Source organism: Marinobacter sp. G11, assembly GCF_021282325.1.
Taxonomy (GTDB): domain Bacteria; phylum Pseudomonadota; class Gammaproteobacteria; order Pseudomonadales; family Oleiphilaceae; genus Marinobacter; species Marinobacter vinifirmus.
The window spans coordinates 113681-160300 of the sequence record NZ_JAJSPB010000008.1; the positions used below are offsets into that span (position 1 = coordinate 113681).

General features: G+C 56.4%; 38 protein-coding genes (1 of these 38 running past the window's edge). 26 read left to right on the forward strand and 12 right to left on the reverse strand.

Annotated elements, in window-relative coordinates; genetic code table 11:
* Window positions 1–410 carry the 3' portion of an enoyl-CoA hydratase/isomerase family protein gene (locus LWH94_RS07535; RefSeq protein WP_232901751.1) on the forward strand. It extends 331 nt beyond the left edge of the window, so only the last 410 of its 741 coding nucleotides appear in the window; its start codon lies off the left edge, out of view; the stop codon is at window positions 408–410.
* Here the strand turns inward: LWH94_RS07535 and LWH94_RS07540 are convergent.
* Complete coding sequence (locus LWH94_RS07540) at window positions 407–1999, reverse strand: class I adenylate-forming enzyme family protein (RefSeq protein WP_232901752.1); 1593 nt, start codon at window positions 1997–1999, stop codon at window positions 407–409. The two genes, LWH94_RS07535 and LWH94_RS07540, sit on opposite strands and share 4 nt — an antisense overlap.
* Before the next feature lie 140 nt (window positions 2000–2139).
* Here LWH94_RS07540 and LWH94_RS07545 point away from each other — a divergent pair, with 140 nt between their 5' ends.
* The 7 genes from LWH94_RS07545 (at window position 2140) to LWH94_RS07575 (ending at window position 9069) form a co-directional block, all read left to right on the forward strand.
* Complete coding sequence (locus tag LWH94_RS07545) at window positions 2140–2934, forward strand: SDR family NAD(P)-dependent oxidoreductase (RefSeq protein WP_232901753.1); 795 nt, start codon at window positions 2140–2142, stop codon at window positions 2932–2934.
* Entirely contained in the window at window positions 2934–3374 is a 441-nt protein-coding gene (locus LWH94_RS07550) for a PaaI family thioesterase (protein ID WP_232901754.1), read from the forward strand. The genes LWH94_RS07545 and LWH94_RS07550 overlap by 1 nt, the downstream gene beginning before the upstream one ends.
* 66 nt (window positions 3375–3440) lie before the next feature.
* Window positions 3441–4643 (forward strand): acyl-CoA dehydrogenase family protein, encoded by a 1203-nt coding sequence (locus tag LWH94_RS07555; RefSeq protein ID WP_232901755.1) that lies wholly within the window; start codon window positions 3441–3443, stop codon window positions 4641–4643.
* 34 nt (window positions 4644–4677) lie between these two features.
* A complete protein-coding gene (locus tag LWH94_RS07560; RefSeq protein WP_031210154.1) occupies window positions 4678–5445 on the forward strand; it encodes an SDR family NAD(P)-dependent oxidoreductase in 768 nt (255 codons plus the stop codon).
* Window positions 5446–5526: 81 nt separating this feature from the next.
* Complete coding sequence (locus LWH94_RS07565) at window positions 5527–6591, forward strand: phosphotransferase (RefSeq protein WP_232901756.1); 1065 nt, start codon at window positions 5527–5529, stop codon at window positions 6589–6591.
* Complete coding sequence (gene surE, locus LWH94_RS07570; protein ID WP_232901757.1) at window positions 6588–7385, forward strand: 5'/3'-nucleotidase SurE; 798 nt, start codon at window positions 6588–6590, stop codon at window positions 7383–7385. Before LWH94_RS07565 ends, surE begins: the two co-directional genes overlap by 4 nt.
* Window positions 7386–7410: 25 nt before the next feature.
* Window positions 7411–9069 carry a long-chain fatty acid--CoA ligase gene (locus LWH94_RS07575; RefSeq protein WP_232901758.1) on the forward strand — a complete coding sequence of 553 codons (1659 nt, stop codon included), beginning with the start codon at window positions 7411–7413 and terminating at the stop codon, window positions 9067–9069.
* 81 nt (window positions 9070–9150) lie between these two features.
* Here LWH94_RS07575 and LWH94_RS07580 read toward each other — a convergent pair whose 3' ends face one another.
* The 4 genes from LWH94_RS07580 to LWH94_RS07595 form a co-directional block, all read right to left on the reverse strand.
* Complete coding sequence (locus tag LWH94_RS07580) at window positions 9151–9606, reverse strand: MaoC family dehydratase (RefSeq protein WP_232901759.1); 456 nt, start codon at window positions 9604–9606, stop codon at window positions 9151–9153.
* A 32-nt stretch (window positions 9607–9638) separates the two neighbouring features.
* The gene (locus LWH94_RS07585) at window positions 9639–10400 is read right to left on the reverse strand and encodes a class II aldolase/adducin family protein (protein WP_232901760.1); all 762 of its coding nucleotides are present in this window, start codon (window positions 10398–10400) and stop codon (window positions 9639–9641) included.
* 126 nt (window positions 10401–10526) lie between these two features.
* Window positions 10527–11669 carry an acyl-CoA dehydrogenase family protein gene (locus tag LWH94_RS07590; RefSeq protein ID WP_232901761.1) on the reverse strand — a complete coding sequence of 381 codons (1143 nt, stop codon included), beginning with the start codon at window positions 11667–11669 and terminating at the stop codon, window positions 10527–10529.
* A 10-nt stretch (window positions 11670–11679) separates the two neighbouring features.
* The gene (locus tag LWH94_RS07595; RefSeq protein WP_232901762.1) at window positions 11680–12876 is read right to left on the reverse strand and encodes an acyl-CoA dehydrogenase family protein; all 1197 of its coding nucleotides are present in this window, start codon (window positions 12874–12876) and stop codon (window positions 11680–11682) included.
* A 191-nt stretch (window positions 12877–13067) separates the two neighbouring features.
* Between LWH94_RS07595 and LWH94_RS07600 the strand changes: the two genes are divergently transcribed.
* A complete protein-coding gene (locus LWH94_RS07600; RefSeq protein ID WP_232901763.1) occupies window positions 13068–14510 on the forward strand; it encodes a DcaP family trimeric outer membrane transporter in 1443 nt (480 codons plus the stop codon).
* Window positions 14511–14677: 167 nt separating this feature from the next.
* On the opposite strand, the gene LWH94_RS07605 is transcribed toward LWH94_RS07600, so the two are convergent.
* On the reverse strand, window positions 14678–15847 hold the full coding sequence (locus LWH94_RS07605) for an acyl-CoA dehydrogenase (RefSeq protein ID WP_023008965.1): 1170 nt from the start codon (window positions 15845–15847) through the stop codon (window positions 14678–14680).
* Window positions 15848–15865: 18 nt separating this feature from the next.
* Window positions 15866–17071 carry a 3-oxoadipyl-CoA thiolase gene (locus tag LWH94_RS07610; RefSeq protein WP_023008966.1) on the reverse strand — a complete coding sequence of 402 codons (1206 nt, stop codon included), beginning with the start codon at window positions 17069–17071 and terminating at the stop codon, window positions 15866–15868.
* Window positions 17072–17203: 132 nt separating this feature from the next.
* Between LWH94_RS07610 and LWH94_RS07615 the strand changes: the two genes are divergently transcribed.
* Entirely contained in the window at window positions 17204–18565 is a 1362-nt protein-coding gene (locus LWH94_RS07615) for a hypothetical protein (RefSeq protein WP_232901764.1), read from the forward strand.
* A gap of 25 nt (window positions 18566–18590) precedes the next feature.
* On the opposite strand, the gene LWH94_RS07620 is transcribed toward LWH94_RS07615, so the two are convergent.
* The gene (locus LWH94_RS07620) at window positions 18591–19520 is read right to left on the reverse strand and encodes a 2-hydroxyacid dehydrogenase (RefSeq protein WP_232901765.1); all 930 of its coding nucleotides are present in this window, start codon (window positions 19518–19520) and stop codon (window positions 18591–18593) included.
* A gap of 270 nt (window positions 19521–19790) precedes the next feature.
* On the opposite strand from LWH94_RS07620, the gene LWH94_RS07625 reads away from it, so the two are divergent.
* The 7 genes from LWH94_RS07625 (at window position 19791) to LWH94_RS07655 (ending at window position 29551) form a co-directional block, all read left to right on the forward strand.
* The gene (locus LWH94_RS07625; protein WP_058091207.1) at window positions 19791–20618 is read left to right on the forward strand and encodes an IclR family transcriptional regulator; all 828 of its coding nucleotides are present in this window, start codon (window positions 19791–19793) and stop codon (window positions 20616–20618) included.
* 178 nt (window positions 20619–20796) lie between these two features.
* Window positions 20797–22890 (forward strand): 3-hydroxyacyl-CoA dehydrogenase NAD-binding domain-containing protein, encoded by a 2094-nt coding sequence (locus LWH94_RS07630; RefSeq protein WP_232901766.1) that lies wholly within the window; start codon window positions 20797–20799, stop codon window positions 22888–22890.
* A gap of 18 nt (window positions 22891–22908) precedes the next feature.
* Window positions 22909–24093 (forward strand): acetyl-CoA C-acyltransferase, encoded by a 1185-nt coding sequence (locus tag LWH94_RS07635; protein ID WP_232901767.1) that lies wholly within the window; start codon window positions 22909–22911, stop codon window positions 24091–24093.
* 15 nt (window positions 24094–24108) lie between these two features.
* Window positions 24109–25911, forward strand: coding sequence for an acyl-CoA dehydrogenase (locus LWH94_RS07640; protein WP_232901768.1), 1803 nt, complete (start codon window positions 24109–24111; stop codon window positions 25909–25911).
* A gap of 49 nt (window positions 25912–25960) precedes the next feature.
* Entirely contained in the window at window positions 25961–27067 is a 1107-nt protein-coding gene (locus LWH94_RS07645; protein ID WP_232901769.1) for a zinc-binding dehydrogenase, read from the forward strand.
* Window positions 27068–27076: 9 nt separating this feature from the next.
* Window positions 27077–28492 carry an aldehyde dehydrogenase family protein gene (locus LWH94_RS07650; RefSeq protein WP_232901770.1) on the forward strand — a complete coding sequence of 472 codons (1416 nt, stop codon included), beginning with the start codon at window positions 27077–27079 and terminating at the stop codon, window positions 28490–28492.
* Window positions 28493–28576: 84 nt separating this feature from the next.
* Entirely contained in the window at window positions 28577–29551 is a 975-nt protein-coding gene (locus tag LWH94_RS07655; RefSeq protein ID WP_332875481.1) for an NAD(P)H-dependent flavin oxidoreductase, read from the forward strand.
* A gap of 43 nt (window positions 29552–29594) precedes the next feature.
* Here the strand turns inward: LWH94_RS07655 and LWH94_RS07660 are convergent, their stop codons facing one another.
* The gene (locus tag LWH94_RS07660; protein ID WP_232901771.1) at window positions 29595–31592 is read right to left on the reverse strand and encodes a TRAP transporter permease; all 1998 of its coding nucleotides are present in this window, start codon (window positions 31590–31592) and stop codon (window positions 29595–29597) included.
* An 83-nt stretch (window positions 31593–31675) separates the two neighbouring features.
* Window positions 31676–32830 (reverse strand): TAXI family TRAP transporter solute-binding subunit, encoded by a 1155-nt coding sequence (locus LWH94_RS07665; protein WP_058342396.1) that lies wholly within the window; start codon window positions 32828–32830, stop codon window positions 31676–31678.
* A gap of 287 nt (window positions 32831–33117) precedes the next feature.
* On the opposite strand from LWH94_RS07665, the gene LWH94_RS07670 reads away from it, so the two are divergent.
* The 8 genes from LWH94_RS07670 to LWH94_RS07705 all read left to right on the forward strand — a co-directional run bounded on the left by LWH94_RS07670 (window position 33118) and on the right by LWH94_RS07705 (window position 43387).
* Window positions 33118–34275, forward strand: coding sequence for an acyl-CoA dehydrogenase family protein (locus tag LWH94_RS07670; protein ID WP_199457891.1), 1158 nt, complete (start codon window positions 33118–33120; stop codon window positions 34273–34275).
* 18 nt (window positions 34276–34293) lie between these two features.
* Window positions 34294–35517, forward strand: coding sequence for a CaiB/BaiF CoA transferase family protein (locus LWH94_RS07675; RefSeq protein WP_058342398.1), 1224 nt, complete (start codon window positions 34294–34296; stop codon window positions 35515–35517).
* Between the two features lie 85 nt (window positions 35518–35602).
* The gene (locus LWH94_RS07680; RefSeq protein ID WP_199457893.1) at window positions 35603–37702 is read left to right on the forward strand and encodes a 3-hydroxyacyl-CoA dehydrogenase NAD-binding domain-containing protein; all 2100 of its coding nucleotides are present in this window, start codon (window positions 35603–35605) and stop codon (window positions 37700–37702) included.
* Window positions 37703–37735: 33 nt separating this feature from the next.
* Window positions 37736–38515: an IclR family transcriptional regulator domain-containing protein gene (locus LWH94_RS07685; RefSeq protein WP_199457894.1), complete on the forward strand. Its 780-nt coding sequence runs from the start codon at window positions 37736–37738 to the stop codon at window positions 38513–38515.
* 229 nt (window positions 38516–38744) lie between these two features.
* Window positions 38745–39737, forward strand: coding sequence for a Bug family tripartite tricarboxylate transporter substrate binding protein (locus LWH94_RS07690; RefSeq protein WP_199457918.1), 993 nt, complete (start codon window positions 38745–38747; stop codon window positions 39735–39737).
* 80 nt (window positions 39738–39817) lie between these two features.
* Window positions 39818–40348, forward strand: coding sequence for a tripartite tricarboxylate transporter TctB family protein (locus LWH94_RS07695; protein WP_232901772.1), 531 nt, complete (start codon window positions 39818–39820; stop codon window positions 40346–40348).
* Window positions 40349–40428: 80 nt separating this feature from the next.
* Complete coding sequence (locus LWH94_RS07700) at window positions 40429–41898, forward strand: tripartite tricarboxylate transporter permease (protein ID WP_232901773.1); 1470 nt, start codon at window positions 40429–40431, stop codon at window positions 41896–41898.
* Window positions 41899–42055: 157 nt separating this feature from the next.
* Window positions 42056–43387, forward strand: a complete 1332-nt coding sequence (locus tag LWH94_RS07705) for a hypothetical protein (RefSeq protein WP_232901774.1) — start codon at window positions 42056–42058, stop codon at window positions 43385–43387.
* A gap of 2 nt (window positions 43388–43389) precedes the next feature.
* Here the strand turns inward: LWH94_RS07705 and LWH94_RS07710 are convergent, their stop codons facing one another.
* Window positions 43390–44811, reverse strand: a complete 1422-nt coding sequence (locus LWH94_RS07710; RefSeq protein ID WP_232901775.1) for an NAD-dependent succinate-semialdehyde dehydrogenase — start codon at window positions 44809–44811, stop codon at window positions 43390–43392.
* A 25-nt stretch (window positions 44812–44836) separates the two neighbouring features.
* Window positions 44837–45571 (reverse strand): TrmH family RNA methyltransferase, encoded by a 735-nt coding sequence (locus LWH94_RS07715; RefSeq protein ID WP_232901776.1) that lies wholly within the window; start codon window positions 45569–45571, stop codon window positions 44837–44839.
* 145 nt (window positions 45572–45716) lie between these two features.
* Between LWH94_RS07715 and rlmE the strand changes: the two genes are divergently transcribed.
* Window positions 45717–46340, forward strand: coding sequence for a 23S rRNA (uridine(2552)-2'-O)-methyltransferase RlmE (gene rlmE, locus LWH94_RS07720; protein ID WP_022989570.1), 624 nt, complete (start codon window positions 45717–45719; stop codon window positions 46338–46340).
* Window positions 46341–46620: the final 280 nt, after the last annotated feature.

Consider the following 46620-nt stretch of genomic DNA (forward strand, 5'->3'; position numbering starts at 1 on the left):
TCCATTGCGACAGCGTGTTTTCAGGGCGCTCGGCCAGGTTCAAAACTGCCTTTGTCGATTTGGGATTGGTGCCGGAGGCTGCTTCAACTGTGACCATGCCATTGCACCTTGGCTCTCGTATGGCTGCTGAATTGCTGTTGCTTGGTGAAACCCTGGATGGCACCCAGGCCGGTGAGTGCGGCCTGGTAAGTCGTGTGGTAGATGATGGACAGGCTGTGGGTTCGGCCCTGGCCCTGGCGGGCAGGCTGGGAGAAAAGCCCCGAGACGCATTGCGGGCCAGCAAGCGTTTAATGAAGGCGCCATGGCGCGACCAGGTGCAGCAGGCATTGGAGCGGGAGCGCGGTGTGTTCAGTGAGCGCTTGCGTTCCGATGACTGCCGTGATGCCCTGAATCGTATGCAGCGCCGTTAACCGGCGCTGTTTTCCCAGTAAGGCGTTCTTAGCTCCCGCTTCAAGACCTTGCCAATGGTAGAGCGAGGCAGTTCCTGTCGGAACTCTACGGCACTCAGGCGCTGGGTCTTGCCCAGATGCTGGTTGGCCCAGTCCCGGATTTCCTCTTCTGTTTCCTGGCATCCGGATTTCTTTACCACCAGAGCGAGGGGAGTTTCGCCCCATTGGCTGCTGGGTATGCCGATAACCGCAGCATCGGTTACCGCAGGATGGCTGAGGACGACTTTTTCCAGGTCTACAGCGTAGATGTTGAAACCGCCGGAAATAATCATGTCTTTCCTGCGGTCGAGGATATGGACAAAGCCGTCTTCGTCAATGCGGCCCATATCGCCGCTGCGATAAAAGGCAAGTCCGTCGGGGCTTTGCCACAGCATCTCCCTGGTCTGCTCCGGGCGGTTTACGTAACCCCGCATCATGGAAATCGCGCGCCCGACAATCTCGCCGATCTCACCCTGGGGCAGCTCCTTTCCATCCTCGCTGATCACCCTTATTTCAGCCCCTTCGGTGGGCAGTCCGACGGTATCCCACTTGTCCGGATAGGCAGCGCAGTCGAGGCTGGTGGAAATGCCGCCTTCTGTGAGGCCATAAACCTCCCGGATATTGCCTGGCCAGCGTTTCATGGTTTCGGCGATCACATGGGCCCGTAGCGGTGCACTGGTACAGAGCTTGAGCTTGAAGCTTGAAAGGTCAAACTGGTCGAAGTCCGGAACCGCCAATATGCGCTCAAACTGCACGGGCACCAGCATGGCGTGGGTGACTTTGTGCTGTTCTGCCAGTTCAAGGAAGCGACGGGCATCAAACTTGGCCATCAGCACGAGGGTGCCGCCATAGAAAATGGTCGGTAGCACCGATACCAGGGTGGTGTTGGAGTACATTGGTGTCGATACAAGGTTAATGGCTTCACCGTTGAGCCCGAACCGGCTCATCCTGACCATTTGTCGCTGGCGGAAGCGGTAGTCGTGGAGTATGCCCTTGGGAGTTCCGGTCGTGCCTGAACTGTAAATGATGTTGAACGGATCGTTCAGCGTTACCGGCGCCGGGTCTGGCTCGGCGGGAATCGAGCCCAGCCAGTCCTTTAAATGCTGTCCGGCAGCATCGTTGTCCAGCCCGATCACCTCATCGTCATTCAGGCCGGCCCGGGGGCTGGCTTCGGCCCAGATATCGAGGTTTTTACGGGAAACGAACAGGAACCTGGAGCCGCAGTCACGAATCATCAGAGCCAGGGATTCGCCGCTGGCCATACCGGAAAGCGGTACCATGCAACCACCCGCCACCAGGGTTCCCAGATATAGGGCCACCATTTCCCTGCTGTTTTCCGACAAGGCCGCAACGCAGTCGCCTTTTTTAAGGCCGGCCTGTCGCAGCCTGTTGGCAATGCGGTTGACCTCATGCAGCAGGCCGGCCCAGCTGAGTGCTCCCTTTTCGTCGATGATTGCGGTCTTGTCGCCTTGTCCGCTGGCAAAGGCCTGAATACGAAAACCGATGGCCTCCATGGCTTCGCCGGAGTCAGTGGGAGCGTATACGGGCATTTCGTCAAATCGCGTTTTCATTTTGTCATCCTTTGATGTTGTAGTTTTGCTAGATGAAATTAACTTCCAATTATATTGACTCATAACCGTTGCGCGTGACAAATTATCTGGAAAGCAAAATAGAACACACAAAAATAAATCATGTTAGCGGGGAGAATTTCATGGGGCGATTTGATCGGCGAGTGGTAATCGTCACCGGGGCCGGAAGTGGTATCGGGCGGGCAACCGCACTCAGGCTGGGTCGCGAAGGGGCATCCGTTGTGCTTGTTGATGTCGCCGAGGGCGGCTTGCTCGAAACCGAGAATCAGATGGCTGATGGTGTATCTGTGCTGCGTCGGGTGGCAGATGTTGCTGATGAGGCTGCGGTAACTGCCCTGGTAGCCGAAACCATGAAGACCTTTGGCCAGATTGATGTGCTGTGCAATATCGCCGGTATCGCCAGTATTTCTGGAGCCCATCCGCCGGTCACCGAGAACAGTCGTGACGAGTGGGAGAAAGTGCTCGCTGTAAACCTGCTGGGAACCATGCTGACGATAAAGCACGTTGCACCTCACATGCAGGCCCGCAAGAAGGGCAGCATTGTCAATACTGCATCTGTTGCCGGTATTCGTTCGGGGGCTGGAGGCAATGCCTACAGCGCATCAAAGGCCGGCGTGATCAACCTGACCATGACCGCAGCCTGTGATCTGGGGCTGGACAACGTGCGGGTAAACGCAGTTTGTCCCGGGCTGGTTGAAACCGGTATGACCCAGAAAGTCTTTGACTATGCCCGGGCACACGAAAAGGCCCACAAGCTCGGCTCCCGTTGTGAGTTGCGCCGTTATGGCGATCCTGCGGAAATTGCTGCCGCCATCCTTTTTCTCGCCAGTGACGATGCAAGTTACATTACCGGCCAGGCCCTGGCCGTTGATGGCGGCAACACAGCGTCCCTCAACCTGCCAGGAATGAAAGTCTGATGAGCAACAGTAGTCTGCACATTACCGGTGGCAAAGACTTGCCGGGTTTTCACAACATGCTGGGCTACCGGCAGGTATCGTGGGAAGAAAACGAGGCAGTGATCGAGCTGGAAATCCAGGCGGATCACCTGAATCTGGGTGGTGTTATCCATGGTGGAGTACTGACCTCCCTGCTGGATATTGTCATGGCCGAAGCCGGCACCTACTGCCCCTACCCCGGGCGCATGCGCAAAGCCATTACGCTTTCGCTGACCACCACGTTTACCGGGCAGTGCACCGGGGGCGTAATCCGGGTGACCGGTCGTAAGCGCGCGGGTGGAAGCAGGATTTTTAACAGTACCGGTGAAGTTCACGACGAGCAGGGCAATCTGCTTGCAATCGGTGAGGGCACTTTCCGGATACGTTCTGGTAGTGAGAAACCTGAAGGCGTTCCCGTCTGAATGCCTGCTAACGCGATTGCCAGCGTTAGTAGCAGTCGCAAATAACTGAACAGAGAGGAAACGGATATGTTCGAGCTGTCTGACAAGGCCAAGAAACTGCAGGCCGAATTAACCGAGTTCATGAATGCCTATATCTACCCGAATGAAGAAAAGCATCACCATCAGGTGGCAACCGCGGAGAACCGTTGGGCACCGGTTCCGATCATTGAAGAGCTGAAAGAAAAAGCGAAGGCTGCCGGGCTGTGGAACCTGTTCCTGCCAGAAAGTGACCTGGGGGCCGGCCTGACAAACTTCGAGTACGCACATTTGTGCGAGATTATGGGCCGTTCCGAGATGGCTCCCGAGGTATTCAACTGCTCCGCGCCGGACACCGGCAACATGGAGACCATTGCCCGTTACGGAAACGAGGAACAGCAGGAGCAGTGGCTGAAGCCGCTTCTGGATGGAAAAATCCGATCCTGCTTTTCCATGACAGAGCCGGATGTGGCTTCCTCTGACGCAACCAACATTGCTTGCGAGATTCGTCGGGAAGGTGACGAGTACGTTATTAACGGTCGTAAGTGGTGGTCTTCAGGTGCCATGACCACCACCAGCAAGATTGCCATCGTTATGGGTAAAACCGACCCCTCCGCTCCCAAGCACCAGCAGCAGTCGATGATTCTGGTGCCGCTGGATGCACCCGGGGTGAAAATGATTCGCCCGCTGACGGTATTCGGTTATGACCATGCGCCGCACGGCCACGCCGAGATTCACTACGACAACGTGCGTGTACCGGTCAGTAATATCCTGCTGGGTGAAGGTCGCGGCTTTGAAATCGCCCAGGGGCGCCTCGGGCCGGGCCGTATCCACCATTGCATGCGCACCATCGGTGTCGCCGAGCGGGCCCTTGAGCTTATGTGCAAGCGCGCGAATGCCCGTGAGGCCTTTGGTCGCCCGCTGTCCGAATTTGATTCCATCCGGAAAGACATTGCCCGTAGTCGCATCGACATCGAGCAAGCTCGCCTGATGACCCTTAAGGCTGCCCATATGATGGATACCGTAGGCAACAAAGTGGCCCGTCAGGAAATTGCCATGATCAAGGTGATTGCCCCGAGCATGGCCCTGAAGGTCATCGACCGCGCAATACAGGTGCACGGTGGTGCTGGCGTGAGCCAGGACACCTTCCTGGCGTCGGCCTGGGCGAAAGTCCGTACCCTGCGCCTGGCAGATGGCCCGGATGAGGTTCACCTGGATTCCGTCGCCAAACTTGAATTGCGTCAGTACCGCTGAAACAGCTGTTACTCAGAGTAATAAGGATTCGGAAATGACTAATCCATTATTTGATATGACCGGGAAAGTGGCTGTTATCACAGGCTCCACCAAGGGCATTGGCCGGGCCATTGCCGAAGAAATGGCCCGCTGTGGCGCCCGGGTTGTGATCTCCAGCCGTAAGGCTGAAGCCTGTGAGCAGGTTGCCAGTGAAATGCGGGCCCAGGGCTTTGATGCCATGGCCATCGCTTGCCACGTCGGCAAGAAGGAAGACCTGCAAAACCTGGTCGACAAAACCAACGAAGCCTGGGGCACCATCGACGTTCTGGTTTGCAACGCCGCGACCAACCCGGTGTATGGTCCGACCGCGGAAATGACCGACGATGCCTGGGACAAGATCATGGACACCAACGTCAAGGGAACCTTCTGGCTCACCAATATGGTGCTGCCACAGATGGCCGAAAAAGGTTCAGGTTCTGTGGTGCTGCTGTCCAGTATTGCCGGTATTCGCGGCAACACCACTATCGGCACTTACGGTGTGTCCAAGGCGGCAGAAGCTGCCCTGGCGCGCAACCTGGCCGTTGAGTGGGGGCCGAAGGGTATCCGTGTAAACAGCATTGCGCCGGGCCTGATCAAGACCGATTTTGCCAAGGCGCTTTGGGAAGACCCGGTTCGCGTAAAGCGGGCAGAAGACAAAACCCCGCTTCGGCGCATCGGTGATCCGATCGATATTGCCGGCCTGGCCGTTTTCCTGGCGACCCCGGCCAGTGCCTACATTACCGGGCAGGTGATTGTTGCCGACGGTGGTGAAACCATCTGCTGATACCGGGAAGCCGGAACACCCCTGCCGCCGGGCACCTGTCTGGCGCCAGGGGTAGTCAGAACATAACGACAAGAGATAATCATGAGCATGACTCCAGAGCTGGTAGCGGTTCTGCCAGCCCACAAATTCGATGAAGCCCGCCTGCTCAACTGGCTTCAGCAGGCATTGCCGGAATTCGGTAACCAGATGGACGTGAAGCAGTTTCAGGGCGGGCAATCCAATCCCACCTTTCTGCTGGATACCGGCAACAGGCGTTATGTACTGCGGAAGAAGCCCCCGGGAAAGACGCTGCCTTCGGCTCACATGGTGGAGCGGGAATACCGTGTTATGCGCGCGCTCGCTGAACACACGTCCGTTCCGGTACCCAATGCTCGCGTACTGTGTGAAGACAGTGAGGTCATTGGCACTCCCTTCTACGTGATGGATTTTCTGGAAGGCAGGATTCACTCCCATTCAGCACTCAAAGAGCTGGAGCGTGAAGAGCGAATGAGGGCTCATCACTCAGCCATCGACACGCTGGCAGCTTTGCACTCTGTGGATGTCAACGTTATTGGTCTGGCAGATTACGGCCGCCCCGAGGGCTATGTGTCCCGTCAGGTGGCTCGCTGGAGCAAGCAATATCTCGCATCCCGGACGGATGACCTGCCGGCTATGGACAAGCTGATGGCCTGGTTGCCCGAGAATCTCCCGGCCAGGGACGAGACTTCAATTGCTCACGGTGACTATCGGTTTGGCAACCTGATGCTGGCACCGGATCGCCCGGACGTAATCGCGATCCTGGATTGGGAGCTGTCGACTCTCGGGCATCCGCTGGCAGACCTTGCCTATTACTGCCTGCCATACCACCTGCCTGCTGATATGCCCGGTATGCGTGGCCTGAATGGCGAAGATCTGCAGGAGCTCGGTATACCAAGCGAGCAGGAAACGATTGCACGGTACTGCGCGCAAACCGGCCGGGACGGTATCGATGACTGGCACGTGTTCCTGTCGTTCTCTTTATTCCGGCTGGCGGCCATTCTTCAGGGCGTTTACAAGCGGGCCCTGGATGGCAATGCTGCCAACGCCAATGCGCTGGAAGTTGGCAAGCGTGCCAGTCTGCTGGCGGATATTGGCTGGCAAATCGCTTGTGAAGGCCGCAAGCCATGAGCGGAGAAGCGATGATGCAGGGAAAGATTGCCAATCGAATTCTGATTACCAACGATGACGGCATCAATGCGCCGGGTATCGCGATCCTTGAAGCCATTGCCCGGCGGTTGGCCGATGAGGTCTGGGTTGTGGCGCCGGAACATGATCGCAGCGGAGCTGGCCAGAGCATATCCATTCACAGTCCGTTACGGGTTTATCAGGTTGGGGCTAATCGTTATTCGGTTTCAGGCACACCGGCTGATTGCGTGTTGTATTCCCTGGCCGAGTGGTTCGGGGAAACACCGCCAGACCTGGTGCTCTCCGGTGTGAATTGCGGAGCGAACATCAGTGATTCGGTCCAGTACTCGGGTACCGTTGGTGCGGTACTGAGTGCCCACCACATGAACATTCCGGCCATTGCGCTGAGCCAGGCTTACCTGAACCGGGACGACGTCCGCTGGTCGCCGGTGGAAACCTTTGCTGAAGCTGTCATTCGCAGGCTTTACCACCCCGGCCAGGTTCTGGCGTGGAATGTGAACTTTCCAGCCTGTGAAGCGGCCGATATTACCGTAGCCCGATGGTGTCGGCAGTCCAACGGCTCTATCCAGAAGCCAACACTGGTCGCAGGCCGTGATGCGCGCAGCCTGCCTTACTGGTGGCTTGGTTTTGACCGGAGCTCACGCCACATTGTGGCGCCGGATGCGGATGTGACCGTACTTCGTGAAAAAGCCGTTGCCATTTCACCGTTACGCCATGACGAGCCCTTGCCCGGGGCTGTTGATTATTTTGATTTGTCCGCTCAAGCGGTTGACTGAATTAACCCAGGGGGAGAACAAGAATATGTTTACACGCCACTACAAGGTTTGGCCGAAAGATCTGCCCAAAACCATGACCCTGCCGAAAACCAGTCTGTACACCAACCTGGAAGTCTCGGCACTGCGTTATCCGGACCACAATGCCATCGTTTTCTACGATGCGCCCATGACCTATGCCCGGCTTAAGCGAGAAGTCGATACTATGGCGGGTTACCTGCAGGCCCAGGGGGTCAAGAAGGGTGATCGGGTCCTGCTTTATATGCAGAACTCCCCGCAGTATGTGATCTCCTACTATGCCATCCTGCGGGCCGACGCCGTGGTTATTCCTGTGAATCCCATGAACCGCGCGGCGGAGCTTGAGCACTATATTTCGGATACTGGCTCCACGGTGTGCATGGCGGGCCAGGAACTGGCGGGCTTCATCGCGCCGTTGATTGGTGAGACCAACCTGGAACAAGTGATTGTTGCGTCTTACAACACCTACATTAATCCGGAAACCGACCTGACGTTGCCGGCTGAAGTTGCTGCGCCCGCGTGGTCCAGAGATATACCCGGGGTGGTTACCTGGGAGGCTGCCCTGGAAGCAGGCCACAAGCCCGGTGAACATACTGCCGGCCCGGATGACCTTGCCGTTATTCCGTACAGCTCCGGTACCACCGGGGCACCCAAGGGCTGCATGCACACTCACCGGTCGGTGATGGCGACAGCCGTGCACCGGGTATTCTGGAACCTGTCCACCCCGGATGGTGTTCAGCTGTCCACGCTGCCGTTCTTCCACGTAACCGGCATGACCGGCTCCATGAACGGCCCCATCTTCTCGGGTGCCACTTCCGTAATCATGACCCGTTGGGACAGAACCACCGCGGCGCGCCTGATTGAGCGCTACAAGGTCACCGGCTGGACCAATATCGTCACTATGGCGGTGGATTTTCTGTCAAACCCGGAGCTGGGTAGCTACGACATCAGCAGCCTGAACATGATCGGGGGTGGTGGTGCCGCGATGCCTGTTGCGGTGGCGGAAAAGCTCAAAAAGCTGACAGGCCTTGATTACATCGAAGGATACGGTTTGTCTGAAACCATGGCAGCTACCCACATCAACCCCGGTAACAACCCTAAACCGCAATGCCTGGGGATTCCGGTATTTGATGTTGACAGCCGGATTATCGATGTCGACACACTTGAAGAAAAAGGCGTGGGAGAAACCGGCGAGATCGTTTCCTGCGGGCCTCAGGTCACTCTGGGCTACTGGAATCGACCCGTGGATACCGAGGCCTCGTTCGTCGAAATCGATGGTAAGCGTTTCTTCCGCACCGGCGATCTGGGTTACTACGATGAAGATGGTTACTTCTTCATGGTGGATCGGGTCAAACGCATGATCAACGCGTCTGGCTTCAAGGTCTGGCCGTCTGAGGTAGAAGGTTTGATGTACCGTCACCCATCCATCCACGAAGTCTGCATTATCTCTGCCCCGGACCCCAAGCGTGGTGAAACGGTCAAGGCTTGTATTGTACTAACGCCTGAGGCTGAAAGCACAACAACCAAGGATGACATCATCAGTTGGTGTAAGGAGCAAATGGCGGCCTACAAGGTGCCAACCATCATTGAATTTGTTGATGAGTTGCCAAAATCACCGACCGGAAAGCTGATGTGGCGGGCACTTCAGGAGCAGGAGTGGCAGAAGTAGCTTGCACAACACTGGAAGTTAGGAAGGCGGCTCCCCCCCCCACCCTCAGGGCTTGCCGCCTTTTTGCACTGACCGGAAAACTCAGACCACGTACATGGCCAGATTTTCCAGGACACAGGCCGGCTTATCTTCATGTCTGATTTCCACCACTGTCTGGTAAGTAGCCAGCAGGCGGTGATCATCCACCCGCTTCACTGATACCAGCTCAACCCGGGACCGGATATCTGACCCAGCCTTGACGGCTGCGGGAAAGCGGAGTTTGTTCAAGCCGTAGTTGATGGTGGCTGAAGTTCCCGTCACCTTGATGACTTCGCTGTTGAGCTTGGGGATCAGTGACGCCGTCAGGTAGCCATGGGCTACCGGGCTCTTCCAGGGTGACTCCCGGCTGGCCCGGTCGACATCCACATGGATCCACTGATGGTCGCCGGTGGTTTCGGCAAAGGCGTTTATCATGGCCTGGCTCACGGTTACCCAGGGGCTGTGGCCAATGAGCATGCCCTGATAGGCTTCAAGATCATTAATATCAACAGTAATCATAGAACCTTCCTGAAAGTGGATTGATGACGGGCTCAAACGTTGTAGCCAGGAGACCTGGCATCAAGCAGTCTCAGAAGGGCGGGCCAGGTAAGCTTTGCTGCCTTGCCGAGTGAGCCTGATTGATCCGCCGTGGTGTCGATAGCCTGTTGGGTGGGCATGTATACCGGGCCACAGCTCTGCGCTTTTACCTGTATCTCGCAGGCCTTCATCAGGAAGTAGAGGTAAGTGAAGGTTTCCGGCACATCGCGGCCCACGGTCAGAATGCCGTGGTTTCGCAAGATCATCATGGATTTGTTGCCCAGATCCCGGATCAGGCGCTCCCTTTCATCAAGGTTGAGCGCTACGCCTTCATATTCGTGGTAACTCAGGTGCTCAAGGCACAGCATGGCGGTCTGGCTCAGGGGCTGGAGGCCATCACGGTGGGCTGATACCGCAACACCATCTGCTGCATGCAGGTGCATGACGGCTCCGGCATCTTCACGCCCCATATGTACGGCACTGTGGATGGTAAACCCCGCCGGGTTAACCCTGCGCAGCCCGCCAGCCTCCACGACTTCGCCATTTTGGTCGACTTTCACCAGGGATGAGGCGGTCATTTCATGGAACAGCAATCCGTAGGGATTGATCAGAAAGTGATGATCAGGCCCGGGCACCCGGGCTGACAGATGGGTGAACACCAGGTCGTCCCAGCCAAACAGGGCTACCAGTCGATAGGCAGCAGCCAGTTCGGTTCTTATTTTCCATTCGGCTTTTCTCAGATCAGCCTGCATTTCGTCCGGGTGGTTTTTTGTCATGATTGTTCCTCCGCAGAGAATGATTACTCAAGGTTATTCCGGGCATAAAAAAGGGGTGGCATAGGCCACCCCGAAAGAGGGTCCTGACTGAATGTGGAGGCAGACCCAAGGTTCACTGATTCAGTATCAGTTGGCTTCCAGCAGGGCGGCATAGCGCTCCAGGTGGAAATCGTCATCGCCCAGCTGGTGGTTGATCATCACCAGGCGCTTGGCGTAGTGGGCAAAGTTGTATTCCCAGGTCATGCCAATACCGCCGTGGGACTGTATGCCCTTCTCGGAAATAAACTGGGCGCTGCGACTAATTACGTTCTTAGCGGCCGCAATTACCCGGCGGCGCTCGTCACTCTGCGGCTCATCAGCCACGCTGGCGGCAAGGATGGCCATTGAACGAGCCTGCTCCAGTTCGGACATCATGTCAGCCATCCGGTGCTGAAGCACCTGGAACTTTCCGATGGGCACACCAAACTGCTTGCGCTGCTTGAGGTAGTCCAGGGTCAGGTCACAGGCGACTTCCATAACGCCGACAGCTTCACCACAAAGAGCGGAAATGGCACGGCCAACCTGGTATTCAATAGCATCGGCCGCTTCGCCTTCGCTTCCCAGCAGAGCGTCTGCACCCACCTTGACATTGTTCAGGAGCAGGTCGCAGCCCTTGGCGCCGTCAATAGTCGGGTAGCTGCGACGCTCCAGGCCATCAGCGTTGGCGTCGATGACAAACAAGCTGATGCCAGAGGCATCACGGCTGCTGCCAGAGGTGCGAGCAGAAACCACCAGCAGGTCGGCACTATGGCCACCGATTACAACCGCTTTGCGGCCGTTAAGAACATAGTCGCTGCCGGTTTTCTCGGCGGTGGTTTCTACGTCATTTGTGTTGTAGAAGCTCTGGGGCTCCTGCAGGCCAACGGCAAGCTGGGTTTCGCCTGTTGCAATGCCCGCCAGCCACTGTTCTTTCTGCTGTTCATTGCCGGCCTGACTAATCAGCCCGCCACCAAGAACCACAGATTGAAGGTACGGCTCGATGCACAGACCGCGGCCCAGCTCGGTCATCACGCTTTGAACTTCAACGCCGGTGCCGCCAAAGCCGCCGAGTTCCTCGGGGAATGGCACCGCCATCAGGCCCAGTTCGCCCAGTTGCTTCCAGAAACTTTCACTGAAGCCAAGTTCGGTTTCGCTGTATTCCAGCCGCTTTTCAAAGCTGTATTCACCGCGAACCAGACGAGCCACGGTGTCCTGCAGCATTTGCTGCTCTTCGTTGAGTCGGAAATCCATGGTCGCCTCCTTAAAGTCCCAGAATCATTTTCGAAACGATGTTCTTCTGGATCTCGTTTGATCCACCGAAAATAGACAGCTTGCGGTTGTTGAAGTAATGGGCAGCCAGAGGAGCAGCATCCGGGTCAGACAGGAATTCGCCGTCATAGGCCTGGTCCATCTCTTCTTCAACAAACGGAATGGCGTAAGGCCCGATCGCCCGGCGTGCCAGGTCGTTGATGGCCTGGCGAATCTCGGTGCCGCGCACTTTCAGCATGGAACTTTCCGCTCCCGGAACGCCGCCGCCCTCTACCGAGGCAACAATTCTCAGGTTGCTGATCGCTGCTGCCATCAGGTCGATTTCGACCTGCGCGATACGTTGGCTGAAGGTCGGATCCTGAATCAGGGGTTTGCCGTTCTTCACCCGACGGCTGGCCAGCTGCTTGAGGTGTGTCAGCGCTGCCTTGGACAGGCCGATGCCGGCCAGGCCGGTGCGCTCGTAGGTGAGCAGGTACTTGGCATAGGTCCAGCCTTTATTTTCTTCACCTACCAGGTTTTCGGCCGGAACCTTCACGTCTTCAAAGAAGACTTCATTAACTTCGTGCTCCCCGTCCAGAGTGATGATCGGACGAACGGTGATGCCCGGGGTATTCATGTCGATCAACAGGAATGAGATGCCTTCCTGCGCCTTCACTTCTGTGTTGGTGCGAACCAGGCAGAAGATCATGTTGGCGTGCTGGCCCAGCGTGGTCCAGGTCTTCTGGCCACTAACGATGTAATGGTCGCCTTCGCGTACAGCCCGTGTTTTCAGGGAAGCCAGGTCAGAACCCGCGCCTGGCTCGGAATAACCCTGACACCACCAGTCTTCGCCGCTCAGAATCCGGGGGAGGTATTGCTGCTTCTGTTCTTCGGAGCCGAACTTGATGATGACCGGAGCCACCATATTTACGCCGAAGGGAATGGAGCGGGGCACGCCGTAACGGCAGGACTCTTCATCCCAGATGTGCTTCTGGACCGGTGTCCAGCTGACACCCCCGTACTGTTCCGGCCAGTGCGTGGCGTACCAGCCTTGCTCGCTGAGAATTTTTTGCCACCGCTGGTGGTCTTCCTTGCTCAGCTTGCGAAAGCCTTTCACCTTAGCTGCGATGTCCGCAGGCAGCTTGGCATCCAGAAATGCGCGAACTTCGTCGCGGAAAGCCAATTCCTCGGCTGTGTAATTCATGTTCATAGGTAACCCTCACCGTGCTCTTAGCGAAAATGTATACCGCATAGCAGAATTGCTCCATGATCCATCAACCAAACGGTGGATGTCAATGCTAACGGAATCAACTGTCAAAAAAATGCGCCGTTTTAGACGTGCAAAAAGATAAATGGACTTGTTGATATAAAAATCTTCATCTATATTCGGATTCGTGGAAGATGGTGCTGCATAATGAAATGCAAATAACCAATCGTTCCGCCGTGCGGAATTATTGCGGGAAGGTATGTGCCAGTCCCGTAGATTTAACAATAAAGACGCTAACCAACTCCGATGCGAGGTTTTTCAAGATGACAACAACAACCCGTTTTGCCACCCATCCGCTGGTCCGTGCCGTAGCCCTGGCTGGTGCACCTCTGCTGATGCTTGGCTCGGTAACTGCCCAGGCGCAGAGCAACACAGAACTGGAAGAGCTGCGTGAGCGCATCCAGGTTCTGGAAGGAAAGCTGGAAGGTGCTGTGTCGACTGCCCCTGAAACGCGGGACGATAGCCGTTATCTGTTGCGTGATGGCAAAGGCATCAAGATTGGTGACACCACGATTTCATTTGGCGGGTTCATCAAGGCCGATGTGATTTTCGGATCCAACGGTAATGGAATCAGCAACGGTTACTCCATTGGTTTGCCCCGGACGCTTGCCAAGGCGGCCAATGAAGGTGAAAGCGACTGGAAAACAGGCTTCTCTGCTCGTGAATCTCGTATCAGCATTGGTACCAAGACCGAGGATGTTGCCGGCCATGATTTGACCACGTACATCGAAATGGATTTCAACACCGCGGCTGATGCTCCCGGCAATGAAGTTGTCTCAAACAGCTATAATCCGCGCATGCGGCAGGCGTATGGCTCCTGGAATGGTTGGGATTTTGGCCAGACCTTCACAACCTTTACTGATCTGGCTGCATTGCCAGAGATTCTGGACCAAGGTAAACAGGCTGCCTTTATCTATACCCGACAGCCGATGCTCCGCTATAACATGTCCGCTCCGGGTGGTAAGTTAATGGTGGCGCTGGAAAACCCGGAAGATGGTTTTGGCTCTGAATCCTATGGCGATCAGTCCTATCCGGATCTCGTAGCGCGCTATCAGACTCGCGGCAACTACGGTATCTACTCTGTTGCGGCCCTGTTGCGCCATCTGGAAGATGATGCTGCGGAGGACACCAAGGCAGCCGGTGCTGTATCTCTGAGTGCCCGTATTCCTACGTTTGGGCGTGATGACTTGCGTCTGCAATACAGCTATGGAGCGCTTGGCCGTTACATGGGGCTGTTCACCTACCCGGATGTGGATCGGGCTGAGCAGGCGGCCGGAAAGGTTGAGCCGCTGAATACCTACGGGGTCACTGCGGCTTACCGTCACTTCTGGAATTCAACCTGGAGAAGTAACCTGACGGTTTCCCATACCGAGATTGTGGACGATCTGGACTTCTCTCCTGCAGGGACTCTCAGCTATTTCGACTCCTCCACCTCAGTCCACGCTAACCTGCTGTGGTCCGCTCATAAGAACCTGACTCTGGGTCTTGAGTATGCCTACTGGGACTTTGGCGAGATCGCAGGCAGCGGCAGCCAGCAGTATGAGCAGGTAATGGCTTCCGCCAAGCTGTCATTCTGATCAGCGATTTCCGTTGAGTTAAAACGAATATCAGGTATTTCATCGCTTGCCCCGGGTGCGCTGCACACCGGGGCTTTTTTGGGCCTGCCTGAAACTCGTTGCCGGATGTCAGGCATTAAAAAACCCCTCCGCGGAGGGGTTCTTTGCTTACACTGTTCCTGAAAGGATCAGCTGAAGGCCTGGATGCCAGTCTGGCCACGGCCCAGAATCAGGGCGTGGACGTCGTGGGTGCCTTCGTAGGTGTTAACTGCTTCCAGGTTCATAACGTGGCGGATAACGTGGTATTCATCAGCGATACCATTGCCGCCGTGCATATCGCGGGCTACGCGGGCGATGTCCAGGGCCTTGCCACAGTTGTTACGTTTCAGAAGGGAAACGGAATCCGGGGTGGCAATGCCGGCATCCATCATGCGGCCCAGCTGCAGCACAGATTGCAGTCCAAGGGTGATTTCAGTCTGCATGTCTACCAGCTTCTTCTGGATCAGCTGGTTGGCGGCCAGGGGCTTGCCAAACTGCTTACGCTCCAGGGTGTAGTTGCGGGCTGCATGCCAGCAGAATTCCGCAGCACCCAGGGCGCCCCAGCTGATGCCGTAGCGAGCCTTGGTAAGGCAGCTCAGCGGGCCTTTCAGGCCTTCAACTTCCAGGCGGTTTTCTTCAGGAACGAAGACTTCGTCCATAAAGATAGAGCCGGTGTCGGATGCGCGCAGGGAGAATTTGCCCTGAATCTTCGGAGTTTCCAGACCCTTGGCGCCTTCGCGCTCGATCACAAAGCCGTTTACCACGCCGTCCAGCTTGGCCCAGACCACGCAAACGTCGGCAATCGGGGAGTTTGTGATCCAGGTCTTGGAGCCGCTCAGCAGGTAGCCGCCATCGACTTTCTTGGCTCGGGTTTCCATGCCGCCGGGGTCAGACCCGTGGTTGGGTTCGGTCAGGCCGAAGCAGCCAACAAACTCGCCAGAGGCCAGTTTCGGCAGAATGCGCTTTTTCAGCTCTTCTTTGCCGTAAGAGAAGATCGGGTACATCACCAGTGAAGACTGTACGCTCAGGGCGGAGCGGTAGGCGGAGTCGACCCGCTCAACTTCCCGTGCGATCAGGCCGTAGCACACGTGGTTCAGGCCGGGGCCGCCGTACTCTTCCGGCAGGGTGGCACCCAGCATGCCCAGTTCACCCATTTCGGTGAAGATGCTGCGGTCGAATTTTTCGTGGCGGTTTGCCTCGACGATGCCGGGCATCAGACGGTTATCGCAGAAGCTGCGAATGCTGTCGCGTACCTGACGCTCGGTTTCGTCCAGTTGTGATTCAAAGTTCAGCAGGTCGTCCCAAGGTGCGGAAGCCATTGTTGTTCTCCTGAAAAGTTAGTTGGAAACCCGTTCAATTACAGCAGCAATGCCCTGGCCTACACCAATGCACATGCTGATCAGAGCGTAACGGCCACCGGTACGTTCGAGTTGGCGTACCGCCGTCAGGGCAATCCGGGCGCCGGAAGCGCCAAGAGGGTGCCCCACGGCGATGGCACCGCCGTTCGGGTTGAGTCTGGAATCGGAAGGATCGATTCCCAGTTTGGTGGTGCAACCGAGAACCTGGGCGGCGAACGCCTCGTTGATCTCGATTACATCCATGTCTTTTAGTGTCAGGCCTGCCCGGGCCAGGGCTTTCTGGCTTGCCGGAACCGGGCCGTAGCCCATTACATTGGGCGCAACGCCGGCGATGGCAGCCGATACGATACGTGCGCGGGGCTGGATGCCAGCCCGCTTGCCGGCTTCTTCGGAGCCGATAATCAGGGCGGCAGCGCCATCGTTCACGCCGGAGGCGTTGCCGGCAGTAACCACGCCATCTTCAGCCAGCGAGCGAAGATTGGAAAGCGCCTCGAGGTTGGATGTAGGCCTTGGATGCTCGTCGTCCTGCACGGTCAGTGGCGGTTGCTTGCGCCCCTGAGGCACCGAAATGGGCAGGATCTCGTCCTTGAAGAAGCCTTCCTGGCGGGCCGCCTCGTAACGGGCCTGACTTTGCGCGGCAAAGCGATCCACTTCCAGTCGGCACAGGTTAAGTTCGCGCGCAATGTTGTCTGCGGTTTCAGGCATGGTGTCAGAACCGAACTGACGTTCGATCAGTGGGTTCGGGAAGCGCGCGCCAATGGTGCTGTCAAAGGCCCGGAATTCACGACTGTAAGGTGATTCGGACTTGGCCAGCACAAACGGTGCGCGGCTCATGCTCTCGGCACCACCGGCTACAAACAGCTCACCTTCGCCACAACGGATAGCGCGGGCAGCATCGATGATGGCGGCAAGGCCTGAGCCGCACAGCCTGTTAACGGTCTGGCCACCGGTTTCAACCGGCAAGCCTGCCAGCAGTCCGGCGTGCCGCGCCAGGTTGCGGGCATCTTCACCGGCCTGGTTGGTGCAGCCGGCAATCACGTCTTCATAATTATCCGGAGCAAAGGCGTTGCGCTCAATGAGTGCGCGAATGACCTCGGCCAGCAGGTCGTCGGGGCGAACCTTGGCCAGGGCGCCTGCATGCCGCCCAAATGGTGTTCTCAAGCCATCATAGATGTATGCGTTCATAAGAATTGTCGTATCGATTATGGTTAGGTAATTCCGAACTGCGGAATATAGTTTTGTAAATGATATTGGAAAAGACTAATCTGGGTCTATCTCAATTGCAAGAATTGTTCATCATTGGTGGCTGACTGGTTTATGAATGGAACTCTTCGCTGGCTGCTGGCTTGTGCCGTGGTCATGGAGCTTGTCGCGATTTGTCTGCAGAGCAAAGCCCTTAGCGCCTCTGCCGGGCTGGTATTCATCCTGGTGTTTGTTCTGGGCGCGATGCGCCTTCAGGTCTATGCAAGGACGTTGTTCCTGCTTTCCCTCACGTTTAGTGCTGGTTTGTTTGTGACCGGCCGTCTCGGAATGGACGGTGCCCTTGATGCGTTGTCGGATGCAGCGTTCTATTCGGCGTTTTTGGGCAGCCTGGGGATGATGCAGTGCCTGGTGCGCCGCTTTGAAGTCCTCAGGCGTATCCACGATGTGCTGCTCGGGGGTCGGGTATCCCTTTTATACCCAAAGTATGCGGCGGTGAGCTGCGGTATTGCCTCGGTACTCAGCTTCGGGATGATGAGCCTTTTATGCGGCACCCTGGCGGACAGTCTCAAAGAGCGGGGCATTGAGGGCGCGGCGCGGCTGCAGTGGCTCAGGAGTGTGCTGATCAGCGCCTTGCGGGGATTTGCGCTGGTGCCGTTGGTGGCGCCAACCAGCGTAGCGGTTGCGATTCTCACGCGAGAGCTGCCCCAGCTCAGCTGGTCTTCTCTTTTGCCTTTCGGCTTTGTGGCAGCTTTGCTGATGATCGTGGTTGGCTGGGTGCTGGAAAGGCAGCGCTTCCGGGAAATCAGTAGTGAACGGGTTGCGCTCGACGGCTGGCCTGAAGGAACGGGCAAACTGACGCTTCTGGTTCTGGTGGTGTTTGCCTGTATGGCTTTGCTGGTTGCCTTGGCGGGCGTGAAGGTGTCGGTCGCTGCCATGTTGGCTGTTCCGGCTGTCACTTTGTCTTATATGTTGTTGCAGGAACGCTCTCCGGTGGCGGTATTGGCAGAAGGGGTGGGACAGTTGGCGGTGATGTCCAACGAAATGGCGATCTTTGCCGGCTCAGCCATGCTTGGGGTATCGATTGCCACTGTGGTGCCGGCAGATCTGTTGAACGGACTTGTGGTGAGCGGCTGGGGTAGTTACCTGATTGCAGCCGCAGGGCTGCTGATCATGCCGCTGTTCTCCATGGCCGGGGTGATTCCGATTACCGTGCTCAGCGTGCAGTCGGGCATGCTTGCGCAACTTGTGGCTAGCGGGGCTGACCCGATGCTGGTGGCAATTGGCCTGGTTATTGGTTTCTCACTGGCAATGATGGTGTCGCCGTTCGGGCCGTCGGTGATGTTGCTGTCACGGTTTGGTCAGGTTTCCCGCAACGTAGTGGCCTTTCAGTGGAACGGTGTTTTTGTCTTGCTGGTGGTGCCGCTGTTGCTGTTATTGCTGGCGGTGTTTGCGGTACTTCTGCCGGTCCTGGGTTGACCGGCAGAGTCGGCTCGCGGGTTAGTCAGTAGCCACGGGCTATGTCGACTATTCCTGTGATGGGGTGCCCGCTGGCATGGTCCCGGATTTTCCCGGTGATCTGCTCCAGCGTGGCATCCCGAAGAGTTCGCGCCGAAATGTGCGGCGTGATTGTGATGTCGGTTCGCTCCCAGAACGCGTGGCCAGCCGGCAAAGGTTCCTTGCGGAACACATCCAGGGAGGCCCGCTGCAGTTTCTCCTCATTCAGGGCTCTGAGCAGGTCTTCTTCCACGAGGTGCTCCCCCCGGCCGACGTTGATCAGCACCGCACCCGGCTGGAGCTGGCTGAACAGGTCGTAGTTGAGGATGTTTTCGGTTTCGCTGGTCAGTGGCAGGGTGTTAACCAACACTCGCGTTGCCCCCAGAAACTCTCTGAGTTGCCCGTTGCCTGCGAAGGTGCGCACGCCTTCTACCGTGTGCTCACTCCTGGCCCAGCCGTTTACCGTATAGTCCAGGCTTGCCAGTGTGCTGGCCACACGCTTGCCGATGTGCCCTAGCCCCATAATGCCGATGGGCCACTCTTTCCGGCTGATGGGGCGGTGTATCTTCCACAGGCGCTGGCGTTGCTGCTCCCGGTACAGCTCCATCTGCCGGCTGACTTCCAGTATCTGGTGCAGTACATGCTCGGCCATCTGTACTGACATGCCGGCATCTTCCAGTCTTACCACGGTAAGGTCTGCCGGCAGGTTGGGCACTTTCAGCAATCCGTCGATACCGGCGCCCAGGTTGAAAACGGCCTTCAGGCGGGTCTCACGCTCGAACAGTTGTGCTGGTGGCTGCCATACGATGGCGTAGTCTGCATTTATCGCCGGGCCGTCCGGATCCCAGACATAAATGTCTGCTTCTGGTAGCAGTTGTTTGATAGGTACGGTCCAGCGCTCTGGTTTGGGATCGCCCGCTACAAAAAGTACCTTCATACATGCTCCTGAGTAGTGTTTGTTGTCGTGCATATGACTTTGTTCCGCATTGCAGAATAAAGTATCGCTATACTATGGTAAAGGTTGCCCGGGTTTCCGTCATGGTTATTTCGTGGCATCGGGTAATGCCAGTGTTTCGAATCTGGCATGAAATTTGATGGCAGATTGTGGTTCTTGAGTTTCTCATAGACTAGAATATGTCCAATTTTCACGCCCACGGTTCTTCAGGCTATCCGTGACAGGCAACGCAGTTCAGGAAATAGGCAAGTTATGGCAAAAAAACAGCAGGACAACTCACCGGAGTTGCAAGTGGCATCCGGTGATGGTGAGCCGGTTCAGCCGGGTAAGGATCGCAAGTTTGTGGAGGCATTGTCCCGGGGGCTGGATGTTCTGCGCGCGTTCAGTCAGGGGTCTGTCATACTCGGCAACCAGGACATTGCCAGAATTACCGGCCTTCCCAAGCCCACCGTTTCGCGCATGACCTATACGCTGACCAAGCTGGGTTATCTGGGCTACAACCAGCAGCTGGAAAAGTATCAGCTTAGTTCCGGCGTGCTGGCTCTGGGTTACGCCTATGTATCAAACCTGAAGGTGCGTCAGCTGGCCAAGCCCTACATGGACGAGTTCGCCCGGCAAACCAACATGTCGGTTGGTCTGACTTGTCGCGACCGCTTGCACATGATTTATGTAGAAAACCGGCTGCCGCCTGAAGCAACCCTCCTGCGGATGGATATTGGCCTGAAGCTGCCTATGTCGACAACCTCTGCAGGGCGCGCCTATTACTGCGCGATCAGCGACCCGGCCCGCAAGCTGATCGACGATGCCATGGCGAAGAAGTACGGTGAAAAATGGCCGGTAATTAAAGAAGGCCTGGACCAGGCCATGGAAGATTACCGGGAGCACGGTTTCTGCCTGTCGCTGGGAGACTGGGATCGGAACATTAACTCCGCCGGTGTACCTATCCACCTGCAGGATGGCACTACGATGGTTCTGACCTGTGCGGCGCCGTCGTACCTGGTGCCTGGCGACAAGTTGCGCGACTCCTATGCTCACCAGCTGGCTATGTTAGCCCGGGATATTGAATCGCTCGGTGTCTAGGCCAGGCTGCCGGTAGCCGGCCGGATCAGACAGAAAGGCATAAAAAACCGCAGACGAAAGTCTGCGGTTTTTTTATGCCTGAACCGAAACGGTGGTTGAAATAAGGGCTAAACTTGTATTAAATCGTTAATTGATTTCGCTAGATAAAACCATATTTCATAAAAGGCGAGGGGAGATTATGTCAGAGGTTGTTGCTTATACCCGTGAAGGGAATGTTGGTGTCATTTCCGTAAACTACCCGCCGGTCAATGCCTTGAGCCATGCTGTGCGTGCCTGTCTGGTTTCCGCCCTGGAGCAGGGCCAGAAGGATGCAGAAGCAGATATCCTCCTGCTGGTATGTGAAGGCCGTACGTTCATTGCTGGCGCGGACATCCGCGAATTTGGCAAACCTTTGCAGGAGCCGGGCCTCCCCGATGTGATCAATGCCTATGAATCAAGCGACAAGCCCATTGTTGCCGCTATTCATGGCACCGCACTGGGCGGTGGCCTGGAAACGGCCCTGGGTTGTCATTACAGGGTTGCTCTGGCGTCTGCCAAGGTGGGTTTGCCTGAAGTAAAGCTTGGTCTGTTGCCCGGTGCTGGCGGTACCCAGCGCCTGCCTCGCCTTGTGGGTGCCCAGAAGGCACTGGAAATGATTACGTCTGGCAACTTCGTAGGCGCCAGAGACGCGCTGGCTCTGGGCATTGTTGATGCTGTTGAAGGCGGTGACGATATTCGCCAGGTTGGGCTGGCCTATGCGCGGAAACTGGCAGCTGAAGGTGCTCCGGTGCGCAGGGTGCGTGATATTGCCGACAAGGTTGAAGCTGACAAGGGCAGCGATGTCTTTGACCAGTTCCGTGCTGGCCTGGCCAAAAAAGCCCGTGGCCTGTTCTCTCCTTTCAAGTGTGTCGACGCCGTAGAAGCAGCTTTCACCTTGCCGTTTGCCGAGGGCCTGAAGCGTGAGCGTGAACTGTTCAAGGAATGCATGGAATCGCCGCAGCGTGCTGGCCTGATTCATTCGTTCTTTGCCGAGCGCGAGGTTTCCAAGGTCAAAGGCCTGGCCAAGGATACTCCGGTACGTGAGGTGAAGAGTGTGGGTATTATCGGTGCCGGCACCATGGGTGGTGGTATTGCCATGAACTTCGCCAATGTGGGCATTCCTGCCACCATCGTTGAGGTCAAACAGGACGCGCTTGATCGAGGCCTTGCCGTAATTCGCCGCAACTACGAAAACTCCGCCAAGAAGGGCAAGCTCACTGCAGAGCAGGTGGAAGAACGCATGGGGCTGATCAAAACCAGCCTGAGCTATGACGATTTCCGTGATGTGGATCTGGTGATCGAAGCCGTATTTGAGAATATGGCTATCAAGAAAGAAATCTTCGCCAAGCTGGATGAAGTGTGTAAGCCGGGCGCTATTCTGGCGTCCAACACCTCCACCCTCGATATTGATGAAATTGCCTCTGCTACCAAACGCCCGGAAGACGTTGTCGGTATGCACTTCTTTAGCCCGGCTAACGTAATGAAGCTGCTGGAAAATGTTCGTGGCAGCAAGACGTCTGACGAGGTGAAGGCCACTGTGATGGCCGTAGCGAAGAAAATTAACAAAGTCGGAGTCATGGTCGGTAACTGTCACGGCTTCGTTGGTAACCGGATGCTGCATAAACGCGGTGCCGAGGCCATGGCGCTTGTAAACGAAGGTGCTTCGCCGCAGCAGGTGGACAAAGTGCTGACCGACCTCGGCTTCCCGATGGGGCAGTTTGCGATGTCTGACCTGGCCGGCATTGATGTCGGTTATCGTATTCGTGAAGAGCGTCGTAACGCCGGTGAAGATGTGCCGGCCAGTTGGATGGACAAGCTGGTTGAGCAGGATCGTCTGGGGCAGAAAACCCAGGCTGGCGTATACAAATATGAGGAAGGTAGCCGCGCGCCGGTTGTCGACCCGGAAGTGGAACAGCTGATTGAAAGCTTCCGCGCGGAACAGGGGATCGTAGCCCGGGAGGTTACCGACCAGGAAATCCTTGAGCGTTGCATGTATGTAATGGTCAACGAAGGTGCCAAGATCCTGGAAGAAGGCATTGCCGACCGGTCACTGGACATCGATGTGGTCTGGATCTACGGATATGGTTTCCCCGCGTATCGTGGCGGCCCCATGTTCTGGGCAGATCAGGTTGGGCTGGACAATATTCTGGCGGCAGTGAAGAACTACAACAACACAGTGGGTGGCGAGCAGTGGAAGCCTGCGCCGTTGCTCGAGAAGCTGGTGGCGGAAGGCCGCAAGTTCAGCGATCTATAATTATAAGGAGTTCATCTTATGTCTGATGCTGTCATCGTTTCGACCGCGCGTACCGGCCTTGGCAAGTCCTATCGTGGTGCCCTGAACAACACGCACAGTGTTGATCTGGCCGGGCACGTTATCCAGCACGCCGTTGAGCGTGCAGGAATCGACCCTGCCATCGTTGAAGATGTCATTCTGGGCGCAACCTTTCACGAAGGTTGTCAGGGCAAGAACATGGCACGCCTGGCGGCTATTCGTGCCGGGCTCCCGGTAACCACGGCCGGGCTGTCAATTAACCGGTTCTGCAGCTCCGGCCTGCAATCCATTGCTATTGCTGCGCAGCGCGTGATGTCGGAGAAGGTACCTGCCATCGTGGCTGGTGGCGTAGAGTCCATCTCCCTGGTTCAGAACGACAAACTTAATGGCTTCCGTGCTACTAACGAATGGCTGATGAAGAACAAGCCGGAACTGTACCTGTCGATGATCGAAACGGCCGATATTGTCGCCCAGCGTTACAACGTAAGCCGTGAAGCGCAGGATGAGTACGCACTGGTTTCCCAGCAGCGCACCGCCGCGGCCCAGCAGTCCGGCAAGTTTGACGACGAAATTGTGCCTTTTGACGCCACTATGCTGGTTAAAGACAAAGAAACCGGTGAAGTGAGCGAAAAACAGGTAACCCTGGACCGGGACGAGTGCAACCGCCCGAATACTACATTGGAAGGGTTGGCGTCACTGGACGCGGTACGTGGCCCGGGCCAGTTTGTTACTGCGGGCAACGCCAGCCAGCTTTCTGATGGCGCCTCCGTCTGTACGGTCATGGACAGCACCTATGCCGAAAAGCATAACATCGAGCCCATGGGCATTTTCCGTGGTTTTGCTGTTGCGGGCTGTGAGCCGGACGAAATGGGCATCGGCCCGGTGTTTGCTGTTCCACGCCTGCTTGCCCGTAACGGCCTGACCATGGACGACATTGACCTGTGGGAGCTGAACGAAGCCTTTGCATCCCAGGTGGTCTACTGCCGCGACCGTCTGGGTATTCCGATGGAAAAACTGAACGTGAATGGCGGCTCTATTTCTGTGGGTCACCCCTATGGTGTGAGCGGTTCCCGCCTTACCGGCCATGCCCTGATTGAAGGCAAGCGCCGGGGTGCCAAATATGTGGTGGTCACCATGTGCATTGGCGGCGGTCAGGGCGCAGCCGGCCTGTTCGAAGTGGTATAAACGGAGAGCGCCGTCATGCAGCAGAAAATCGTAAGTACCCGGGACCTGGCTTTCCAGCTTTATGAACTTCATGAAGTAGAGAAGGTGCTCAGATTTGAGCGCTATCAGGACCATAGTCGTGAAACGCTGCAGGCGGCGCTGGACCTGGCGCTGAAAGTTGCCACAGAGGAGTTCGCACCCCATGCTCGCTTGGTGGATGAAGAAGAGCCGACCTTCGAGAATGGCCGTGTGCACATGCGCCCGGAAGTTCACAAGGCGCTGGACGTACTGAAAAGTACTGGTCTGATGGCGGCCAGTCAGGACTACGAGCGCGGTGGCATGCAGCTGCCCAGTGCGGTTGCCCAGATGTGTGTGGGGATGCTCAAAGGAGCCAACGTAGGGACTCAGGGCTACGCCGGGCTAACTATTGCGGCAGCTAACCTGATTCTCGCCCATGGCTCCGACGAGCAGAAAAGCCGCTACGCCGAGCCGATGCTGGCTGGGCGTTTTTTCGGCACCATGTGCCTGACCGAGCCCCATGCAGGTTCCTCTCTGGGAGATCTGCGCACTCGCGCGGAGCCACAGGCGGATGGCAGTTATAGGTTATTTGGTAACAAGATCTACATCTCCGGTGGTGATCACGAGCTGAGCGAGAACATCATTCATATGGTACTCGCGCGTTTACCTGGGGCCCCGGCCGGCGTAAAAGGAATTTCCCTGTTTCTGGTGCCGAAGGTCCTGGTTAACGAAGATGGCTCTTTGGGCGAGCGCAACGATGTCGCCCTGGCTGGCCTGATTCACAAAATGGGATACCGTGGCACGACGTCTACCATGTTGAACTTTGGTGAGGCAGCGGGGGCGGTCGGGTATCTGGTTGGCTCGCCCCACCAGGGCCTGGCTGCCATGTTCCACATGATGAACGAAGCCCGGATTGGTGTTGGTCTGGGTTCGGTGATGCTGGGTTACACCGGCTATCTTCATGCCCTTGAGTATGCCCGCGAGCGGCAGCAAGGGCGTCCGGTTGGAGAAAAGGATCCGGAGAGCCCCCAGGTGCCTCTGATCCGCCATGCTGATATCCGGCGCATGCTGCTGGCCCAGAAGGCCTATGTGGAAGGTGGGCTGGCGCTCTGTCTGCAGGGTGCAGTATTGGTGGACGAGAAGAAGTTTGCGGAAACTGGCGAGCAGCGTGAGCTTGCCGCCGGGCTGCTCGACTTGCTCACGCCAGTGATCAAGTCCTGGCCTTCCCGTTATTGTCTCGAAGCTAACAGTCTGGCAATTCAGGTGCATGGTGGCTACGGCTACACCCGGGAATATCCGGTAGAACAGTTCTACAGGGATAACCGGCTTAACCCGATCCACGAGGGCACCCATGGTATTCAGGGCATGGACCTGCTTGGCCGCAAGGTTTCCATGGCCGATGGCCGGTATTACCGCGAACTGGTGCGCAGGATTGAAGCCACTATTGCCGAGGCCCGCAAGCAGGAACGGCTGGCTTCTAATGCCGGGCTGCTTGAGCGGTCCCTGTCAGCAATGGTTGAAGCTACCCGGGTGATCAATGAGGTAAAGGCCTCCGGTGACAAGGAAAAAGCACTGGCAAATGCCACTCTGTACCTGGACGCCTTCGGGCAGGTGGTTGTCGGCTGGCTCTGGGTGCGACAGGCCTTGAAAGCCCTTGTCGGACTAGGCGGGGCCGGTGAGCAGACGGAGGGCTTCTATCAGGGTAAGTTGCGCGCCTGCGATTATTTCTGCCGGTACGAATTGCCCGGAGTGGTTGCAACGGCTGAGTTGCTGCAATCGGTGGACTCAACGGCACTGGATATGTTTGACGAGGCATTCTGACGGGCCTCGCCAACTCTGAATCAACACAAAAACAACAGGAGTCAGGGTAATGGACAGACAAGCAAAGGCGGTGGTCTGCCGGGAGTGGGGCAAGCCGGTACAGGTCGAACAGATTACGGTGGACGGACCAAAACGGGGCGAGATAACCATCAAGGTTGCCGCCTGCGGCGTGTGCCACAGCGACCTTTCAGCCACCACTGGAAAGATTCAGTATCCACCGCCATTGGTGCTGGGCCACGAGGCGGCCGGTGTGGTGGTTGAAGTTGGCGAGGGTGTGGAAGGCTTCAGTGAAGGCGACCACGTTGTTAGTTCGTTTATCTCAATGTGCGGCAAGTGCCGCCAGTGTGTGCGTGGCCATCCGGTTCTGTGTGAAAACGCCCGCAAGGCGATGTTTACACTGCCCGATGGAACCGTTCGAACCCGCGACAGTCAGGGGGAGCACTTGAATGTGTTCGGCGCCTGCGGCGTGATGGCGGAGTATGCAACCCTGCATGTGGATAACTGCGTGAAGGTTGCAGAGGATGTGCCACTACAGAACGCCGCATTGGTGGGCTGTGCCGTGATGACCGGTGTGGGTGCTGTATTTAATACTGCCGGGCTGGAGCCGGGTTCCAGGGCTGCGGTGTTCGGTATTGGCGGTGTTGGCCTGAACGCCGTTCAGGGCTGCGCAACCGCCGGTGCCGAAATGATTGTGGCGGTGGACAACAACCCGAAAAAGCTTGCCATGGCGCGGGAATTCGGTGCCACCCACACGATTGACCTCAACGAAGTGGATGATGCCGCCAAAGCCATCAGAAAACTGACCGGCGGCGTGGATTACGCCTTTGAGTGCGTTGGTGCAGGTGCTGTGGTTGAGCAAGCCTATAAGTCTCTCGGGCGCGGTGGTACCGCTGTCGTGGTAGGGGTCGCTGACCCGAAAGACAAAACCTCGATTACTACGCTCACCCTGCCTGCCGACGAGCGCACCCTGAAGGGCAGCTGGCTGGGTTCAGCCCGGCCGCAACACGATTTCCCGCGGCTTCTAGGTTTGTACCGTGCGGGTAAGCTTAAACTCGATGAGCTGATCACCCAGACTTACTCCATAGATGAAGCTGTTCAGGCCTTTGACGACATGATCTCCGGCAAGAACGCGCGTGGCGTGATTGTCTTCGACTGAGGGAAAAACATGAAGACTCTGAACAAGAACTACATCAATGGTAGCTGGGTCGACTGGAACGGCGACATGGCGGATGTGCATGAAGCTGCCAACGGCGACGTGATTGCCCGGGTGCCCATGTCCGATCCGGGACAGATGGAGCTGGCAATTGCCGCTGCGCATGCAGCATTTGAGGTCTGGTCTGAAAGTTCTGTAGAGCAAAGGGTGAACGTGCTTGGCCAGCTGCATGCTGGACTCAAGCAAAGGGCACCGGAAATTGCGGAAGCGGTCAGCCGGGAAGTGGGCATGCCACTGAAGCTTGCCACGGCAATCCAGGCTGGCCTGCCGGCAACTGTAACCAAGACCTATACCGATATGTTGCCGGAGTTTCCGTTCGTTGAGCAGTCTGGTAACTCGGAAGTGCAATATGCGCCGGTCGGGGTGGTGGGCTGTATTACGCCCTGGAACTACCCGCTGCATCAGATCATTCTGAAGGTAGTACCCGCGATTGCTGCCGGCTGCACTGTTGTGCTGAAGCCCTCTGAGATTGCGCCGCAGGCAGCCTTTATCCTCGCTGACATTCTGGATGAAACCGACCTGCCGGCGGGTGTGTTCAACATGGTATGCGGGGCCGGGCAAACCGTTGGTGAAACCCTGATCCGGCATCCGGATGTGCGCATGCTGTCATTCACCGGCTCCACCCGCACCGGTCATGCCATTGCCCATGCCGCTGCGGATGACTTCAAGAGGATTGCGCTGGAAATGGGCGGCAAATCGGCATCGGTTGTTTTATCGGACGCTGACCTGGAAGCCGCAGTAAAAGGCACAGTGAGCAACTGCCTGCTCAACTCCGGACAAACCTGCACCGCCCTGACCCGGCTGCTGGTGCCCGCCGATCGCCATGACGAGGCGTGCAAGCTGGCGGCTGCAGCCGCGGACCGAATGACTCCGGGTAACCCGCTGGATGAAACTACCCGTTTGGGCCCCTTGGCCTCTTCGCAACAGCGGGACCGGGTGGTGGATTACATCCGGCTCGGTGTTGCCGAAGGCGCAACCCTGATGGCCGGCGGTCCGGATTCGCCGGACGGTCTGGACAAGGGATACTTTGTACAGGCAACCGTCTTTGGCAATGTAGATCCGAACAGCACAATCGCTCAGGAAGAAATATTCGGCCCCGTGCTGTGCGTGATCCCCTACAGCGATGAGGCCGAAGCCTTGCGTATTGCCAATGGCACAGCCTATGGGCTGTCCGGAGCAGTCTGGTCGGCAGATCAGGAAAGGGCGAAGGCCTTTGCTGCAAAGCTCCGGACCGGTCAGGTGTCCGTGAACGGTGGCGGCTTTAACCCGCTGGCTCCCTTTGGTGGCTTTGGCCATTCCGGTATCGGACGGGAGTTCGGCAAGTGGGGGCTTGAGGAGTTTCTGGAAGTTCGCTCGCTGCAGCTGTAATCGCAAGACAACGAAGGAGCCGCAGCAGCGGCTCCTTCACGTTTAAGGGCCGGAAATGTTTATCAACAACAAAAGAGTGATGCCGTGAAAACACGAATTACGGAATTATTTGGAATCGAGCACCCGATCGTACAGGGTGGCATGCACAACGTAGGCTTTGCCGAACTGGCATCGGCGGTATCCAATGCCGGTGGTCTGGGCATGATTACCGCCCTGACCCAGCCTACGCCTGAACATCTCGCCAGTGAAATCGCCCGCTGCCAGCAGATGACGGATAAACCCTTCGGCGTAAACCTGACCTTCCTGCCTTCCTTCAATGCGCCGCCTTACCCCGAGTACATTGACGTTATCATCCGCAGTGGTGTCAAGGCGGTTGAAACCGCCGGCCGCAGCCCCGAGCAGTACATGGAGCAGTTGAAGGCTGCGGGTATCAAGGTTATCCACAAGTGCACATCTGTTCGCCACGCTTTGAAGGCCGAGCGAATCGGTTGTGATGCCGTCAGTGTGGACGGCTTTGAATGCGGCGGCCATCCCGGTGAGGATGATGTGCCAAACTTCATCCTGCTGCCCCGTGCGGCTGAAGAGCTGACGATACCCTTTATTGCGTCAGGTGGAATGGCCGATGGCCGGAGCCTGGTAGCGGCCATGGCATTGGGTGCCGAAGGCATGAATATGGGCACCCGTTTTCTGGCCACCAAAGAAGCGCCGGTTCATGAGAACGTGAAACAGGCAATTGTGAAAGCCAATGAACTACAGACCCGGCTGATCATGCGTAACCTGAAGAACACCGAGCGGGTGATGGATAACGCAGCCGTGCGGGAAATCATCCGGATTGAGAGTGAAAAGGGTGACCAGGAAACCATTGACGATATCCGTCACCTTGTCACAGGTGCAAAGGGTAAGCTGGTGCTGCAGGAAGGCAAGATGGATGAAGCCGCCTGGAGTTGTGGCATGGTTGTTGGGCTGATTAATGATATCCCTTCCTGCGATGAGCTGGTCAGCAGAATCATGGCCGAGGCCGAAGGGATTGTGCGCCAGAGACTTGCCGGCTTTTTGTAAATGAATAGCCCGGAGGGTGCATCACCCTCCGGGCAGGACCGTCTCAGGCCAGAGCCTTTTCCCTTCTTTCGTAGCTCTTGTGCGTCAGTGCGGCGGCGATGACCGCAGGAATGATCAACGCAGCACTAATAAGAGACAATTCCAGATTGGTCAGCGGAACCGGTCCGCCACCGGGGATGGCAAGGATCATGCCACCGGCAATGAGTCCCAGCCGGATTGGCCATTGCAACAGCTTGCTTGCTGCCAGAGAGCCTACCCCGATCAGCCAGCCTTGCATGGCCGATGCTATCAACGTTACCCCGATCAGTGCTTGTGCAATCACCAGGAGAATCTCGCTCCAGGTGCCCTGAAAGATCAGCGCCGGATTAAGCACAAACAGGAACGGGATAAAGTAGATCACGCTGCCCAGCCGCATGGCTTCCACACCGGTTTTCATTGCGTTGGAGCCGGCAACCGTTGCAGCGGCAAAGGCGCCCAGGGCAACCGGTGGGGTGATGAAACTGAGCATGCCCCAGTAAAGGATGAACAGGTGAACGGCCAGGGGATCCATGCCGCCGCCGTTTATTAGGGCCGGTGCCAGCGCAACCGCCAGGAAAATATAGGCAGCTGTAACTGTCATGCCGATGCCGAGCACAAAGCTGGTCAGTGCTCCCATCAACAGCAGTACCAGGGTGTTGCCACCGGCCAGGTAGATAAGGTCATTGGCAATAGTGCCTGACAGCCCGGTAACCGACAGTGCACCTACCAGCAAGCCAACACCGGTGAGGATCGCGATCAGCTCTGCAAACAGCTTCCCTGACTCTGCGAAGAAGTCCTTCACGTCTTGCCACTTCCAGCGCTGGTAGGGCAGTACCTGGTTGATCACCAGCAAGAGAACCGTTGCAAAGAATGGTGCCGTGGCCTCTCGTCGCAGGAAGAACAGCATCCAGATCAGCAGGGCAAACACGAAGATGAAGTACCAGCCTTCCTTTAATGTTTGCTTGAGCGATGGTAATTCACTGGCGGGCAGGCCCTGAAGCTTGTTGCGGGCAGCATAGGCATCAATCTGGATAAACAGGCCGAGGAAATACAGTACGGAGGGCACGACTGCCGCCAGTGCAATGGTGCCGTAGGGAATGTTCAGGAACGCGGCCATGATGAACGCGGTGGCACCCATAACCGGTGGCATCAGAACGCCGCCTGTAGAAGCACAGGCTTCTACGCCGGCTGCGTAGGAACGGCTGAAGCCGACTCGGCGCATTGCCGGAATTGACATCACTCCGGTTGTCATCACATTAGTGATTACGCTGCCGCTCATGGATCCCATGAGGCCGCTGGAGAAAACCGCAACCTTTGCCGGTCCGCCCCGAACATGGCCCAGCAATGCGAAGGCCAGGTTGATAAAGAAACGACCGCCGCCGGTTTTCTGCAGGGCGACGCCAAACAGAAGGAAGCCGATCACGATGTTGGCAAAGGCTTGCAAGGGCACGCCCATGATGCCTTCTCGACTCATGGCCATGTAGATAGCGGTCTGGTCGGGGGCAGATGGAAAGCCCTGGATGGGGCCCGGCAGCTTGTCTGCAAATATCGGGTACAGGCTGGCGACACCGACAATCATGGCAATCGGCAGGCCGCCGGCCCGGCGAATGGCTTCGATGACAGTAACCCAGAACAGGAAGCTGAACACTACGGCGTATTGTGGTGCCGCGTATTCCCAGCCGTAATCCAGAATAGTTTCCGCGTTGTAGACAAAGAACCCGCAGATAACCGAGGCGGCAAGGAACAGGATGATGTCGTACCAGGGAACCTTGTTCCGGGAAGCGTGGCGTGACATTGGCCAAAGCAGAAAAACCAGCGGTAGCATAAGTGCCACCACCACATAGAAAAACTGGCTTTCCACTTTGGTAACAATATTGATCAGCTGCAAATTGAACAGGTAGTCAATCGTCAGCAGTGTCAGGACAAGAGTTGCAACCCTGGGGATCCATGGCCATCCGCCGGAAAGCCGCCGGATGCCGCTGACGTTTTCTTTCGATGGTTCAGTATTGTGTGTTTCAGACATGCAGTAAGACTCCTGAAAGAACTCCGGTGTAACAGACCCCTTGTCTTTACACCGGAATCAGGTTTCAACAAGGACAGCAGGTTTTACCGGAATACCGGATTCATGCCAGCCGCTTGAAGTGCTTCTGCCCGCGCCGTCATCCAGCCCTTTTTGAAGGCTTCCTTGTCGGCAGGCGGGTTGGCCTTGGTGTAGCTCTCCCAGGTGTCCAGGAGGATATTCTGGCGCTGTACCAGCATGTCCTGGTGCTGTTGCATATCTTCCGTCCAGTGGCCGATTTCCTTGTAGTAGTCGACGACCACATCATGCAGCGGGATGACCCAGTTGAGATTCTGGTTCTCCAGCGCATAGCCTGCATTGCCCGGTGCGGAGTCCTTGTACTTGTCGTAATCCTCGGTGAAGACACGAATCAGCCCGTCCACCAGTTTTTTATCGGCATCGGCGTTGGCGATGATGATGGGGTAGGGATAGCTGGAACCAATCCAAGGCTCATCCTTGCTGATGCCGGCGCCGGAAGTAACCCGGTGCGGTTGGAAATAGGGAGCCACGGAGCGCAGTCGCTCCCAGCCCTCGGTGTCCTCAGGATCAAGCTCCAGCCAGGATATACCGCGCGGGCTGGCGGAAAGCTGTTGTGGACCGCCGGCGACAGAAACGGTAAATGCGGTATCGCTTTGATTGGCAACAATGCCTTCAAAGGCCCTGCCGTATCCCGGGAAGTCTACCCGCTCCACGTCATCCCAGGTGAGGTCGCCAAAGGCCAGCATGGCTTCGGTGCCGAGGTTCAGGGCATCGTCACCACGAATGTAGGAAATGCGTTTGCCCTTGAGGTCATAGGGGGTTTCTACGCCGATATCGCCGGCTACAGCAATGCTCAGGCCAAAACTGGCAATGGAGGTGGTAATAACCCGAACCGGCTGCGGCCCCCAGTTGTCCTCGGAGAACATCAGTACGCCTTCGGCGGCGTAATAAGCGGCAATGCCACAGGAACAAACCGGTACGCGCCCGGTTCTGAGTGGTGTCATCCGGGAAACGTCGTTCTCGCCGGGCAGGATCCGCAGGGATACGCCGTACTCATTACGTAGCAGGTTGCCGATAGAAACCATCTGGCTATAGCCGGCCGAACTGGTGCCATAGGCGGTCATCCCGATGGTTTGTGGCAGATCAACATTTCCTGCAGCCCAGGCAGTGGTTGCACTGCATGCAAGAAGTGCGGATACGATCTTGGTTTTTGTTTTGTTCATAGAGCCATCCTGTTTTATGTTTATTATTTCGCTGTGCAAAATATAATTCTGCAGTAAATTCTAGTGTAGGCCGCTGCTTGTCGGCGTGTCAATTCAGACTATGGGCTGGTTTGTTCGCTGTGTACTGGTGCCCGGTCTACAGCCAGGTGGTCGACATTCGGCTTGATTGCGGGCAAAGAATGTGTGACATTTGTCCTCACGAATCGAAAATCGAACGCCATGACCGATTATCGAACAAAGTTGTTCGAGGCTGGCGTTCCGCTACCTGAAATTCAGTGGAGGCCGGCATGGCACTTGATAAAGATACTTTGAATCAGTTTGTGGATAGCGTCAGGCGGTATGTCCGTGAGCGCTTGGTTCCCCTGGAAATGCAGGTTGCAGAGGAGGACCGGATTCCGGAAGAAGTTATCGACGAAATGAAAGATATGGGGCTGTTCGGCCTGTCTATCCCCGAGGAATTCGGTGGCCTCGGGCTGACCATGTCTGAAGAGGTCGCGGTGGTTCAGGAAATGGGTTACACCTCGCCGGTTTTCCGCTCCATGTTTGGTACCAACGTGGGAATCGGTTCGCAAGGCATCATTATTGACGGAACTCCGGAACAGAAAGCCCACTACCTGCCGAAGATGGCCAGCGGCGAACTGATCGGCTCGTTTGCCCTGACCGAGCCGGATGCCGGTTCCGATGCGGGCTCCGTTTCCACCATGGCGCGCCGCGACGGTGACGAATACGTGATCAACGGCACCAAGCGCTACATTACCAATGCGCCCCGTGCGGGAGTCTTTACGGTCATGGCGCGTACCGGAACCAAAGAGGAAGGTGGTCGTGGCGTTTCAGCCTTTCTGGTTGATGCCGACCTGCCGGGCATTACTCTCGGTAAGCCCGACAAGAAAATGGGGCAGAAAGGTTCTCACACCTGCGATGTGATTTTTGACAACGTGCGTGTGCCTGCGACTGCGCTGATCGGTGGTAAAGAAGGCCAGGGTTTCAAGACAGCCATGAAGGTGCTGGACCGGGGCCGTCTGCACATCAGCGCGTTGAGCGTCGGCACCGCAAAACGTTTGATTGAGGAAAGCGTTAATTATTCCAGCCAGCGCAAACAGTTTGGAACCGAGATTGCCAATTTCCAGCTGGTTCAGGCGATGCTCGCAGACAGCCAGATGGAATACTATGCCGGCAAATGCATGGTGGAAGAAGCCGCAAGATCCTATGATGCGGGTGAGCCGGTGTCGATGAATGCCTCTTGCTGCAAGCTGTTCTGTACGGAAATGGTCGGACGCGTTGCAGACCGCGCGGTGCAGGTTCATGGCGGTGCAGGTTACATTGGTGAGTACTGTGTCGAGCGCTTCTACCGCGATGTTCGTCTGTTCAGGCTGTATGAGGGAACTTCCCAGATCCAGCAGCTGGTCATTGCCAAGCACCTCATTCGTAACGCGCAGAACGCTTGATACATCGGGGAGATTGAGATGTCAGGTCCATTATCAGGCATTCGTGTACTGGATTTGTCCCGTGTTATGGCGGGGCCCTGGAGCACCCAGATCATGGCGGATCTGGGGGCCGAGGTTATCAAGGTTGAGCGCCCGAAGCTCGGTGACGACACTCGCCATTGGGGCCCCCCCTGGCTGAAAGACAAAGACGGCAATCCGACAAAGCAGTCTGCCTACTTTTTGTCTGCAAACCGGGGTAAGCACTCGGTTACGATTGATCTTGGCAGCGAAGAGGGGCAACAGCTGGTCCGTGAACTGGCGGCGGACTGCGATATTCTGGTTGAGAACTTCAAAACGGGCGGGCTCGCCAAGAAAGGCCTGGGCTATGACGATCTGGCCAAGGTGAATCCGGGGTTGATCTATTGTTCAATCACCGGCTTCGGCCAGACCGGCCCAATGGCCAGTTACCCCGGCTATGACTACCTGGTGCAGGCGCAGGCCGGGTTGATGAGTATCACCGGCGTTGCCGACGGCAACCCGGGTGCCGGCCCTCAGCGAGTTGGCATGGCGGTAGCTGACCTGACCACCGGGATGAACGCAACGATTGCCATCCTGTCGGCACTCCATCATCGCTCGAAGACGGGTGAAGGCCAGTACATTGATATGGCTCTGCTTGACGTGCAGGTTAGCTGGCTGGCAAACCAGGCCCTCAACTATTTCTGCAGTGGTGATGTGCCAACCCGGACCGGTGAATACCACCCGAACCTAACGCCTTATCAGCCATTCCCTACCAGTGATGGGCAGATAATTATCGCCGTGGGTAACGACGGCCAGTTCAGGCGTTTGTGTGATGTTCTGGGGTGTCCGGAACTGTCTGAAGATCCGCGCTTTGAGACCAACCCCCAGCGGGTTGCTCATCGGCCGGAACTTGTCGGTAAAATCTGCGAACGCACCCGCACCGGAACCAGTCGTGACTGGATGGAAAAACTGGTTGCTGTGGGCGTGCCCTGCGGCCCGATTCAGGATATTGCAGCGGTATTCGAAGACCCTCAGGTTCAGGCGCGCAATATGAAGATCGAGCTGGAACATCCGGCTATTGGCCCGGTTCCGGGGATTGCAAACCCGATCAAGTTCTCCAAAACCAGGCAGGCCTACCAGAAGGCGCCTCCGCTGCTTGGAGAAGACACTGCTGCGGTGTTGAACAGGGTGCTAGGGAAGTCAGACGATGATATCAAGGCGTTGCGCGACAAAGGCGTAATCTAGCCGGTATTGAGGTGTTCTGTAGAGCCGAACCGCGTTCCCGATAGTGCGGGATCGGCTCTTTTTTTATCAGAAGAGGAAATTCCGTATGTTGGTTACTTATGAGCTGGTTGGTGACTTCGGCGTTATTACCATCAATAACCCACCGGTAAATGCCCTGTCGCAAAAAGTGCGTGAGGGCGTGATGAGCGCCATTACAAACGCTCAGACGGACAACTCAAAGGCCATTGTCCTGATCTGTGAGGGCCGAACCTTTGTGGCCGGAGCGGATATCAAGGAGTTTGGAAAACCGCCTATGGCTCCCTCCCTGCCGGAAGTGAACGAAGCCATTGAGTCTTCCGCAAAGCCTGTTATTGCCGCCTTACACGGCACGGCTCTGGGTGGCGGCTTTGAGCTGGCGCTCAGCTGTCACTATCGTTGCGCGCTGAATACGGCGGCTGTGGGCCTGCCGGAAGTTAATCTGGGTATCTTGCCTGGAGCCGGTGGCACACAGCGTTTGCCCAGACTGGTCGGCGTGGAAACGGCCCTGGATGTTATTACCTCTGGTAAGCGAGTGGCTGCGCCGAAAGCTCTGGAGCTGGGCATGATTGACCGTGTGGTTGAGGAGCCCCTGCAGGATTCGGCCCTGGCATATGCTCAATCCCTTCTGGAAGAGGGCGCGCCGCTGCGCCGGGTCAGAGACCTGGAGGTGCCTGCTGCCGAAAGCGATGCAGATGTCTTCGAAGTATGGCGCAAGAACATGGCCAAGCGCCGGCGTGGGCAGGTTGCTCCGCAGAAGATTGTTGATTGTGTGGAAGCGGCGGTCTCGAAACCCTTTGAGGACGGTCTGCAGTTCGAAAGGGCGAGTTTTGTTGAGTGTGTCGGCTCTGACCAGGCGGCCGCCATGCGACATATGTTCTTTGCCGAGCGCAAGGCCGCAGTTGTTGAAGACCTTAACGAAAATGCAAAGGCGAAACCCATCAACCGTGTTGGCATTATCGGTGCCGGCACCATGGGTGGTGGCATCGCAATGACCTTTGCCAATGCCGGAATCCCGGTAACGCTGTTGGAGCTTAACCAGGAGGCGCTGGATCGTGGCCTTGCGATGATCAGCAAGAACTACGGCATCACGGTCAGTAAGGGCAAGATGTCGCAGGAGGCGGCGGATAAACGTCAGGCCCTGATTACTGGCAGCACGAGCTATGACAGCCTGGCCGATGTCGATCTGGTTATCGAAGCCGTGTTTGAAAGCATGGATGTGAAACGGCAGGTTTTCGGTGAGCTTGACCGCGTGTGTAAGCCCGGGGCCATTCTTGCCTCAAATACCTCTTACCTTGATGTGAACGAAATCGCTGCCTGTACTTCGCGCCCGCAGGACGTGGTCGGGCTGCACTTTTTCAGCCCGGCGAATGTGATGCGCCTGCTGGAGGTGGTTCGCGCCGACGCCACATCTGAGGATGTGATTGCGACCTCTATGGCGCTGGGCAAGAAAATTGGTAAGGTGCCGGTTCTGGCTCGGGTGTGTTACGGCTTCATCGGCAACCGGATGCTGCGCCCCTATGCGCGGGAAGCCCAGCTGTCGATGATTGAGGGGGCGTCACCTGAGCAGATTGACGGTGTTCTCACGCGCTTTGGTATGGCCATGGGGCCACTTGCGGTTGGTGACCTTGCCGGCCTGGATATCGGCTATAAGGCCCGTCAGGCCCTGACTCCTGAGCAAAAAGGCGACCCCCGCAGCTATTGCATTGCTGATGCGCTTGTCGAGATGGGACGTTTGGGGCAGAAATCCGGAGCGGGATACTACCGCTACGACCCAGAGACCCGGGCCAGGTCTTCGGATCCAGAGGTTCTGGAAGTAATTGAAGCGCAGGCCAGGGCCCACGGCGTGCAGCGCCGGACCATGACTGATCAGGAAATTCTTGACCGGCACCTGATGGCACTGATTAACGAGGGTTTCCACATTCTCGGTGAAGGAATAGCGCAACGGCCCAGTGACATTGATGTAGTTTATGTGAATGGCTACGGCTTCCCGGTATTCCGCGGTGGCCCCATGTTCACGGCAAGCCAGATGGGGCTCAGGGAAGTGTACGACTGCATCTGTGCGCTGCGTGACAAAACCGGGGCGGATTACTGGCAGCCAGCTCCTTTGCTGGAACAACTGGCTCTTGAAGGGAAAACACTGGATAGTTGGAGCGCCAATAAGGGGTGATGTTGTTTTACCTCAGCTTTACGGAACGTTTTCATGACTGATCAAAACAAGGATATGTCAGGAGCTGACAAGGAGTTTCTGACGACTTTTGCGCGCGGGCTGGAAGTTATCCGATCCTTTGATACGGAAAACCCGTCCATGACGTTGTCTGCGGTTGCCGAGAAAAACGGGTTGTCCAGAGCGGCAGCCCGGCGTTTTTTGTTGACTCTGCAGAAACTGGGTTATGTGTCTCTGGAGGACAAAAAGTTCAGGTTGACGGCCAAGGTGCTGGAGCTTGGATATGCCTACCTTGCGTCATTGGACTTCTCGGAAACCATAACCCCCCACCTGGAAAAGGTTGCGTACGAGTTGGGTGAATCCTGCTCTGCGCTCGTTCTGGATGGGGCAGACATCGTCTATGTGGCTCGTATTCCGCGCAGGGGCCTGATTCCGATCAATCTGCAGATTGGTGCGAGGTTGCCGGCCTATGCCACTTCCGGTGGTCGCGTTCTGATGGCGTATTTGCAGAAGCCAGAACTGGAGGCGGTGTTCGAAAAGTCTCGTTTTGAGAAGCATACACCGAATACCAAGGGGCCGGACGAACTGAGAGTGGAGCTTGAAAGGGTTCGAGAGCAAGGGTACGCGATCGTAGACCAGGAGCTGGAGTTGGGTATGCGTGCTGTGGCAGTCCCTGTAATTGACCGGAGGGGGCAGGTGCGGTTTGCGCTTAACTCCAGCAGCCATGTCAGTTCTGTCACCCTGGAGCGAATCGTTGATGAGTATGTGCCGATAATGAAGGCGGCTGCTCGTAACATAGCGGCCGTGTTGCCCTGAAGTTGTTCATGCCCGGAGCCGGTGTACTTGATACCGGCCTCGGCGTTTTCCTTTCCCCTGTCTTTTTTGCCTCTTTGCATCAGCCCGTCTATTGGTCGTATTACCCTCAATTGATCAGATTTTGTTCGTAAAAGTACTTGCACGAACAAGCGTATTATGTGAAATTGGCGTTCGACAATACGAACATATGTTCGATAATCGAACCAGAGATAAGCAGGACAATGACAAGATGATTAGTACATCAACTAGACTGTTCAAATCCGCGGTTGTTGCAGCCGTTGCATCTGTCACTATTGCCATGACTGGAGTTGCGCATGGCAAAGAGTGGCCGAGTGATAACATTCGCCTGGTCGTACCGTATTCGGCTGGCGGCACTACAGATCTGCTCTCCCGTAAGGTGGCAGACCTGCTTCAGAAAGAACTCACCACCGTTGTTGTCGAGAATCGTCCAGGTGCGGGCTCCACTGTTGCAACAGCACAGCTGGCACGTGGCGGCCGTGGCTCTGATCATATGCTGGTGATGGCATCCCCGGGGCACACCATCGGCGCGTCGATTTATCCCAACCTTCGCTATGACCCGGTTGAGGATTTCGTGTTCATTCGTAATGTCATCGACATCCCGAACGTGATGGTTGTGCCGGCAAGCAGTCCCTATAACTCTGTTGCAGAGTTCGTTGCTGCGGCACGTGAAGGGCAGTTGTCGTTCAGTTCCCCAGGCATCGGCAGCTCGATCCATATGTCTGGTGAGCTGTTCAAGAACCTGACCCAGGCTAACCTGATTCACGTCCCTTTCCGGGGTTCAGGCGAAGCACTGCCGGCGCTGTTGGCAGGGGATGTAGACGTGGCCTTTGAAAATATGCCGACGGTTTACCCCCATATCCAATCCGGAAAGCTCAAGGCCCTGGCGGTAACCACTGCTGAGCGTTCAGAATTCCTGCCGGAGGTACCTACGCTGCAGGAAGTTGGTTCTGAATTTGGTCTTGGCGATTACGTGACTTCGGCCTGGTTTGGCCTGATTGCTCACAAATCGCTCCCCGAGGAAGCGCAGGCGAAGCTTGAGGCTGCGCTCGAGAAAATTGTTGAAAGCGAAAACTTTAAAAGCTTCTTGCCGCAGTTTGGTGCGGTAGCAGGTAAAGAGGTTGGTGACGAGTTTCGTGCCTTCGTTGCTGACGAGCTTGAAAAGTGGGCAGACGTTGCTGAGAAGGCAAACCTGAAACGCTGATCAATCTTGCGCTGGGCGGGACCGGTTTGACAGGCCGGCCCGCCTTTTCTTTATCAACGAATACTGTCGAGAGTTTTATCATGGCTATCTCCGAGAACCAGAGTGCCGATACGCCGGCAACTCATTACGGCCGACTCAATCCGAATACAATCGTGGGTGCGGTATTCTTTATTCTGGCCTTGGTTTTTCTTTATTACATCATCCCCAGCTACATTTCAGCGCCTCCGTTCATGCAGCACCCGCTGCTGTCGCCGCGATTCTTGCCGCAGGTTGCCGGCTGGTCAGTGCTGGTTCTGTCTCTTGTGCTGATGGTCTCCGGCCTTCGAGTTCCGCCCGAGCGAGAGCCTGGAGATGAGCTTCGCCGAGGCGTGTCTTTTGTACGTCAGGCCTTGATGGTAGCGGCAGGTGTTGTCTACGCGTTTTTCTTTGAGCAGTTGGGTGCCATCGGCAGTGGTGTGCTTGCCTGCGTGTTGCTGTTTTTGGCCAGTGGCCTGCGTAATCCGCTGATCTATCTGCTCGCGATCGCCTTTCCGGTGCTTGTGACCATGTTGTTCATTTACCTGCTGAATGTGCCCCTGCCTGTTGGGGAGCTGTGGGAAGCCTGGTTCTGAAGCCAGCAAAAACTCGTTAAGTATGCGCAGGCTCCGGTCAGTTGGGGCGGGCGTTGGTCCAAAAGCTTTGGGTGCCAGAGATGGAAAATTTTTCAGAAGTTATGTCGCTCTTTCTGAGCGTTGATAATTTTATAGCGATAGCTGTCGGCGTTCTGATTGGCGTTGTGGTGGGTGCCATCCCCGGGTTGACGGCAACTATGGCGGTTGCGCTCGCCCTGCCGTTTACCTTCTCCATGGAGCCGGTGACCGCGATCCTTCTGTTGGTCGGTATTTATAAGGGCGGAATGTATGGTGGTTCGATTACTGCGATATTGATTCGTACCCCGGGTTCTCCGGCCTCGGCCTGTACCTTGCTTGATGGCTACCCGATGGCTCAGCAAGGCAAGGCTAAGAAGGCGCTGAAAACGGCGTTGTATTCATCGGTGGTTGCCGATGTGATTTCCAACGTGGCGTTGATTTTCTTTGCCGCCTACCTGGCGAAGATTGCGCTGAATTTCGGGCCACCGGAGTATTTCTGGCTGATCTGCTTCTCCCTGACCATTATTGTTTCGGTTTCAGGCAATTCTGTTGTCAAAGGGCTCATTGCAGCGTTTCTGGGTATTATCGTCTCCACCATCGGGCTGGATGCGGTATACGGCACGCAGCGCCTGACTTTTGATAACTACAACCTGATGGACCGGGTGTCGTTCATACCGTTGCTCATCGGGTTGTTTGCAATACCGGAAGTTATCGATTTTTACACGTCCAAGGTTGCTCCACACATACGTACCGCGGTTACGGGTGCGTCTCTGACCTGGAAAGAGTTTAAAGCGTCTCTGAAGACCATTGTCCGGGGCAGCATTATTGGTGTAATCATTGGTGCTATCCCGGGAACGGGAGCCACGTCTGCCGCGTTTATCTCATACAGCGAAGCCAAGCGGACATCCCCCAGAAAGGATAACTTCGGCAAAGGTGAGGTTGAGGGTGTTGCGGCAGCCGAGGCCGGTAACAACGGCGTTGCCGGTGCTACCCTGATTCCGTTGCTGTCGCTGGGGATTCCCGGGGACGTTATTACCGCCATTATTCTCGGCGCCTTCATGATTCACGGGCTGACTCCGGGGCCGGTGCTGTTCCAGGAAAACCTGACGCTGGTTTATGCTCTGTTCTGTGGGATTCTGGTGAGCTCTGTGGTTCTGCTGGTAGTGGGTAATGCGGCTATCAAATATTTTTCCCTGATTGCTGATATCCCTAAAACCATTTTGCTGCCGATCGTTTTGATGTTCTGTATTTACGGCGCCTATGCGGTCAACAACAGTACCTTTGATATCGGCTTGATGCTGGCATTTGGCATTCTTGGCTTTGTGTTCAATCGCACTGGTATTGCTGCCGCCCCGTTTCTCATCGGTTTTATTCTGGGTCCCATGTTCGAGGACAACCTGCGCCGGACCATCCTGATCAGTAAGGGTGACCCGTCGGTGTTCTTCCGTGGTCCGATTACCTGGGTATTTGTTCTTCTGACCGTTGCCTCGCTGGCGTTCGCAATTCGTCGGTACTGGGTAAGCCGTAGCTGATGGATGTGCCTCTGTGTTTCAGCCGGGGGATGGGCTGAAGCGCCGGGGTTTAGTGTTGACCCTCCTTTATACCGCCAGACTTTGAACAGGAGTCTCGGCGGTCTTTTTTTGCAGGCAATGTTTTTAACAACAATATGAACGTGCGGGTGATACGAGGATGACAGCGTTTCTGCGACCAGACGGGTTGGCCAGCTACCGGACGGTTCTGACTTATCTGGCACTTCTGGCCGGTGTATTCACTTTTCTGCCAGGCTTCAGTTATCTGACAACCGCGCTGGCGTGCCTGGCTATTGTGCTTGGCTGGGCCAATCTGAGAATGGTCGCTCGGGTGATTTTCAGCCTGATCCTGATTCTTGGGGGGCTCGCGCTTGCGATAGAGCCGGTCGCACTCGAGCGGGCATCCGGCAACATGGCGAGGATCGGTGCACTAATCATCACCGTGATGCTGTTGTCTGCCGTTCTGGCCCAGTCGAATGATATAAAAATCATTTCCAGAAGTTTGTTTAGCGGCCGGCCTGCCCATCGCTACCTGGGCGTGACCACTGGCACCGCCGTTTTGTCGGTGCCGCTGAATTTTGGCGCCGTGGGCGTTATTGCCACCATGATTGGTGTTCAGATCAGGGAAAGGGGCGACAGTGGGCTGGCAAGAAATGCCGCCAGAGCGGTGGTGCGCGGATTTGGGGCATCGCCCATGGCATCGCCTCTGTCTATTGCGATTGTCATGGTGGTGACGTTTCTGCCCGGGCTTTCCAGCTGGAAGCTGATTGCAGCCTCCCTGCCGTTTGCTGCTTTGTATCTTGTCGCCGGCGCTGTGTTCCGGGAGCAGGAGGCCCCGGAGAGTAAGGTTGTGGTAGGCGCTGTTGAGGGAGCGGGGCCAGCCTGGGTCCGATTCCTGAGTACTATCGCGCTGATATGTCTTGGTGCATTTGCCCTCACCAGTCTAGCCGGTCTGATTTATTCCCAGGCGGTGACGCTCAGTTGCCTGACCGCAGTCGTTCTGGGGTTGCTGTACCGCCGTATTCAGGACGGCAAGCTTTTCATACCGTCGCTGGCGATGATGAACAATGAGTTGGCGATTATGGGGGGCTCGTCTTTTCTGGGGGGTGTGATTGGCACCTTCGCCCTGAACTGGATGGGTTCAGACTTCTCGCTGCCGGTGTGGGCTTATCCACTGGTAGCCATGTTGGTGCCCTGGCTGTTTTTTGCCGGCGGTGCCGTCGGTGTCAATCCGATCATTTCCGGTACTTTGTCGGGCAGTATTCTCGGCCCGATATGGCCCGATTACGGGTTACTGGCGCTGGGGTTCGGCATTGTGACTGGATGGGGAATTACCATTGCCGGCACGCCGTTTTCGGCTAACGCGCTGCTGCTGGAGCGTTGTACCGGTTACAACACCCGGGTTGCTGCCTATGACTGGAGCTTCAGGTATTCAGTGATATCTCTGGCGGTTTCCAGCCTGATTTGTGGCGTCCTTGCCCTGCCTTTTTAGGCTCAGATGGCAAGCCCGCCAAGCTTGGTTTCCAGATATTCCTCAATGCCTTCCTGGGCGCCTTCACGGCCAAGGCCACTGTTCTTCATTCCGCCAAATGGCGCGGCGGCGCTGGTGGGATTGATATCGTTAATGCCGATAATGCCGAAGTCCAGCGCCTCAAATGCCCGCATGGAGGTGGCCAGGTTGTTGCTATAGATATAAGCCGCCAGGCCATAGTCTGTGTCGTTTGCCATGGCAATAACGTCGTCTTCCGAGCGATAGGTAATCACGGGCGCAACCGGCCCGAAGGTTTCTTCCCGATAGATCTTCATGTTTGCTGTTACGCCGGACAACACCGTGGGTGCGTAGAAGTGGCCACCGGATAACCCGTTATCGGTCAGACGGTGACCGCCGGTTTCAGCTTTGGCGCCTCGGGCAAGGGCGTTCTGAACCTGGTCGTCCACTTTCTGAATGGCCGCTTCGTTAATCAGCGGGCCAATGCCAACGCCGTCACTCATACCGTTACCCGCAACAAGTCGGCTGGCGCGGTTGCTCAGTTCCATGATAAAGGGTTCGGCATGGTCTTCATGCACGAATATCCGGTTTGGGCTGATGCAGGCCTGGCCGGTATTGAGAAACTTGACCAGAGACAGGCCCTTGGCCGCATGCACCGGGTCTGCATCGGGGAATACGATGGCCGGGGCATGGCCGCCGAGCTCCATTGAGACTCGCTTCATGTTGGCGGCCGCTAATCCATTTAGCATTTTTCCAACGGGAGTAGAGCCGGTGAATGTGAGCTTTCGGACGCGCGGGTCTGTACAGAAGGCTTCGCCAACCCGGGCGGGGTTCTCAACCGTAATCAGATTTATTACCCCCGGTGGAAAGCCGGCTTCCTCAAAGATTTCCATCATGGCCGCGGCACACAAAGGCGTGCTTTCGGCGGGTTTGAGAACGACGGTGCAGCCGGCGGCCAGGGCAGGAGCAAGCTTGCGGGTAATCATCGAAATAGGGTAATTCCAGGGCGTAATTGCGCCAACAACGCCCACTGGGGATTTCTGCACCAGGAAACGCTGATTCTCGCGGGCCGAGGGAATGATCTGTCCGTACATGCGCTTGGCTTCTTCTGCAAACCACAGCAGGAAGTCTGCGCCGTATTGTACTTCGTTCAGGGAAGCTTTCAGGGGTTTGCCCTGTTCGCGGGTCATCAGCTCTGCCAGTGAGCGCTTCTGGCGGATCATTAGCTCCCAGGCCCGGTAAAGTAGCTGCGAGCGTTCATGGGCCATTGTTTTTCGCCACGCCCGGAATGCCTGGTCGGCGGCGGCGATGGCCGATTCGATATCCTGGTCGGTGCAGTCTGGCACCCGTCCTATGGTCTCGCCGGTTGCCGGGTTGGTAACGATGAAATCCGGTCGGTCTTTAATCCAATTTCCATTGATGTACATGAGCGGTAGCTCCAGGGGGTTCTATTTAAGGCAATGTCCGATTCAACTCATAAACCACCATATTCACCGCCGAAGCAAGATTCAGAGACTCCACCGCAGCCGCGCCGGGGATGGTGAAGCGCCCGGCGCCCAGGCTGGTCAGGGCCTCTTCCGGTACACCCCGGGCTTCGTTGCCAAAAAGATAGCAGTCGTGGCTCTGGAAGCCTGGGCTGGTGATTGGCTCTCCGCCAATGTCCAGGCAGGCAATGCGGGGATAACGGCTGGGGAGTGTGTTCAGGTTTACATCGGTTTCCAGCGGAACATGGAAGATGGCGCCCATGCTGGCGCGCACAACTTTCGGGTTATAGGGGTCGACACTACCGGGGCTGAGCAGGCAGCGCATGCCGCCAAACCAGGCCAGGGTGCGCAGGATCGTGCCCAGGTTTCCAGGATCCTGAACCTCATGTAGATAGACCGCTTTCCCGCCGGCTGTTGATGTACCTGCCTTATCAGAGGGAAGCGGTGCCACGGCAAGAATGCCTTGCGGAGTTTTGGTGTCAGCCAGTTGAGCCATCTGGCGGTCGCTGATGATGGTTTTTGGCCAGGGGCTGGGCCAATGTTCATAGCTGCTGGTGACAAACAGCTTGGTCTGTTGCCAGTGCGGGTTTTCGGCGGCGGCTTTTTCCAGCTCCAGTACCAGGTGCTCCCCTTCCACCAGGAAGTGGCCCAGCGACTGGCGATACTTTTTCTGGTGAAGTTTCTTGATGTCATCCAGTTTCACGGCCGGGTTCCTGCATTGGGTAGCGGTTGCAACAGTGGCGTCATTGTACTGTTGCCCCCTTGTATTGTCAGGCTCGGCGGCTTTTGCGGTAGTGAGGGTGGCCGCGTACAATGCAGTCTTTCCCGCAGTAGACAGAAGACACCCCATGGCCCGTTCCAAAAGCAGTAACCGGTGGCTCGAAGAGCACGTCAACGATCCCTTTGTGAAGCAGGCGCAAGTGGATGGCTATCGATCCCGTGCCAGTTACAAACTCCTGGAGATTAACGACAAAGACCGGCTGATCCAGCCTAATATGCTCGTGGTTGACCTGGGCTCCGCCCCGGGCGGCTGGTCTCAGGTTGCAGCGAAGCTGGTAGGTCACAAGGGTCGAGTGGTGGCCTCGGACATACTGCCCATGGATGCCATTGCGGGTGTTGAATTTATCCAGGGTGATTTCACTGAGCAGGAGGTGTTTGACCAGATCATGGCCGTACTCGACGGCACCCGTGCCGATGTGGTCATCTCCGATATGGCACCCAATATCAGCGGCGTGAATGCGGCAGACCAGGCCGCGTCCATGTATCTGGTAGAGCTGGCGCTGGATATGGCGTGCCAGGTGCTCAAACCTAAAGGCAGCTTTGTGGCCAAGGTGTTTCACGGCGAAGGCTATGACGAATATGTGAAGGCCGTGCGTGCCGTATTCGATAAAGTAGTCGTGCGCAAGCCGGATTCTTCCAGGGCCCGGTCCCGGGAAGTGTACCTGGTGGCGAAGGGGTTTCGGGGTAACTGAGGCTGAGTCAGTTCGAATTTTGCACATTTCGTACAAGGGTTGGGCAGTTCTGGTTGTCCTGATAGCGGGAAACCGAAATAAAGAAAAATAATTTGGGAATCGGCGTTGACAGTCTCGGAGAAGAATGTAGAATTCGCCTCCTCGTTGAGCAACACAGCTCAAACGCTCTTTAACAAGTTAACCAAGTAATTCGTGTGGGCGCTGGCCGAGGTATTTCGGATACGAAATATCAGGACAGTGACTCGTCGAAAATTGAGTTTTGTCTTGAGCAAGAATTAAG

Coding starts and splice junctions, on each gene's coding strand:
- LWH94_RS07610 (WP_023008966.1), bottom strand. CDS start 17,071: ATGAACGCATACATCTATGATGGCTTGAGAACACCATTTGGGCGGCAT.
- LWH94_RS07615 (WP_232901764.1), top strand. CDS start 17,204: ATGAATGGAACTCTTCGCTGGCTGCTGGCTTGTGCCGTGGTCATGGAG.
- LWH94_RS07560 (WP_031210154.1), top strand. CDS start 4,678: ATGACTAATCCATTATTTGATATGACCGGGAAAGTGGCTGTTATCACA.
- LWH94_RS07710 (WP_232901775.1), bottom strand. CDS start 44,811: ATGTACATCAATGGAAATTGGATTAAAGACCGACCGGATTTCATCGTT.
- LWH94_RS07705 (WP_232901774.1), top strand. CDS start 42,056: ATGACAGCGTTTCTGCGACCAGACGGGTTGGCCAGCTACCGGACGGTT.
- LWH94_RS07590 (WP_232901761.1), bottom strand. CDS start 11,669: ATGGATTTCCGACTCAACGAAGAGCAGCAAATGCTGCAGGACACCGTG.
- surE (WP_232901757.1), top strand. CDS start 6,588: ATGAGCGGAGAAGCGATGATGCAGGGAAAGATTGCCAATCGAATTCTG.
- LWH94_RS07620 (WP_232901765.1), bottom strand. CDS start 19,520: ATGAAGGTACTTTTTGTAGCGGGCGATCCCAAACCAGAGCGCTGGACC.
- LWH94_RS07600 (WP_232901763.1), top strand. CDS start 13,068: ATGGTGCTGCATAATGAAATGCAAATAACCAATCGTTCCGCCGTGCGG.
- LWH94_RS07565 (WP_232901756.1), top strand. CDS start 5,527: ATGAGCATGACTCCAGAGCTGGTAGCGGTTCTGCCAGCCCACAAATTC.
- LWH94_RS07675 (WP_058342398.1), top strand. CDS start 34,294: ATGTCAGGTCCATTATCAGGCATTCGTGTACTGGATTTGTCCCGTGTT.
- LWH94_RS07680 (WP_199457893.1), top strand. CDS start 35,603: ATGTTGGTTACTTATGAGCTGGTTGGTGACTTCGGCGTTATTACCATC.
- LWH94_RS07635 (WP_232901767.1), top strand. CDS start 22,909: ATGTCTGATGCTGTCATCGTTTCGACCGCGCGTACCGGCCTTGGCAAG.
- LWH94_RS07685 (WP_199457894.1), top strand. CDS start 37,736: ATGACTGATCAAAACAAGGATATGTCAGGAGCTGACAAGGAGTTTCTG.
- LWH94_RS07540 (WP_232901752.1), bottom strand. CDS start 1,999: ATGAAAACGCGATTTGACGAAATGCCCGTATACGCTCCCACTGACTCC.
- LWH94_RS07585 (WP_232901760.1), bottom strand. CDS start 10,400: ATGACAAAAAACCACCCGGACGAAATGCAGGCTGATCTGAGAAAAGCC.
- LWH94_RS07700 (WP_232901773.1), top strand. CDS start 40,429: ATGGAAAATTTTTCAGAAGTTATGTCGCTCTTTCTGAGCGTTGATAAT.
- LWH94_RS07645 (WP_232901769.1), top strand. CDS start 25,961: ATGGACAGACAAGCAAAGGCGGTGGTCTGCCGGGAGTGGGGCAAGCCG.
- LWH94_RS07605 (WP_023008965.1), bottom strand. CDS start 15,847: ATGGCTTCCGCACCTTGGGACGACCTGCTGAACTTTGAATCACAACTG.
- LWH94_RS07650 (WP_232901770.1), top strand. CDS start 27,077: ATGAAGACTCTGAACAAGAACTACATCAATGGTAGCTGGGTCGACTGG.
- LWH94_RS07695 (WP_232901772.1), top strand. CDS start 39,818: ATGGCTATCTCCGAGAACCAGAGTGCCGATACGCCGGCAACTCATTAC.
- rlmE (WP_022989570.1), top strand. CDS start 45,717: ATGGCCCGTTCCAAAAGCAGTAACCGGTGGCTCGAAGAGCACGTCAAC.
- LWH94_RS07555 (WP_232901755.1), top strand. CDS start 3,441: ATGTTCGAGCTGTCTGACAAGGCCAAGAAACTGCAGGCCGAATTAACC.
- LWH94_RS07580 (WP_232901759.1), bottom strand. CDS start 9,606: ATGATTACTGTTGATATTAATGATCTTGAAGCCTATCAGGGCATGCTC.
- LWH94_RS07550 (WP_232901754.1), top strand. CDS start 2,934: ATGAGCAACAGTAGTCTGCACATTACCGGTGGCAAAGACTTGCCGGGT.
- LWH94_RS07575 (WP_232901758.1), top strand. CDS start 7,411: ATGTTTACACGCCACTACAAGGTTTGGCCGAAAGATCTGCCCAAAACC.
- LWH94_RS07670 (WP_199457891.1), top strand. CDS start 33,118: ATGGCACTTGATAAAGATACTTTGAATCAGTTTGTGGATAGCGTCAGG.
- LWH94_RS07625 (WP_058091207.1), top strand. CDS start 19,791: ATGGCAAAAAAACAGCAGGACAACTCACCGGAGTTGCAAGTGGCATCC.
- LWH94_RS07545 (WP_232901753.1), top strand. CDS start 2,140: ATGGGGCGATTTGATCGGCGAGTGGTAATCGTCACCGGGGCCGGAAGT.
- LWH94_RS07690 (WP_199457918.1), top strand. CDS start 38,745: ATGATTAGTACATCAACTAGACTGTTCAAATCCGCGGTTGTTGCAGCC.
- LWH94_RS07630 (WP_232901766.1), top strand. CDS start 20,797: ATGTCAGAGGTTGTTGCTTATACCCGTGAAGGGAATGTTGGTGTCATT.
- LWH94_RS07665 (WP_058342396.1), bottom strand. CDS start 32,830: ATGAACAAAACAAAAACCAAGATCGTATCCGCACTTCTTGCATGCAGT.
- LWH94_RS07660 (WP_232901771.1), bottom strand. CDS start 31,592: ATGTCTGAAACACACAATACTGAACCATCGAAAGAAAACGTCAGCGGC.
- LWH94_RS07640 (WP_232901768.1), top strand. CDS start 24,109: ATGCAGCAGAAAATCGTAAGTACCCGGGACCTGGCTTTCCAGCTTTAT.
- LWH94_RS07595 (WP_232901762.1), bottom strand. CDS start 12,876: ATGAACATGAATTACACAGCCGAGGAATTGGCTTTCCGCGACGAAGTT.